The sequence below is a fragment of the Peribacillus sp. FSL E2-0218 genome (assembly GCF_037992945.1).
Lineage (GTDB): Bacteria > Bacillota > Bacilli > Bacillales > DSM-1321 > Peribacillus > Peribacillus simplex_B.
This window is the reverse complement of record NZ_CP150304.1, coordinates 1,706,274-1,763,944: the sequence shown is the minus strand read 5'-3', so window position 1 is coordinate 1,763,944 and position 57,671 is coordinate 1,706,274. Positions and strand designations below refer to the sequence as shown.

Sequence of the window (57,671 nt, the reverse complement as noted above, 5' to 3'; positions counted from 1 at the left end):
GCAATTTCACGTGCATTCCTTGTTGTTGTCCCTTTGAAAAACATGTGCTCCAGAAAATGCGAAACTCCATTCAATTCAGGGGTTTCATTTCGGGAACCGGTTTTAATCCATACTCCGATGGCTGCCGAGCGTACTGTTGGAATATTTTCCAATACGATTCTTACTCCATTTTGACACGTGTATTTCTTAATCAACTAACATTCCTCCCAAGCATTCTATGCTGCTAATGTAACCCAAATATTATGGGGTCAATCGTTTCTCATCTACTGCTTCTGAAACGGTAACGACATCCAGGTCTTTCTTTTTTATTTCTATAATCAGGGCTTCCAACGATTTTGCGGTAGATTCCGTAGGATGCATCAAGATGAACGCCCCCGGGTGAACCTTGGAAAGCACTCGTTGTTGAAGGACTTCGGGACTTGGCTTTTGCCAGTCAATCGTATCGACACTCCACATGACGGTCTCCATGCCCAAAGAATCAGCGATTTGAACCGTCTCGTCCCGGTAGCTGCCGCTTGGCGGGGCGAACCATTTCATTTTTGAGCCTGTCACCGCTTCAATGACTTCGTTCGTCTTTCGAAGTTCTTCACGTGTAGCCTGTGCCGATATATTCTGCATATTGGGATGTGAATAGGAGTGATTGCCAATTTCATGGCCCCCATCCCTGATCATTTTGGCCAATTCCGGATTTTTCTTGGTCCAATTACCCTCCAGGAAGAAGGTGGCCTTGACGTTATTCTTTTTTAATACACCCAGCATATCCTGTAAGTATTCATTCCCCCAAGCCACATTGATTAAAAATGAAACCACCGGCTTTTCAGGATGGGCACGGTAAATCGGAGCGGGGTCGAGATCCTTTAAATGTACTGTCGCAGGGACCTGCTCGAGTACCAGTTTATCCTCATCGAACTCGCCCGCCTTCTTCATGGCTTTATATGAATCATCAATGTTGACCTTAAGGCCATTATAGGCAGGAACGGTTTTCCAGACCGAATCTATTCGGGCATCCTGTGGCGCAACCTCATATTTTTTTGCTGAATCTTTGATTTGTAAAAGAATATCATCTTCTTGCTTCATCGTAGCAACTGAATCATCCGTCAATTGGGCCAGATAAAGCTGTGTATATGGATTTTGCACTAATAACCATGATATACCTGCAATGGCACTTATCGCAACTATCTGCTTCCATTTATTATTCATTTTTTCCGCCCCCTTCATACCAAAATGTATGAAGAAAACGGACAAGGTAGAACATGTCATCTTTTTAATGCCATTTCCCTTGAACCGCCATTTGCTCATTCAATAGAAAAAGCATGCAGATTCACAAGGAATCGCATGCCGGGAACATTTATTTCTATTACGATTGAGAAGGGTTGGCTGCCTCTTTTTGCTCTTTCAGGACGGCTTTACGGGAAAGGTTCACCCTGCCTTGCTTGTCAATCTCGGTTACTTTCACCAATAGCTCATCTCCAAGTGAAACGACATCTTCCACTTTTCCGACTCTTTCTTCAGCCAGTTCAGAAATATGTACCAAACCGTCTTTACCATTGAAGATTTCAACGAATGCACCGAATTTTTCAATGCGTTTCACTTTACCTAAATAAAGTTCACCCACCACGACTTCACGGACGATATCCTCAATGATTTTCTTCGCTTTTTGAATCATTGGCTCATCTGTTGATGAGATGAACACCGTTCCATCTTGTTCGATGTCGATTTTCACGCCAGTTTCTTCAATGATCTTATTGATATGTTTTCCGCTCGGTCCAATGACATCACGGATTTTATCCGGGTTGATGGACATTGTAACGATTTTAGGAGCATATTTGGATAATTGTTCACGCGGTTGATTGATGGTTGACATCATGGATTCCAAAATATGCATCCGTCCATGTTTCGCTTGAAGCAATGCTTCTTCAAGTATTTCCTTTGAAAGACCTTCAATTTTGATATCCATTTGCAGTGCAGTGACACCTTTTGAAGTTCCAGCGACTTTAAAGTCCATGTCACCCAGATGATCTTCCATGCCTTGAATGTCAGTTAGGATCGTATAGTGCTCGCCAGTTTTGACAAGCCCCATTGCTATTCCGGCAACTGGAGCTTTCAATGGTACCCCAGCATCCATCATTGCCAAAGTGCTTGCACAAATACTTGCTTGTGAAGTTGAACCGTTCGATTCAAGGACTTCAGACACAAGCCTGATCGTATAAGGAAAATCTTTGTCATTAGGGATGACCGGTTCCAAGGCTCTTTCACCAAGTGCACCATGACCGATTTCCCGGCGGCCTGCTCCACGGATCGGGCCCGTTTCACCTACACTGAAATGCGGGAAGTTGTAGTGATGCATAAAGCGTTTTGACTCTTCGGTTCCAAGGCCGTCCAAAATCTGGACATCACCCAATGCACCTAATGTACAAATCGAAAGCGCTTGGGTTTGTCCACGTGTGAACAATCCAGAGCCATGTGTACGCGGCAAAATGGTGACTTCTGAAGATAGTGGTCTGATTTCATCAGGATTTCGGCCATCCGGACGCACTTTTTCTTCCGTGATCAAACGGCGGACTTCGGATTTAACCAATTTATTCAGGATTTCTTTGATTTGTTTTAGCTTAGCTTCATCTGTCTCTTCTTCATAATTGGCCAATACACGATCTTTTACCACTTTAATCGCATCTTCGCGAGCATGTTTTTCCTGAACTTGCACTGCTTTGTTCAAGTCCGCTTCACAATGGCCCTTCACTTCCGCTTCAAGGTCCGCATCCACTTTATATAAAGCGATCTGCATTTTCTCTTTGCCGATCTCCGCAACGATTTTCTCCTGGAATGCAATGACCTTCTTGATTTCGTCATGGCCAAACATGATGGCTTCGAGCATCGTTTCTTCAGGTACTTCATTCGCTCCTGCCTCAACCATGTTGATGGCATCTTTAGTACCGGCAACCGTCAGATTGATGTCACTTTGAGCAAGTTGGTCGACAGTAGGGTTAATAATGAATTCATTATTGATTCTTCCCACAACCACTCCAGCAATTGGACCTTCGAACGGAATATCGGAAACTGAAAGCGCTAGGGATGAACCTAGCATCGCTGCCATTTCCGTGGAGCAATCCTGGTCCACACTCATGACCATGCTGATGATCTGAACATCATTCCTGAAGCCGTCAGCGAATAACGGACGGATCGGACGGTCTATTAAACGGCTAGCAAGGATCGCCCTTTCACTTGGCCGGCCTTCACGCTTGATGAAGCCTCCCGGAATTTTACCGACTGCATAAAGTCTTTCTTCATAGTTGACTGTCAAAGGGAAGAAGTCGACATTTCTCGGTTCCTTCGAAGCCGTTGCCGTACTTAATACAGCAGTCTCTCCATAACGGACCATTACTGCTCCGTTGGCTTGTTTGGCCAATTGCCCTATTTCCACCGTAACATTACGGCCGGCCCAATCAAATGAATACGTATGTTTTTCCTGTCCCATTCATTAAACCCCTCTCTGAATCTTCACTTAGAGGCTTAGTTTACCTAAACCTGTATTGGATTAAATCATTTATATGTGAAAGTAACTGAACTCAAGTAAAAACCAAACTATTCCTATTATGCACGAAAAAAACAAGCATTAACAGCAAAATGAATAAAAATTTCATTCATTCGAATATGTATATCCTGATCATCTATAAACGGAAAAAGACCCGGCTCACGCCGAGTCCCAAGGACGAAGGCTCAGCCTTAAAGTAGAACACGTCCAAATCATTTGATTAACATCAAAAAAGCGGGAAATTTCCCGCCTTCCTGAAAAAAATTATCTACGTAGACCTAATTTGTTAATTAGTGTACGGTAACGAGTAACGTCTTTGTTACGTAGGTAAGTTAAAAGGTTACGACGTTTACCTACCATTTTAAGAAGACCGCGACGTGAATGGTGGTCTTTTTTGTGAGTGCGTAAGTGACCGTTCAAGTTGTTGATTTCTTCTGTTAAAACTGCGATTTGCACTTCTGGAGATCCAGTGTCAGTATCGTGAGTTCTGAACTCAGCGATTAGTTCGTTTTTGCGTACTTGTGTAATTGCCATAGTATTATTCCTCCTAAAATTCTGTAAAATCACCTATTACCGAGCCAGCGTCGGAGTCTCGACTAGCCAAGCAATGGTTATTTTCATACATATAATAGAATACATGCATTTCACTAAAATTGCAAGTCCTGTCTTCTGTTATTCTATTTATGTTCGAGCTCCGCGAAATAAGCGATCGCATTCTCCTTGTCCGCTTCAATCTGGGCAACCAATGATTCAAGCCCGGAAAACTTCTGTTCGCTCCGAAGTCTAACATGCCATTCGACAGAAACCTGGCTGCCATAAATATCCCCCGAGAATTCCAATGCATGGACCTCCACCGTAGGATATTTAGGTTTTTCCTCATGGAACGTGGGTTTATAACCGACATTGCAGACTCCATGATACCATTTGCCGCCTATGTTGATCCTGACAGCATATACGCCAGAAGCAGGGAAAATGTAATCATCGCTCACCTCTATATTAGCGGTGGGGAATCCTAGCTTTCTGCCCCTTTTTTCACCGTGAACGACATGCCCCTTCGTTATGAAGCGGCGGCCTGCCAAATGATAAAAATCGGTGAAATCACCATTGCCAAGGGTCTCCCTGATTCTTGTCGAGCTAACTTTTTCATCTTCGAGTGTCTGCTTGGCGACTACCGTCTGTGAAAACCTTCCCTGTGCGTAAACAGGCAGATCTTCCATCGAACCTTGACCATAACGGCCATATGAATAATCAAAGCCTGCGACTACGTGGCGGACATTTAACCCTACAATGTATTCGTCAACGAACCGTTCCGGCAATACCGAAGCGAACTCCTTGCTGAAATGGACAATGAATAAATAATCTATCTCCATGGACTCGATGATAGCCACCTTATCTTCAAGCGGGGTAATATAGCGGATATTTTCCGTTTTCCTTCCCAAGACTGCAGAAGGATGCGGATCAAATGTCATGACGGCTGACTTCAGGTTCATTTCATCGGCTTTTTGCTTGGCGGTTTGTATAACGATCTGATGGCCTTTATGTATCCCATCAAAAAACCCAAGCGCCATAACAAGCTCAGGAAAATCATCCGAATTAAATTGATGAGGATGCTCTATTGCAATCACTTTCACCTTTCAATCTCCTCTTTCCGACGGCAAAACGGTCTATGATTCTTGTGCCAATACTTTTACAGGTTTAATTAATCCTTCTTTTGTCGGATGTACTTGATAAATGGCAATTGCCTTATCGGATGGGTCCACCATCACAAAGGGCACCCCTTTTTCGGCAGCAACATCCCCTGTTTGTTCCAATACCGCACCGTTGAGTACTTTCTTTGCTACTTTATCACTAATCTTACATTTCGGCAAATGAAATAATCCACGCTCTAAAGGCAATAGAAAATCATCCGATTGTCCAGTTTCCATGTATGCTTCGACCTCCGCAAACGTCAAACAGTCATCAAGCTTGAAGCCGGCTGATTCAATCCGGGTCAAATCTGACATATGGGCAGGTATACCAAGTTTTTCACCCATCATGACGGCAAGAGTCCTGATATACGTTCCTTTGCTGCACTTGACGCTAAAGCGAAAAGAAATCGTTTCTCCGGAGAATTCCGTACGATCATCGAGAAGGGTAATATCGTAGATGGTGACCTCCCTTGTCGGCCTCTCCACTTCAATACCTGCACGGGCATATTCATACAATTTCTTCCCGTTCACCTTCACAGCTGAAAACATCGGCGGTGTCTGTTCGATTTTCCCTGTCAATGATTCCAGCACTTCCAGGACCCGGTCCCGCGTAATTACTTCATCGATGGTTTTCTCCTCGACTTTTTCACCGCTTGCATCCTCGGTTGTCGTGGAAAAGCCGAGGGTCACTTCCCCTTCGTATGCCTTGCCGGCTTCTGTCAAATACTCGGCGATTTTCGTTGCCCTGCCGATACAAATCGGCAAAACCCCTGTTACATCAGGATCAAGTGTTCCCGTATGCCCAACCTTTTTTGTTTTCAATATCTTTCTTAATTTAAAAACACAATCATGGGATGTCATTCCCTTTGGTTTCCATAATGGAAGAATGCCGTTCATGGCTGTCACCTCATCATTCATTTTCAAAAAAAAAGGGGCCGACTTCAAGAAGTGCAAAGCACTTTTTGAGTCGGCCTCCTTTTTACTGCTTGCTTATTCTTCGTCTTTTTCAGCCGGTTTATCCTCTGAATTGATTTGGGAAATCAATGACTCGATGCGATTGCCATAATCGACCGATTCATCAAATTCAAAAAACAGCTCAGGAGTTTTACGAAGACGGATTCTTTGCCCGATTTCTGAACGCATGAATCCTTTGGCCTTTGCTAGCCCTTGCAGTGTTTTTTCCCGTTGCTCCTGGTCACCCAGAACGGAAATGTAAACAGTTGCCTGTTGTAGATCTCCTGTAACCGCAACGTCCGTTACGGTTACAAATCCGATCCTTGGGTCTTTTATTTTGCGGCCGATAATTTCACTCAGCTCTTTTTTCATTTGTTCGCCAACACGATTTGAACGAAGGCTCATAATATCACCTCAATAGCCTAAAGCCAGTCTATATCTGTTATTGTTCGCTCTAGTTCCGGAAAAGAATCTAGAAATTTAAGGGCATTTTGAAGTTCCCTCTCAGTAGCCTTCCTTGAGGATGTTACGGTTACGATCGTGATCTTTGTCCGCTGCCATAAATCCTGAAAATCGGTTTCGGCTACCGATATATTGAACTTTTGCTTAAGCCGTGTCATGACACGCTGCAACACGGCTCGTTTCTCTTTCAATGAATGGGTGTCATGGATGATGCATTCACATTGGACAGAGCCAACGATCATTTACGCTCGATCTCTTCCATCACATATGCTTCGATTACATCGCCTTCTTTAAGGTCATTGTAATTTTTAATGGTGATCCCGCACTCATAGTTCGTTGCCACTTCTTTAACGTCATCTTTAAAACGTTTCAATGCATCAATTTCACCTTCGAAAATGACGACACCTTGACGAATCAAGCGGATACCGCTATCGCGTGTGATTTTCCCTTCAGTAACATATGAACCGGCAATCGTGCCGACCTTAGATACTTTGAACGTCGTACGAACTTCAGCTTGACCGATGATTTTTTCTTCGAATTCTGGGTCAAGCATCCCTTTCATGGCCGACTCGATCTCTTCAATCGCTTTATAGATGATGCGGTGAAGGCGGACATCGACATTTTCCGATTCAGCTGCACGCTTCGCATTCACGTCAGGACGGACGTTAAATCCGATGACGATCGCGTTGGAAGCTGTGGCAAGGATGATATCAGACTCCGTGATGGCTCCGACGCCAGTGTGGATGATCTTCACTTTAGCGCCTTCCACTTCTATTTTATTCAGGGAGGCTGCAACTGCTTCCGCAGAACCTTGAACATCCGCTTTCAAGATGATGTTCAATTCCTTAATTTCCCCTTCTTTCATTTGCTCGAACAATGTATCTAGAGTTACACGGGATTTTTCATTACGTTGTGAAGCCAACTGCCTTTGCGCACGAACTTCCCCAACTTGACGGGCCGTTTTCTCATCTTCAAAGACGATGAAACGATCGCCAGCTTGTGGAACTTCGTTCAATCCAGTGATTTCAACCGGTGTGGACGGACCTGCATCCTTCACACGGCGGCCAAGATCATTGACCATTGCACGCACACGTCCGAACGTATTACCGATAACGATTGGATCTCCGATTTTCAACGTACCGTTTTGAACAAGCAATGTCGCAACAGATCCGCGTCCTTTATCCAAGCGAGCTTCGATGACCGTTCCGTTTGCTTTACGAGTTGGATTCGCTTTATACTCCTCCACTTCACTTACAAGCAGGATCATTTCAAGCAAGCTGTCGATACCCTCACCGTTTTTAGCCGAAATAGGTACGAAAATGGTATCTCCGCCCCATGCTTCCGAAACTAGACCGTGCTCAGTCAATTCTTGCATAACGCGGTCTGGGTTCGCCGCTTCTTTATCCATTTTGTTTACAGCTACGATAATTGGAACTTCAGCCGCTTTGGCATGGTTGATGGCTTCAACCGTTTGAGGCATAACGCCATCATCCGCTGCAACGACCAGGATCGTGATATCCGTAACCTGAGCACCACGGGCACGCATTGTTGTAAACGCGGCATGTCCTGGCGTATCAAGGAATGTAATTTTCTTATCGTTTACTTTGACTTGATAGGCACCGATGTGCTGCGTGATTCCGCCAGCTTCGCCTTCCGTCACTTTGGTGTGGCGAATTGAATCAAGCAATGTCGTTTTACCATGGTCGACGTGTCCCATAATCGTTACGACGGCCGGACGTTCAATCAAATCTTCAGAAGCATCTTCAGTCACCAATGATTCAAGATCGGTTAGGTCGACACGGATTTCCTCTTCAGCCACTACACCGTACTCAGCACAAATCAATTCAATCGCGTCTTTATCCAAGGTTTGGTTAATTGTAGCCATGACACCAAGCATAAAGAGCTTTTTGATGATTTCTGAAGGTTCACGGTGAAGTTTTTTTCCAAGTTCCATGACGGTCAAAGACTCATAGAACGTAATTTTCTCTGGCAATTCCCGTTCTTTACGCTTTGTAACAGGAGCTGCTGGCGCTTGTTGTCTTTGTTTGTTATTTTTATTTTTGTTATTTCTGTTCCGGTTAAACTGGCCTGCCGGTTTTTTCGTGCCTACAGGTTTAACTGGTGGTTTTTTCTTAAGCTTTTCTTTATTTACCGTGCTTTTCTCATCTGCTTCCGCTTCGTATTTTGCAACGGTGGCGTTAGCTTTCGGTTCAGCAGCTTGGTTTTTATCTTCGTTTTTAGGTTTAATTGAATCGTTTAATTTATTTACAGTTGAATCGTCTAATGCTGTCATATGGTTTGTTACCTCTATATTCATTTCTTTAAGTTTATTTATTACATCCTTGCTTGAAACGTTCTTTTGTTTTGCATATTCATATACACGCAATTTTGTCATACGTTCACCCCCGTAAAATTTAATCGAGCAGCGTTCGGAGTTTTTGTGCAAAACCTTCATCCAGAACTGCGACGGCAACTCTAGCATCCTTGCCTATCGCATGGCCGAGCATGGACCTGCTTTCGACTCTTTTTAAAGGAACCTGATAAAATGCGCACTTATCAGATATTTTTTTTTCAGTGTTTTTTGAAGCGTCCGCGGATAAAATAACAACTTTGGCATTACCGCTTCTAATCTCTTTAACCACTAATTCTTCACCCGAAATTAGCTTGCGTGCTCGATTGGCCAATCCTAATAGAGACATCCATTGTTGTTGTTGGGTCATGATGTTTAGTTTTTCTCCTTATTCACTAATTCAAGCAATTGTTCATAAAGGGAAGAATCGATTTGGGTACTAAGGTGATTAGCCAGCACGTTTTTCTTTTTGGCCAGCTCGATAATATCCCGATCAAGAGTCAAATAAGCTCCCCTTCCCGATTTCTTTCCGGTCGGATCAAGGCTGACTTCCCCTTCTTTAGATCGAACGATGCGGATGAGTTCCTTCTTCGGCTTCATTTCGCCTGTCGCCACACATTTGCGCATCGGGATTTTTTTTCGGCTATTCATCTTTTTTCACCTCTGGATTACTCGTTATCCTCTTCGAAATCTGTATCCTCTTCATTAACATAACTATCTCTGCTTAAAAGGAATTCTTGTTCTTCCACTGGATAGATCCCAGCTTCACGTGCTTCCGTTTCACTCTTGATATCAATTTTCCAGCCAGTAAGCTTGGCAGCCAAACGGGCATTTTGTCCACGCTTACCAATTGCCAGGGATAATTGATAATCAGGAACGATGACGGTCGTCGCTTTTTCTTCTTCTTTTACGATGACTTCAAGGACCTTGGAAGGACTTAAAGCATTCGCTACGAAAATGACCGGGTTCTCCGACCATTTGACAATATCGATTTTTTCGCCTTTCAGTTCATTGACGATGGCCTGAACACGTTGGCCTTTTTGCCCTACACAGGAACCGACAGGATCGACTTCTTCGTTATCGGAGTGAACGGAGATCTTCGAACGGTCGCCTGCTTCGCGGGCAACTGATTTAATTTCCACCGTTCCATCGAAAATTTCAGGCACTTCGATTTCGAATAAACGTTTTAAAAGTCCAGGATGTGAGCGGGATACAAAAATTTGCGGGCCCTTCGACGTCTTTTCGACTTTCGTGATGAAAACTTTGATGCGATCATGGGGTTTATATTGTTCATTCGGCATTTGCTCATTCACTGGAAGCAAAGCTTCGATTTTTCCTAGGCTTACATAGATGAAACGGGAATCCTGGCGTTGAACGATGCCAGTCATGATATCTTCCTCGCGGTCGATGAATTCGGCATAAATGATGCCTCGCTCTGCTTCACGCACCCTTTGAGTGACGACTTGTTTCGCAGTTTGAGCAGCGATACGGCCGAAATCCTTAGGCGTAACTTCCATCTCGACAACGTCCTCTAACTGATAGTTGGGATCAATTGCTCTTGCTTCTTCAACAGAAATTTCCAGACGCGAATCGAATACTTCGTCAACAACGTCTTTTCTAGCGAATACACGCATCGTTCCTTTACCAAGATTCAAGTCGATACGTACATTTTGCGCTTGGTTAAAGTTACGGCGATATGCCGATATAAGAGCAGCTTCAATCGCGTCGATCAAAACTTCCCTGGAAATTCCTTTTTCGTTTTCTAAAATATAGAGAGCATCCAATAACTCATTGCCCATGGTGATCCCCCTTACGGATATTTAATGAATGATTTACTTGACTTAAGAGAAGGTAATGGCCAATCTTGCTTTGGCTACCTTTTCGAATGGTATGACGATCGTTTTCTTTCGTGTCTTGATCCTGACTTCCAGCGTCACTTCTTTACCATCGAAACTGGTTAGGGTTCCTTCGAATTCTTTTTCATCTAAAATGGGCTCGTATGTTTTTATGTAAACATTTTTACCGATAGCATTAAGGAAATCCTTCTCTTTTTTCAGAGGCCTTTCTGCTCCGGGAGATGAAACTTCGAGAAAATAATTTTGTGGAATCGGATCAACCTCATCAAGCTTTTCACTGAGTTTTTCACTCACATTTCCGCAATCTTCAATATCTACGCCTGTTTCTTTATCAATGTATACTCGAAGGAACCAGCTTTTACCTTCCTTCACATACTCCACTTCAACTAATTCAAGCTGCAATTCCTCAAGAATTGGTAATGCTAATTCCTCTACAACTTCCGTTACCTTTTTACTCATTTGTTTCCTCCATACGTGCGTTGTATGCGCTTGGTTTCGGATTCAAAATTAAATGGTCAATACAACACGAAAGAGTGGGTTTCCCCACTCTTGCCATTGGTTCCTCTTAGTATTTCCAATAAAAATATACCATAATCAAGATATTTATGCAAATATCATGTCTGTTTCTTCCTTTTTGGAACTCGTTCCCACATTAAAATAAGGATAATTGATTTTGTTCAGGCAATGACTCCAGGCATCCTTGCTTATCAAGATATTCAAGGATGGTCTTGGAAACTTTCCCCCGTTGCTGCAGATCTTCCTTCGAAAGGAATTCACCATTCTTGCGTGCGTTGACGATATTGATGGCAGCATTCGTACCAAGGCCTGGGATCGAATTGAAAGGCGGTATCAAAGTGTTTCCTTCAATTATGAACTGGTCCGCACTGGATTTGTACAAATCGACCTTAGCGAAAGCATAGCCGCGTTCACACATTTCCAAAGCCAATTCAAGAACGGTCAATGTATTCTTTTCCTTTGTGGAAGCATCCAATCCCTTAACCATGATTTCTTCCATTTTCGCTTTGATCGCTTGCGATCCTCTAGTCATGGCGTCGATTTCAAAGTCATCGGCACGCACCGTGAAGTAAGCTGCATAATATAATAAGGGCAGATGCACCTTGAAATAAGCAATCCGGACAGCCATCAACACATAGGCTGCAGCATGGGCTTTCGGGAACATGTATTTTATTTTCTTGCATGAATCGATATACCATTCCGGCACTTCATTTTTGCGCATTTCCTCTTCGAATTCCTCAGATAGACCTTTCCCTTTCCGCACCGATTCCATGATCTTGAATGCCAAGGAAGGTTCTAGTCCTTGATAAATGAGATAAACCATAATATCATCCCGGCACCCAATAACCTCACTCAGTGTACATATCCGGTTGTGAATCAGCTCCTGTGCATTGCTCAGCCATACATCCGTACCGTGTGACAGTCCCGAAATCTGGACAAGCTCGGAGAATGTGGTAGGTTTCGTATCCTCAAGCATTTGCCGTACGAACCGCGTCCCGAATTCGGGAATGCCGAGTGTACCCGTTTTACACATGATCTGGTCTTCGGTCACTCCCAATGATTCCGTGCTGCTGAAAATTTTCATCACTTCAGGATCATCCGTTGGAACGGTCTTTGGATCGATGCCGCTCAAATCTTGGAGCATACGGATGACAGTTGGATCATCATGTCCGAGTATATCGAGTTTCAAAATATTATCATGGATGGAATGGAAATCGAAGTGCGTCGTTTTCCACTCGGAATTCCGGTCATCCGCCGGGAATTGAATTGGGGTGAAATCATAAATATCCATATAATCCGGCACGACGATGATTCCGCCCGGATGCTGTCCCGTTGTCCGTTTCACACCCGTGCACCCAGCGACAAGCCGGTCCGTTTCAGCCCCGCGCATGTGGATGTTGTTATCAGCGGAATATCCCTTCACATACCCATAAGCCGTTTTTTCAGCTACCGTACCAATCGTACCTGCACGATATACATACTCCTCACCGAATAGGACCTTCGTATAATTATGGGCCTTCGGCTGATATTCACCGGAGAAGTTCAAATCGATATCGGGAACCTTATCCCCTTTGAATCCAAGGAAGGTTTCAAACGGAATGTCATGGCCGTCTTTAGTATATGGGATCCCGCAATCCGGACAGTCTTTATCTGGCAGGTCAAAACCGGAACCTACGGATCCGTCATTGAAGAATTCGGATTTCTTGCACTCCGGACATACATAATGAGGCGGAAGCGGGTTTACCTCTGTGATTTCGGTCATCGTTGCTACGAAGGATGATCCGACAGAGCCCCTGGAACCAACGAGATACCCGTCATTCAGCGATTTTTTAACTAATTTATGGGAGATTAAGTAAATGACGGCAAACCCATGGCCAATGATGCTTTTCAATTCTTTCTCAAGACGGGCTTCCACGATTTCCGGCAGGTTGTCCCCATATATCTTCCTTGCCATGCCATAACTCATCTCGCGCATTTCTTCTTCTGCACCTTCAATTTTAGGTGTATATAGTTCATCCTTAATAGGCTTGATATCCTCGATCATATCAGCGATTTTATTCGTGTTCGCCACCACGACCTCCTTAGCCTTATCGGCGCCAAGGAAGGAGAACTCCCGCAGCATCTCATCCGTAGTCCGGAAATGCACGTCGGGCAGCTTGTGACGATTGAGCGGATTTGCTCCCCCCTGTGAATTCACGAGGATCTTACGGTAAATTTTATCATTGGGATCCAAATAATGAACATTCCCTGTGGCTACCACTGGTTTGTCCAGTTTTTCACCAAGCTTGACGATATTGGAGATGATCGTTTCCAACGATTTATCATCGCGAACATACTCCAGCTCAATCAAGTGCTGATAAACTTCCTTCGGGTGGATTTCAAGATAATCGTAAAATTCGGCAATATCGACGACTTCCTCGAAGCCCTTTTGCATCATTCCTTCAAATACTTCCCCTTTATCACAGCCCGAACCGACCAGGATTCCTTCACGATATTTCTTGAGCTGTGAACGGGGCAACCGTGGCACACGATAATAATAATCAATATGTGATATCGATATTAATTTGAAAAGATTTTTTAGTCCTGCCTGCGTTTGCGCAATCAATGTGCAATGGGATGGGCGGGAACGTTGATAAGCATTTCCTTTACCCATATTGTCATTAAGCTGATCGTGATGGGTAATTTCTTTTGCCATTGCATCCTTCAGCATCTTCAGCATAAGGTATCCTGTGGCTTCGGCATCATAAATGGCCCTGTGATGCTGGGTCAAATCGATATCGAACTTTTTACACAATGTGTTTAATCGGTGATTTTTAAACTCCGGGTATAGGAATCGGGCAAGCTCCAATGTATCCAGGACAGGGTTGGAAGCCTTAGGATATCCGATGTTTTTATAGCCAATATTCAAAAACCCCATATCGAAAGCAGCATTGTGGGCAACCAGGATTGCATCCCCGGCCCATGCCTTGAACTTCTCCAATACTTCTGCGACTTCAGGGGCGTTTTCGACAAGGTCATCGGTGATTCCCGTCAACTCTATCGTCGTGTTCGATAACGGATGATGCGGATTAGCAAATGACTCGAAGCGGTCGATGATATCGCCGTCATGAATTTTCACTGCAGCAAATTCGATGATCGTATCATAAACGGCTGAAAGTCCTGTCGTCTCGACGTCAAACACGACATAGGTGGCATCTGCCAAAGATATATGCGCCTCGTTATAGACGATAGGCACTCCGTCATTCACAAGATTCACTTCGACGCCATAAAGGATTTTGATACCATTCTTTTTGCCTGCACTATAAGCTTCAGGGAATGATTGTGCACCTGCATGATCCGTGATGGCAACCGCTCTATGCCCCCATTTTGCAGCCTGCGCAACAAGTGCGGACGTAGGTGTCACTGCATCCATCTGGCTCATCGGCGTGTGCATGTGCAGTTCCACACGTTTTTCCCCTTCAGGAGCCTTATCCTGGCGGCCTTGCTTGGAAATTTCATTGATATCATTTGCGATCATCACCAGGTCACGTACGAATGTATCGTTTTGGATGCTTCCTTGTGCACGTACCCACATCCCTTTTTTCACACGGGCAAGAATGGCAGCATCCTCTTTGTCACGCGAAAACATTTTCACTAATATCGAACTTGTATAATCGGTAACTTTAAATGTCAAAAGACTGCGCCCGCTACGAAGCTCACGCACCTCTGCATCAAAGACGAAGCCTTCAATCGCAATCCTGCGCTCTTCATCGATAATTTGTTCGATCCTGCGGAAATCCGCATCTTCTTTAATCGTATAGCCAATTTTAACGGGACCATCGTATACGCCATCATCACTGCCTTTTTCCGATTCCTTCTTCTGCATTTCCACTAATGCAGCAAGGCCCTTTTCCGCGTCTTCTTTTTGTTTCTCTTCCAAGAATTTCTGGTAATCAGGATTCGATACCGTTTCCTTCACTTCCGCCTCCAAGGTCAGCGGAGGAAAGCCAAAGGTTTGGTATATATTCGAAATGATGCCGGAGTATTTCCGTTTCAACTGGCCTGCCTCTGTATCATTTCGGGCACTTACGATCAGCTTATATCCATTGACTGCGGGCTCTTGTTCATTCAGAAGCGACAAAAGGGCAGGCGACATGCCTTCGAGCTCCCCAATACAATTCTTCCAATATTCTTTAATCAGTTGTTCCGTCACTTGCGGATTGGCCACATTCAAGCTGAAGGTCACCTTGGCAATATGGGAAAAAGTACTCTCTAGTTGCGTGGCAAATCTTGTATGAACGCTGCAAGGTATTAATGCAGGTATATTGAAGGCAAAATGCCATGTTTTGGACTCCCTCTCAATCGAGAGCTTATCAATTTCGGCACCGATGAAAAAATTCACAAAGGCATCCTCAACCAAGCCCATTTGCTGGAGCAAGAGTTGAAATCTCTCTCTACCGCTATTTGGATTTTGATCCATTTCCTCTCTCCCCTATCTATTATCTCTTAAGATATTATTCATCTTCACTCTGATATCAGAGGCTATTATATCATACTGCAAAGCATTCACGACTATCTTTATGCACGAAAAGGAAAGGCATCATCCAAATGAATGATGCCCGAATCCCCTCTTAAATTCATCCCATTATTTCTAGAAGCTTTTGCGCCAGTTCAGTTTTTTCAATTTCAAGCACTTCACCCGTTTGACGGATTTTCACTTCGACGATTCCTTCGGAAGCCTTTTTACCGACCGTCACCCTCACCGGAAGACCGATCAAGTCAGAATCTGCAAATTTGACCCCTGCACGCTCTTGACGATCATCCATCAGAACATCCATGCCTTTTGCCTTAAGATCCGTATACAAATCCTCTGCAAGGGCAGTCTGTGCTTCATCTTTTACATTGATTGGAATCAAATGGACTTGATATGGCGCTAAATTCGTTGGCCATACCAACCCTTTTTCATCGTTGAATTGCTCCGCTACGGCAGCAAGTGTGCGTGAAACGCCAATACCGTAACAGCCCATGATCATTGGCTGTGACCGCCCGTTCTCATCCAGGAATGTCGCATTCATCGCTTCGGAATATTTCGTTCCAAGTTTGAACACGTGACCTACCTCGATCCCTTTGGCGAATTTAATCGTCCCTTCTCCGTCCGGTGATGGGTCACCCTCTTGAATGAAGCGAAGATCGATGTAATGGGACACGTTAAAATCACGATCCGGATTTACGTTCACATAATGATGATCCTCATCATTCGCTCCGCAGATGCCATTCACGATTGCTTCAATGGCAACATCCGCGATTACTTCCACTTCAGATGCGACATTGATTGGTCCCAAAGATCCCACTGCACATCCCAAGACTTCTTTCGTCTCATCAGGGTCAGCCAATTCAACGGCTGAAGCGTTAAAGAAATTCTTCAATTTGATATCATTCACTTCATGGTCGCCACGCACCAATACCAGCACATGCTTTTCATCCACTTTGAACAATAATGATTTGATTAATTTATCAGTAGCAGCATTCAAGAATGAAGTTACTTCTTCAATCGTTTTTTGACCAGGGGTGTGAATTTTCTCCAGTTGACTTTGTTCCTCTGAGCTTTTTTCATATTTTACGCTTACCGGTGCCATTTCAATGTTAGCTGCATAATCGGAAGTATCCGAATACGCGATGGTATCCTCGCCGATTTCCGATAGGACCATGAATTCATGGGTATCCTTACCGCCCATCGCCCCAGAATCGGCAATGACGGCACGGAAGTCAAGACCGCAGCGGCTAAATATATTCGAATAGGCTTGATATATTTTTGTATAAACTGCATCAAGGCTCTCTTGATTTGCATGGAAAGAATAGGCATCCTTCATGATGAACTCACGTCCGCGCAACAACCCGAAACGAGGTCTTTTCTCATCACGGAATTTCGTTTGGATTTGGTAAACCGTTAACGGCAGGCGTTTGTAAGATTTAATCTCATCACGGACCAAGCTCGTTATCACCTCTTCATGTGTTGCACCAAGCGCAAATTCACGGTTGTTGCGGTCCTTTAGGCGCATCAATTCCGGGCCATACGTATACCAGCGTCCCGATTCCTGCCAGAATTCGGCTTGTTGTAAAGCAGGCATCAATAGTTCGACAGCGCCAGCATTCTCCATCTCTTCCCGAACGATCGCTTCAACCTTTTGAAGCACTTTTTTCCCAAGCGGCATGAAACTATACACCCCGCTGGAGTTCTGTCGCATAAATCCTGCACGCAATAACAGCTGATGGCTCTTGATTTCAGCATCTGCAGGCACTTCTCTCAATGTAGGGATCAACGTCATACTTTGTTTCATATCTGCACCTCTTCAATAATTCCTTAATATTAATCCATAACCATAGTCATTTATACCATGGCATCATCGGTTCCAATCACAAAAAAATCTGGGTTCTTTTTTTAAAGCTTGTTTACTATATTCATTCTCGATTATACTGACGATTTCGCTAGAAAACAAACTATTTCCCTAAAACAGCTAAAAAACTATGAGATAAGAAACAGCCAACAGAAAAACCTGCTGGCTGTTTCACTTTATCGATTAATGGCTTACAAAAAGAAACGCTGGATGTCATTCCATGTAACGACGATCATCAACAGCATCAGCAGTGCGAAGCCGATGAAGTGAACCATTCCTTCTTTTTGACGGTCGATCGGCTTTCCTCTTAAGAACTCTACGACAAAGAATAACAATCTGCCTCCATCCAATGCCGGGAGCGGCAGCAAGTTCATGATCCCAAGGTTAATGCTGAGCAAGCCTGCCCATTTCATCAACGTGAAGATACCTTGCTTTGCGACTTCTTCCGTTGATTTGTAGATTCCTACGGGACCGGAAAGGCTGTCAATCGTAAACCCACCCGTTATGAGGTCACCTAGGATGATGAAAATTTGTTTTGTCCAGAAATAGGTCTCCGTAAAACCGTATTGGATTGCTTTGATAGGCGCTTTTTCAACCGGAGGGTATACACCGATAATCCCTATTTTCTTGCCTTCTCGCTCAACTTCTTGAGGAACGACAGGTACTTCAAATGTTTTTCCGTCCCTATCAACAACAAATTCAATTTCCTGCCCAGGATTTTTTTGGATACTTTCCTGAACATCTTCCCACGAAGAGACTTCCGACCCTTCGATGGATTGAATGATATCTCCAGACTTAAGCCCGGCATTTACAGCCGAACCTTCCGGTGTCAGTTCACCAAGCTTCGCTTCATCAACTACGACTCCCTGAAATAAGCCGATCAAGACAAAAATGACAAAGGCCAAAACAAAGTTCATCGCCGGACCAGCTAAAATCGTAAGGAAGCGATGGCCGAGCGATTTCGAGGCAAACTGCCGGTCGTATGGGGCAATCTGGTTTTCCATACCATTTTCGACGATTACCGCTTCTTTATGAATGGGAAACGTCTTTAATTCATCTTCTTCGCCCTCTTCATAACCAGTCAGGATTAGTTTATGATCAAGGTCGATCAATTCGACTTCCATAAGACGAATATCAGGATATTTATCTTTGTTGTTCATAATGATTTTTGTAACATTCTCTTCCTGATCAAACATTAATCCAACGCGATATCCGGGCTTCAGTTCAATATTTTCTGCATCTTCCCCAGCCATGCGTACATAACCGCCAAGAGGGAGCAATCGAATCGTATACACGGTTTCCTGCTTTTTGTACGTGAATACTTTTGGCCCGAAGCCAATTGCGAACTCACGGCATAAGATGCCTGCCCGCTTTGCAAACACTAAATGTCCAAGCTCATGGAAAAATACAAGAGCGCCAAATATGATGATGAACGCTATAATCGTTTCTAAAGTCTGCATGTTCCAATCACCTATCTTTCACTATGGATTCTATATACTGCCTTGTCATGATATCCACTTCAGAAATCGTTTCTAAATCCGGAAGGGCAATGACGGAATGCTGATTCAGCGCTTTTTCGATCAGTGTCTCAATCTCGAGGAAAGATATCTTTCCAGATAAAAATGCGGCAACTGCCGCTTCATTGGCTGCATTCAGCACGGTTGTCATCGTTCCGCCCATTTTACCCGCTTTATAGGCGAATTGCAAACAAGGATATCTAGTGAAATCCATATCACTAAAATGCAGTTTCCCCGCTTCGGCCAAGTTCAGGCGTTTGCGCCCTCCAAGAGGCATCCTGTCTGGGTAAGTAAGGGCATATTGAATCGGTACGCGCATATCTGGTGTTCCCAATTGCGCAATCACGCTGGAGTCATGAAATTCAACCATGGAATGGATGATGCTCTCCTTATGTAACAGTACATCAATTTTATCGTAAGGAAGCTCGAATAGCCAGTGTGCCTCAATTACTTCCAATCCCTTATTCATCATGGAGGCCGAATCAATCGTGATTTTCGCGCCCATCGACCAATTCGGATGGTTCAACGCCTCTTCCACCGTTACCCCTTTCAATTCTTCCCTGGTTCTATCGCGAAAACTGCCGCCTGAAGCAGTAATGACTAAACGTTCAATATTTTTATCGTTTTCACCCTGCAGGGCCTGAAAGATTGCGGAATGCTCACTATCGACAGGAAGCAATCTCACCCCTGCTTTTTTCGCTTCACTCATGACCAAATGCCCCGCCGTCACTAAAGTCTCCTTGTTGGCGATGGCTATATCCTTTTTAGCCTTGATTGCCTGGAGCGTCGGGTAAAGACCCACACTTCCGATGACGGCATTGACCAATATCGTCGCTTGATCGTATACAGCAACTGCCGTCAATCCCTCATCCCCAAACATGAATTCGATATCCTTCCGGCTGGTAAATTCATTTTTCAATACTCGATAATCTTCTTCCGCCTGGACTGAAACCAGTTCCGGTTCAAACTCTTCTATATAAGCCCTCACCAAATCTAAATTCTTTCCAGCAGAAAGCGCCACGATTTTGAATTGCTCAGGATGTGACCTCACCACATCCGCTGTTTGCTGACCAATCGAACCTGTTGCGCCCAAAAGGCTGATATTTTTCAATTTATTCATCTCCTAATTCCTGACGCTTGCCTATATTTATATTATAAAACGTGCAATAAATGCAAAATCGGTAAAATGAATATCAAACTATCAAGCCTGTCCAATATCCCGCCATGCCCCGGAAGGATCTTTCCCGAGTCCTTAACCCCATAATGACGTTTATAGGCGGATTGGACAAGGTCCCCCAATTGGCCGAAAACCCCAATCACCAACGATATCAATAATAGCTGAAATAACGTGTAATCCAGGCTTGAGAAGGCATAAAAGAGCACACCGACGATCATCGCTGAAAATACCCCGCCGATAAAACCTTCCACCGTCTTATTTGGACTTATTTCCGGCCATAGCTTTCTTTTGCCTATAGCCTTGCCAATGAAGTAGGCTCCGGAATCCGTTGCCCAGATCGTAAATAGGGTCAGCAAGATATAAATCAGTCCCAGTCCTGCGGAATCACGTGTTTCGAATAGATAGTAGAAGCCCACTCCCAGGTAAAGGATGGAAATCACTAAAAATCCAGCATCATCAAAAGTGAATCGATTTTTGGAAACGACAGTGTACAATAAGAACAGCAAAACCCCGATTAAAAAGATTTGCACCTTATCATAATCAATGTCCGCCAAAAAAGCGGAATATTGTTCAGGCAATAAAAGCACCCATAATAAAAGGTGTGAGAGAATGGCCTCAAATGAGAATACACGCAAATTTTTCATCTTCATCAGTTCATATAAACCGATGGAAGCCAATAGATAAACCGTCAATAAAAACGGGATCTCCCCTAAAATAACCAGTGGAATGAAGATAGCGGCAACTACGACCGCAGTAATTATTCGTTGTTTCATTATTCCAATTTCCTCGCCTTCTGCATTAAACGCCACCGAATCTACGTGAACGCTTTTGATACTCCTCAATCGCCTGTAATAAATGCTCCTCACTAAAATCAGGCCATAGCACCTCAGTAAACCATAATTCAGTGTAAGCGGCCTGCCATAGCATGAAATTGCTTAAACGGATTTCGCCGCTTGTGCGAATCAGTAAATCAGGATCGGACAAATGCTCGGTCATCAAGTAACCGGAGAGCATTTGCTCAGATACATCTTCCTTTATTATACCATTCTTAGCATCTTGAATAATGCTATTCACCGCGGATACAATCTCTCCCCTGCTCCCATAGTTCAAAGCGAAATTCAGGATCATCCCGTCATTATCCTTCGTATCTTCCATTGCCCTTATTACGGCATTTTGAGTGTGAGATGGAAGTAGTGACAATTCCCCAATGGTTTCCACCCTTACATTTTCGGAAATGAGCTCAGGCAAAAAGGTCCCAAGAAATTCCTGGGGAAGCTTCATCAAAAAGTCGACTTCACTTTTTGGACGTTTCCAGTTTTCCGTCGAAAACGCATAGACGGTCAATGTCTTGACACCTAATTTATTGGCAACTTTCGTAATTTTACGAACAGTTTTCATTCCTTCATGATGTCCCGCCACGCGCGGCAATGCCCTTTTTTTCGCCCAACGGCCATTTCCATCCATTATGATGGCAATATGCTGAGGAACATCAAACTGCTGAATATGCTGAATCCTATTTGTTACATCGGAAGAAGCATCTTTTTTAACGAAACGCTTCCATAGTGAATACATATGTTAGTCCCCCATCAGGTTGTACTTATCTCTCTACAAAGGCAATATTTTCGTGCGCTATGTATATCAAGCATTTTTGCAAAAAAGAATCTATATTATAATATCAAAAAAAAGTTGGTTCTCATATTATTATTATGAAAATTATTTCTTCATTAGAAGCTTGAAAGCGGGTAATCACATTAAGTTTTTTTCGGTCACCGGGTCAAAGTCCGGTGAAAAATGCAAAAAAAGGGCCACCTCCAACGTCCCATGCAACATCCTAACTTAAAGAGTACACATTATCGGAGAAACCTTATTATAACAGTTTTCTCTTTTAAGCACACCTATATGTTAGAACCAAGACATGATCAGTATGGATTAGGCCCTCTTTACTTAATCAATTCCATTAGTGGGAATTATACTTCCAAAATTTCTTTTTCTTTATCTTTGGTAATCTCATCGATTTTCGTGATATTGCCATCCGTCATCTTTTGAATGTCATCAGCATAGCCGCGTAAATCATCTTCCGTGATTTCACCATTTTTTTCAAGCTTCTTCAAGTCATCGTTAGCATCACGACGTACGTTGCGGATTGCGATTTTCGCTTCTTCCGCTTCTTTCTTGACCACTTTTACAAGCTCTTTTCTGCGTTCTTCCGTTAAAGCTGGAATCGCTATCCTGATGATCGATCCGTCATTTGAAGGATTTAAGCCTAGGTCTGATTTTAATATCGCTTTTTCAATTTCCCCTAAAACCGTTTTATCATAGGGTTGGATCACTAATAGTCGAGCTTCCGGTACGGAAATGCCTGCCACCTGGTTAACCGGTGTTTGAGAACCATAATAATCAATCGAGATTCTATCAAGCAATGAGGCATTTGCCCTTCCGGCACGGATGCTGGCTAATTCACGTGTGTACGCTCCAATGGCTTTTTCCATTTTCGTTTTCGCATTTGAAATAACTTGCTTCGGCATCTTTTATTTCCCCCTAACTATTGTTCCAAGCGTTTCGCCTAAAACGGCCCGTTTTATATTGCCTTTTTCCATGATCGAGAAGACGATCAATGGAATATCATTGTCCATGCATAATGAGGACGCAGTCGAGTCCATTACTTCCAAGCCTTCTTTAATCACATCAAGATAGGAAAGTTGATCATATTTCACTGCATTTTTATCCTTAACAGGGTCGGCATTGTAGACGCCATCCACATTATTCTTCGCCATCAGGATGACATCAGCTTCGATTTCAGCAGCACGCAGAGCGGCAGTGGTATCCGTTGAAAAATAAGGATTACCTGTACCAGCAGCAAAGATCACGACTCTCTTTTTCTCCAAATGCCTGATGGCACGGCGTCTAATGTAAGGTTCCGCAACCTGCCTCATCTCAATCGAAGTCTGCACGCGCGTTTCGATTCCTAGTTGATCGAGGCTGTCTTGTAGAGCCAAAGAGTTCATGACAGTCGCCAGCATCCCCATATAATCGGCATTGGCACGATCCATGCCCATTTCGCTGCCAATCTTCCCGCGCCATATGTTTCCGCCGCCTACAACTACAGCCACTTCCACATCAAGCTCTGCCACTTCCTTGACTTGTTCAGCGATAGATTTAATTACAGCGGGATTGATTCCAAATCCCTCTTCTCCGGCTAATGCTTCGCCGCTGAGTTTTAATACTACACGTTTATATTTAGCGTTACTCATGACACCCTCCAACTATGTAATCTTATTCAATTGTTCTTCATGCTTCCAATGGCAATAATGCCAAAAAGTTTCAAAAAATAGGGAACACCAGAGTGTTCCCTATTTTTATTTAGCAGTTAGTCTTTTTTAACTTGGTTCATTACTTCTTCAGCAAAGTTTTCTTGACGTTTCTCAAGACCTTCCCCTACTTCATAACGAACGAATGAAAGAAGTTTTCCGCCTTTTGATTCAACGAATTCTCCCACTTTTTGATCTGGGTTTTTAACGAAAGCTTGCTCATTCACACAAATTTCTTCGTAGAATTTGTTGATGCGCCCTTCAACCATTTTTGCAACGATTTTTTCTGGTTTGCCTTCATTAAGTGCTTGTTGTGTAAGAACTTCGCGCTCGCGATCTAATTCACTAGCATCGACTTGGTCACGAGAGATATATTTTGGGTTAAGAGCAGCGATATGCATGGAAACGCCTTTAGCTGCTTCTTCGTCAGTTGTGCCTTCAACAACGGATAGTACGCTGATGCGGCCGCCCATGTGAAGGTAAGCACCAAATGCATCACTATCAGTTTTTGTAACAACTTGGAAACGGCGAAGCGTTAATTTTTCCCCAATTTTAGCAACAGCAGCATTGATATGATCTGCAACTTTTGCTCCATTTTCCATAGTTTGCTCTAGAGCTGCTTCAACGCTTTCAGGTTTGTTAGCAAGAAGGAATGCAGCCAATTCTTTAACAAGAGTTTGGAAGCCTTCGTTTTTAGCAACGAAGTCAGTTTCTGAGTTCACTTCAAGAATGACCGCTTGGTTTCCGTCAACCACGATAGAAGTCAATCCTTCAGCAGCGATACGGTCGCCTTTATTGGCAGCTTTTGCAATTCCTTTTTCACGTAGGAAATCGATCGCTTTTTCCATATCGCCTTCCGTTTGTACAAGCGCCTTTTTACAATCCATCATGCCGGCACCAGTTTTTTCACGCAATTCTTTAACTAATTGTGCAGTGATTGCCATAATATATATCCTCCTCAAATTAAATGCAGTTTATTCAATCTTTACCCATTTTTGCCAGAAAATACGGTTATTATCAAAGAAAATAACGAAACTCGGCAGAATGCCAGAACTATCTGCCAGAAAAGCCAGTCTTATCGACAAAACCAAACGGCCGAAAGTCCTTTTCCCTTAAAAATCAGCCTGCCTTTTCAACATTGGCGTGGTGATTTATGTATGCTTATTTAGTGCAAAAAAAAGGGATAAAAGGCATTATCCTCTTATCACCTTTTTCTTACTGAATAAGCAACCTTTTTTTGCTTATTAAGCAGTTGTTGTTTCAGTTGCTGTTTCTTCACCTTGTTTAGCTTCTAAGATAGCATCTGCCATTTTACCTGTTAATAATTTAACAGCACGGATTGCATCGTCATTCGCAGGAATAACTACATCGATTTCATCCGGATCACAGTTTGTATCAACGATACCTACAAGTGGAATGTGTAATTTGTGTGCTTCCGCAACAGCGATACGCTCTTTGCGAGGGTCGATAACGAAGATCGCATCAGGAAGAGTCTTCATATCTTTAATACCGCCTAAGAATTTCTCTAAGCGATCCCATTCTTTTTTAAGTTGGATAACTTCTTTTTTAGGAAGCACTTCGAAAGTTCCGTTTGCTTCCATTTTTTCGATATCTTTAAGACGAGCAATACGTTTTTGGATTGTTTCAAAGTTTGTTAAAGTTCCACCTAACCAGCGTTGGTTTACATAGTACATACCTGAACGGATAGCTTCTTCTTTAACAGATTCTTGAGCTTGTTTTTTAGTACCAACGAAAAGAACAGTACCGCCGTTAGCAGCTAATTCTTTCACGAAGTTATAAGCTTCTTCAACCTTTTTAACTGTTTTTTGAAGGTCGATGATGTAGATGCCGTTACGCTCAGTGAAGATATATTTCTTCATTTTAGGGTTCCAGCGACGTGTTTGGTGTCCGAAATGCACACCAGCTTCAAGCAATTGTTTCATAGAAATGACTGACATTTTAGTTCCTCCTAAATGGTTTTGTTTTTCCTCCGCACCCGATCATTTTCATACAGAAACTGTCGAAACAGCACCAGCTGCAAGAATCACGGGGCGTGTGTATTAACACCATTTCATAATATATCATAACGACCCTTCACAATCAAGATATTTCTATCTATTCTTGCGAAACTTCAGTAGTAGTTCTATTTCCGTTTGACCTCGGGCCATTTTTTTGGCAATCTCTTCTAACGAATGTCCTTGATCCGCCAATGCATACACTTGTTCATTCAGTGAGGGTTCCTGCAACGAGGACTTTAATAAATCGGCAAATTCCTTTCCGGCCAGCTCCCCTTCATTCGTTGGGGGATGGGCTGCCGGGGAAAGCTCCATCTTGTCCTTGGCCATTAGCGGCAAAGGCTTGTCCTCATCCTCTGCAGCCGAGTTTTTGTAAGCGTCGATAGCCTGCCTTTTGGTGGCGGCACGACTTTTAACCTTTTGTCCCTTAGGCGTATTTTGGTCATGGTTAATTTCTTTCTCTCCGATGGGTTCTTTCCCTTGCCCGAACCGTTCTTTCGGTAAAGGCTGGCCATTCATGGCAGCCGGCTCGGTGAACGCCTTGATCAATGCTTCATTATCTTCCTTCATTTCCATTAAGTAACCGGTCAAAAGCTGCTCCATTTCACGAATGATGGCTTTTTGATCTTTTTCCAGCTTGGCTAGACGGTTTTGGCGCAAATATAATATGATGATGGCAAAAATGGAGCATATATTCAATACAAACAAGAGAAACATAAAAAATACTGACATATTGCCTCCTAAATAACCAGGAATCGCCCTCTGGCTTGCTTAAATGAAAGCCTTCATTGAATCTTCACTTGAATCCCCGCTCCATTTTGGTTGCACGGGCACTTGTCCATCCTTTTTACCGGACAAGACAAGCTAAAAGGTTTTTCATTACGTGTCTGTCCAGTTCGAACATTCTGTGATTTTGGAACAATCATTGATAAGGGTGCCGCATCCAATCCCACTTACCAATCGCAGATGAAGAATGATATTATTGCTCTTTCATTGCGTTTCTTAATTTGTAAATCGCTTTTGAGTGGATCTGGGAAATTCGCGAAGTGGACAGGCTCATGACCTGCCCGATTTCGGTTAACGTCAATTCCTCTTTATAAAAGAGCTGTAAGACAAGCTGTTCCTTTTCATTGAGCGTCTCTATGACTTTTGCCAATTCCATATACAACTCTTCCCGTAAAACATGTTCCTCTGGCAAATCCGCTTTTTCATCCTTGATATGAAAAGTCTTACTATCCTTATCATCATGCTCCTGGTCATCCATGGACAGAACATTTGCAAAGAAATTCCCTTGTATCGCAGCGTACACATCTTCTTCCGGTATGTTCAATTCGGTTGCAATTTCATTTGGAGTGAGGTTCCTCATGTATTTTTGCTCAAGCTTTTCTATGGCTGACTCAATTTTCTTGGCTTTATCCCTTGCACTCCGTGGAAGCCAATCCTCTTTTCTTAATCCATCTAAAATCGCTCCTCGAATTCTAAATGAAGCATATGTATCGAACTTCAGGTCGCGCTTCGTATCAAATCGTTCCAGGGCATCGAATAACCCCATCATCCCTAGACTCCTGATATCATCACGGCTCACATTTTTAGGAAGGCTAACCGAAATGCGTTGAACATGATAGGAAACAAGAGGGATATATTTCTTGACCAAAATGTCCCCAGCTCGCGGATCTCTGCAATCAATCCAATTTTTCCAACATACTTGTTCTTCTTCGATGGTCAGATGAGACATTGGACATCCTCCTTACATTGTATACGTTTTGTACTCCAAACAGCATTTTTTACACACGCCCAGTCGGCTTGCTATATGTTTTTTGTTCCTTTATTGACGGTACGGATATTCAATAAACAATCGTGCAAATTGAATTCGATCGTCCTTCCGCTATTACCGCCGACATCTTCAGCAACGATTGGGATATGCAAGTCAGATAACTCTTTCCGGACAGCCTCTACATTCCTGGGCCCTATTCTCATTAAATCCCCTCCGGAGGCAAACTGAAACATTTGCGCCCCGCCAGCCAGCTTCGCTTTTAAGAAAGGCATTCTCGCACCCGCTTTTACCAAGCGCTGCACTAATTCCCTTACCCCCGTATCTGCAAATTTAGCTACGTTGATTTGCCCCGTCTTTGTGAGTGAAGAGTCCGGCAGCATCACGTGGACCAGACCGGCAACCGCTTTTTTCTCGTCATAAACGACAACTCCGACGCAGGATCCCAAGCCAGACGTACGGATCGAACAGGGAGGTTTTACAATTTTCATATCCGCTATCCCAACTTTAACAACCTCTGCCTTTAACAACTCAGTCATCAGCCGTCAACTCTAAAGCGCCAAAAATGATTTCAAAAAACTCCGGGTCTGGCAATAAAAAGAAATGACCGGCAATGGAATCGGCCAATAGTTGATCTTTAACAAGGACCGTATCAATGACTATCGCTGCATCACTCTCCTGTGACAGTTCCAACAACCCATAGCTGATCGTCGCTCCTACCATATCAATGCTCAATGACGGTACGGAAGGGATAATATTCAACTGTGTGAAATCAGCCAAAGAAGAAAGATACGATCCGGATAAAATATTCCCAATTTCCTGCAGGCAGGAAAGAGCGAGTTCGGCATGCGGTGTCTTATCTATTGAAAAGGTGTCATCACCGGCCATCTCCCGTATCAAATATTGGGCTAATGGAAGTGAAAGGATAAAGAACATACTCCCGGAGGCATCCCCTTCTATTCTTAGGAAAATGCTGGCGACGACGTGATCGGCACCGCCAGCCATCTCGATCATTTCACCGAAGGAAACGATTCGGACATGCGGGACATTCATATCGATTTTCCGATTAAGGATGGCCGAAAGCGAAGTTGCTGCGTTCCCTGCGCCTATATTGCCAATTTCCTTCAAAATATCAAGTTGAAGAGGACTGATTTTCTCAATGTATGACATCTCATTATCCTTCTTTTAACATATTTTCAGTCACTTCCAAGCTTAAAGCCTTTTCCAAATTTATTAACACGAGCAGGCGCTTTTCAATTTTTGCGACTCCGCTTATGTATTCAGAAGCCGAATGGCCAACAACTTCAGGTTGCGGCTCAATACTACTCACTGGAATATCCAAAACATCATTGGCAGAGTCCACGATCAGCCCCACTTCCATATCATCGAGCATGACGATGATGACCCTTGTTGAATCATCGTACTCCACCTCTTCGAACCCAAAGCGCACCCGCAAATCAATAATTGGCGTGATGACGCCCCTTAAATTGATTACACCCTTAACGAATTGGACCGCCTTCGGAACTCTCGTAATGTGCAGAAGCTTTTCAATCCCACTGACCTTATCTACTGGAATGGCATACTCTTTATCTTTAATTTTGAATACGATCACTTTCATTTCCTGCGACATCTATTCCCCTCCTCTTTTAAAAAAACTCAAGTGTGCGGTTGGAAGCTTGCCGATATCCTGGATGCGGCATGCCCCAGCCAGCATCACATCACCTGTCTTTCATCAATCAATGAATCAGTGTATTGCAATCGATGATTAAAGCTACTTGACCATCACCAAGAATCGTCGCTCCCGATATTGCAAAGGCGCTTGTTAAATAATTGCCTAGTGATTTCAAGACCACCTCAAGCTGCCCAATGAATGAATCAACGACCAATCCTGCTAATTTGTCACCCTTTCTTACGATGACCACAGAGAGGAACTCTTCCTCTGCCTGACTGATCGGCACTTCAAAAATATCTTTAAGGAAAAGAAGCGGAAGCACTTTGCCCCTGAAGTCTATAACCTGTTGATTATGGGCGTTCATGATATCTTCTTTTTTTATGATCGCTGTTTCTATGATGGAAGAAAGCGGTATGGCATATTTTTCATCCTGGATGGCAACCAGCATCACTGAAATAATCGACAATGTAAGTGGCAGCTGAATAAGGAATATCGATCCTTCGTCCTCTTTTGAATCGATTGTGACAGAGCCGCCCAGAGACTCGATTGTATTTTTCACTACATCCAGACCGACACCCCTTCCTGATACATCCGAAATGGTTTCAGCTGTCGAGAAGCCCGAGGCGAATATCAATTCATAGATTTGCTTATCTGTCAGAGTGGCGGCCGTTTCCCTCGTTATAATTCCATTGGTAAGCGCCTTGTTCAAAACTCGCTCTTTTTTAATGCCTGCCCCATCATCATCAATTTCAATGAATACATGGTTTCCGCTGTGATAGGCTTTCAGATGGATTTTGCCCTCTTCGTTCTTTCCTTTCGCCAGACGTTCTTCAGGTGTCTCGATTCCATGATCCATGGCGTTCCTCAATAAATGGACGAGTGGATCGCCAATTTCATCGATGACTGTGCGATCAAGCTCGGTTTCTGCTCCCGTGATTTCCAATTCAACTTTCTTGTTTAAATCCCTCGCTAATTGGCGGACCATTTTAGGAAAGCGGTTGAATACCGTTTCCACTGGCACCATCCGCATATTCAATACGATTGTTTGTAAATCGCTTGTAATACGGGACATTCTTTCTACTGTTTCATGCAGCTCCTGATTACCCAAATCATTGGAAATTTGATCAAGTCTTCCTCGATCGATTACAAGCTCCTCGAATAAATTCATTAATATATCAAGACGTTCAATGTTTACCCGGATCGTTTTGCTTGATGCAGGTTTAACAGACGGCTGTTTTTTCTTTTCTTTAACATCGCTTGGAAGCATATCATTATTCTTTTCTTGTCCCTTGTTATCCAGTTCAGCAATTTTATCCTCTTCAACGTTGGCATGTCGCGCCACTTCCAGATCAAGGCTATGTATCACCACAGTATCCACTTCAGAAACCTTCATGATTTTTTTCTGTAACTCTTCACTCGATTCCTTGGTTATCATCGTGACGCTGAATTGCTGATCGAACTGCTCTTCTTCCAACAGTTCGACAGGCGGATGGGATTTGATGACTTCACCCGCTTTTTCAAGCACTTCAAATACCATGAATACCCGGGCAGCTTTTAACAGACAATCTGCACGCAATTCTATTGCGATTTCAAAGCTGTTGAACCCTTGCTCTTTGGACTGCTGAAGCACGGTCCATTCGAATTCATCATACTCCCCCTCATTCATTTCCTCCTTATCAAGAACGGCTGAAGCTGCTGCAACCTCTGCGGCCGAGGATGTGACTGGTGACTCCCCTTTTTCAATCAAATCCAGTTGATGGACAACCTTGGAGACGTCTCTTTTTCCATCTCCGCCTTCTGCAATGGACATGACCATCGCTTCTAAATCATCAACGGCTAAAAATATCACATCAAACACTTCAGGCGTAAGAATGATTTGACTGTTACGGATCGCATCCAATACATTCTCCATTTTATGGGTTAAGTTCGCCAAATCCTCATACCCCATCGTTGCGGACATCCCTTTTAACGTATGAGCGGAACGAAAGATTTCGTTGACAATCGAGAGGTCTTCCGGGTTCTTCTCAAGCACCAGCAATTGTTCGCTTGCTGTTTGAAGATGTTCCTTACTTTCTTCAATAAATACCTCTAAATACTGATTCATATCCATATAATCTCCACCTCCACGAGTTAACAATAGCCCATTATCGATTTAGCTATTTTTTCTACATCCTCTATGTTATCTATTAAATTGGTATTGATTGCCGCTTTCGGCATACCAAAAACGATCGATGTCCCCTCTGATTCCGCTATCGCTTTTGAAAGGCCCTTTTGTTTCAGCTTCTTAAGGCCGTTCGCCCCGTCCATTCCCATCCCGGTCATGATAACCGCTATCTTGGCAAAATCATTCATTTCACTGACGGATTCAAAGAGCACATCCACGGAAGGGCGGTGTCCATTGCGCAAATCCGATTGATCTAAATGAACCACCCAATTCATTCCGACTTTTCTCACTTTCAAGTGAAAACCTCCGGGAGCGATGTAGGCTATGCCCTTTTGGATCAGTTCCCCCTCTTCAGCTTCCTTCACTTGAATCTTGCATAATGAATTCAGGCGGGAAGCCAAGGAATTCGTGAAGCCGGGAGGCATATGCTGGACTACAAGGATTGACGCATCGATATCGCCCGGCAGACCTGTCAAAACAGTCTGCAAGGCTCTTGGGCCTCCAGTGGATGTACCGATGACAATGACCTTATCATTTCCATCGGACCAGTTTCGTTCATTTTTTTGTTTTTTAACCAATTTAACTAATTCTATTTTACTATTATTTTTCCATACGGATGGGCTTTTTTCAATATTCAGAGCATTCTTTTGCAGTTTGTGAACATTTGCCCGGCTTGCTGCCATAACTTTTTCATGAAGTTCCTTCTTGATTTTATGCAAATCAAGTGAAATGGCACCGGAAGGCTTTGCCACAAAATCAAAGGCCCCGCTGCTCATCGCAGCAAATGTATTTTCGGTACCTACCTTCGTTGTGCTTGATAACATGACCACGGGGGTTGGACATTCATTCATGATCAAGTTCAAAGCTTGCAGACCGTCCATAACCGGCATTTCCACATCCAAAGTCACGACATCGGGTTTCAATGCCTTGATTTTTTCTAAAGCATCTTTTCCATTTCTCGCAGTTCCAATGACCTCAATCCTGCTTTCTTCCGATAAAAACTCTGAAATTAGCTTTCTCATGAACGCAGAATCATCCACTATCAATACTCTTACTTTATCCATGTAAGGAGACCTACCTTCCAAGAAAATATCTTTTCATGTTTCGGAGGAAATGACCTTTAGGCAAAGTCATATCCCCCCCAAATGAATGGTTTGCATATCTCGTCCCAATGTCCATGATGGCTCGGGATACATCGGCTTCAGGGTCGAAAAGGATAAATGGCATTTGTTTAGTAACGGCTTTTGAAACGGTCCTATCGTCTGGTACATAACCTAATGCAACCGTTTCAAGATCTAAAAATTTCATGAAGGCATTTTGCAGACGCTTAATCGTTTCCTTCCCCTCCTTGCTTGAACATATCCTATTGCACACAAGGAAACATGGAATCTCTTTATTGATCGAATGAATATATTTCATTGCAGAATAGGCATCCGTGATGGAAGTCGGCTCCGGGGTCGTAATCACGAATAATTCATCGACACATAATAGGAATTTCAGCGAATCATGCGTAATGCCCGCGCCCATATCAAATAATATATAATCGTAATTCGCCATCAATGAACTGAATTCTTCATTGAAACGCGCAAACTTCACTTCATCAAGTGAAAAGAGATTCAGCAGGCCCGTTCCGCCAGTGATGATTGAAATATTACCTGGACCAGCGGTGATGATTTCCTGCAAACTGCGACCATTTTCAAAGAAATCGATAATACTGAAGGGGGAATGCCCCCCGATTAAAATATCTATGTTCCCCATGCCGATGTCCATGTCAAACAGCAATACTTTTTTTCCCCTTTTGGATAAGGCAATTGAAAAATTCAAGGAGAAATTGGATTTACCGACACCGCCCTTGCCACTTAAAACGGCAATGGTTCTTGCCATTGTTTGTTTTTGCAGGGCTTCCAGTCTCCTTCGCAGGCTCTCAGCTTGGTCTTTCATATTTTTTTGCCTCAAGAGCCATTTTCAATAGCTGTGATGATGTCGCAATTTCAATATCATCCGGAACATTCTGGCCAGTTGTTATATAAGCGGCTCCTACTTTATGCGTGTGTATGAAATTAAAGATGCTACCGAAAGTCGAGGTTTCGTCCGCTTTTGTAAATATGACCTGTTTTATCGGAATGGCTGCAAACTGGCGGTAAATATCTTCCATATCTTTTTGCTTGGAGGTTAATGACAGCACCAAATAGGTTTCGATCTCATCTGTAAAGTGAATGATCTCATTCAGATCTTTGACATATTGCGGATTGCGGAAATTCCTCCCGGCTGTATCTATAAAAACATAATCATAATGGGAGAAACGTTCAGTAGCCCGTTTGAAGTCTTCCAAGTTATAAGCCACTTCGATTGGAACGTTCAAAATCTTCGCATACGTCTTAAGCTGATCTATGGCTGCAATTCTGTAAGTATCCGTCGTTATGAATGCCACCCTTTTATCATGCTTCAACATGGTTTCTGCCGCTACCTTTGCAAGAGTCGTTGTCTTGCCCACCCCTGTTGGCCCGACAATATTGATATACTTTTTCTGCATTCCCGGTTGTCCGTTCTCGACCTGATCCAAAATCGCCAGCAGCGATTCTTCCAACCAGGCTTGTACCTCTTCAACGGTCGCTCTTTGCTTGAAAGCGAACCATTTTTCAAGTAATTCATCCATGATTTGTGACCGAAGTGCCGGGTCCACTTCCTGCTCCGTTAAGGAATCATAGGCTTTCTGCAATCTCTCGGGGAATTTTCGATCAGATGAATGGATCTGTATCCGATTAATCATGTCTTTCAAGCCTTCGATTTCTTTCATTAACTCGGAATTCCCCCTGGATTCATAAACAGCGGGTGCTTGATCTTCCAGTTGCGGATTGGAAGGCAGCTTCTTCTTTTTTTGCTTGGTTACCGTTTGGAGAGGCGCGGAAACAGGATCGATCGCCGCAATGACTTCAATGTTCCTCTTTTTGAACAAACCTAGGAAACCACCTTTATAGACAGCTTTTGAGCTTAAGATGACCGCCTCACTGCCTAGCTCCCCCCTAATTCGCTTCATCGCCTCGGTCATTGACGGGGCCAAATATTTCTTTACCTTCAATCGATATTCACCACCCCTATACTTTGTACTTCTACATTGGATTCTAGTTCGTTATATGAAAGGACCGGCACATTGGGAAAATAACGTTCCGTCAATTGGCGGACATACATCCGTACTGCCGGCGAACAGAGCAAGATCGGTTGGTGATCCATTAATGTCAGTTCCTCCAGCTTGGCTGAAATGGCCTCCAATATGGATTGCGATATGACTGGATCAAGTGATAAATAGTTACCATGTTCGGTTTGCTGTACCCCATCAGCGATCGTTTTCTCCACTTTCCCCGATAAGGTTATCACTTTGATTTTATTTTCATCGGTCATAAATGAACCGGTTATTTGCCGTGCTAAATTCTGCCTTACATATTCAGTAAGCAAATCCGTGTCAGTTGATAGCTTTCCATAATCAGCAAGCGTTTCGAAAATGATCGGTAAATTCCTTATTGACACCTTTTCCTTCAATAACTTTGCCAACACTTTTTGGACATCGCCAATCGACAAGGGATTAGGTGTCACTTCCTCTACAAGGATTGGTGAAGATTCCCGGAGGTGATCGATCAATTGCTTCGTTTCCTGCCTGCCCAACAATTCCTGTGCATTGGCCTTTATGACTTCCGTCAAGTGTGTGGAAACTACACTCGGAGGGTCCACAACGGTATATCCCATCATCTCGGCATGTTCCTTCATATCATCCGTGATCCATTTGGCCGGTAAGCCAAAGGAGGGTTCAATCGTATCGATCCCTTCGATCGAATCATCCTCGATTCCCGGACTCATCGCCAAGAAATGATTAAGAAGCAATTCCCCTTTTGCCATGACACTCCCCTTAATTTTCAAACGGTACTCATTTGGATTCAACTGAATGTTATCCCTGATCCTGACGACGGGAATCACGAGCCCCAATTCGATGGCAAGCTGTCTGCGGATCATGACGACGCGATCCAGCAGGTCCCCTCCTTGATTGGCATCCGCAAGAGGTATCAGTCCATATCCAAACTCAAATTCGATCGGGTCGACACTTAACAGATTCACGACACTTTCCGGACTTTTCATTTCATCCGTTTCAAGTACTTCTTCCATCTCCTGAATTTCGCTTTCGTCCTGCTTCGGTATCCTGGAAATGGTATACCCGCCTACGACTAGCAAAGCTGCAATCGGCAAAGTGAACAAGTCGGAAATCGGGGTGAATAACCCAAGCAGGAAGATGGTGGCTGCTGTCAGGTAGAGCATTTTGGGAAATTGAAACAGTTGTTCAACAATATCCGCTCCGAGGTTGCCGTTCGAGGCAGCTCTTGTCACGACTATTCCTGTAGCCGTTGAAATCAATAAGGCCGGCACCTGACTGACGATTCCATCACCAACGGATAGCATCGAAAAATGGGTGGCGGATTCAGCAAATCCCATATCCAATTGCATGACCCCAATGATCATCCCAAAAATCAAGTTAATGATGACTATGATGATGCCAGCAATTGCATCTCCTTTAACAAATTTGCTCGCACCATCCATGGAACCATAAAAGTCTGCTTCGTTACTGATTTTGTCCCTTCTGGCACGTGCTTCCGTTTCGGAAATCATCCCAGCATTCAGATCCGCATCAATGGCCATCTGTTTCCCTGGCATCGCATCCAGTGTAAACCTGGCGGCAACCTCCGAGACCCGTTCCGATCCTTTCGTGATGACAATGAAATTGATGATGACCAATATGATGAACACAACTAATCCTACAAGCACATTACCTCCGACTACAAACGACCCGAAGGTTTCTACGACACCGCCAGCATCACCATAGGTCAAAATGGCACGAGTCGTCGAAACATTCAACCCCAACCTGAACAATGTCAGTAAAAGGAGCAACGAAGGGAAGATCGAGAATTCGAGAGGTTCTTTCATATTCATCGTTGTCAATAGAACCAGCAGCGCAAGAGAGATATTCAAAAGGAGTAAAATACTTAACAACCATGTCGGCAATGGAATGACCAACATGGCAACGATCATGATGACGCTCGATATAACAACTAAATCTCTTGCTCGCATGTTTTTCTCTCCTAACTAACGGGTTACCTTTACTTCTTTACAGCTTACCTTTGGTTTTATAAACAAAGGCGAGTATTTCAGCGACCGCCTTAAAGAACTCCTCGGGAATCGCCTGGCCCAATTCCGCCTGATCGTATAAGGATCTTGCCAAAGGGCGATTTTCCACCATGATTACATCGTTTTCTTTAGCGATGAATTTAATTTTCTGAGCGACAAAGTCAACGCCCTTTGCCACTACAAATGGAGCCTCCGCTTTTTCTTCATCATATTTTAAAGCAATGGCAAAATGTGTCGGATTAGTAATGACGACGTCGGCATTGGGAATCTCCTGCATCATTCTTTGAGCAGCCATCTGCCTTTGCTTTTGCTTGATTTTTGACTTGATGAGCGGATCGCCTTCGGAATTTTTATATTCATCCTTAATATCCTGCTTGGACATTCGGATGTTTTTTTCAAAGTCATATTTCTGATACAAATAGTCCAATAGAGCAATGAACAATAAAGCCACGGCAGCATAAAATCCTACTTTGATCGTAATATCCGCCAGCGTTGCCATCGCTTCTTCCACAGAAATCTGTGATAAAATCATAATTTCGTCCATTCGCTGCCAAAGTACATAAAAGGCAACAAAACCAACAAAGGATATTTTAAGAATCGATTTCAATAATTCAACAATCGCCCTCATCGAAAAGATACGTTTGAAACCTTTAATGGGATCCAATTTTTCAAGCTTGAACTGTATGGATTCTGTTGAAAACATGAACCCGATCTGCATGACATTAGCCAAAATGCCAGCCACTACCGCCGCTGCAAAAACAGGTCCAAGGACTAGGCCCATTTCCTTCAGTACTTCGATCATGATAATCTGGACAGTACCCTCCGTGAAGCCAGCCACGGAAAAATGCTGCAGATAATCTTTCATGAGAGCGACGAGATGGTTGTACATATATGGCCCCATAATCAATAGCACCGCGAATACAGCAATTAAATTAACGGATGTATTAACATCCTGACTCTTTGCCACCTGTCCTTTTTTCTTTGAATCCTGGCGTTTTTTCGGTGTCGCCTTTTCAGTCTTCTCACCTGCGAAGAACTGTAAATCCAGCTGAAATTTGTCCAAATCATATGCCTCCGATCAGCTGCATGAGATGACGCATCGTCACAAGCAAGAAATTGAAGAGTTGGGTGACAACCGTCATCATCATTCCCATTACCAAAACAATAACCGCCAAGCCCGCTATGATTTTGACTGGGATCCCAACAACGAATACATTCAATTGGGGAACCGTCCTTGCAAGGATGCCTAGCGTGACATCCACCAGAAAAATGCTTCCCACCACTGGTATCGACATTTGAAAGGCAATCATGAACGCTTTTCCGAATGCCTTGGCCAAGTATTCTATCAATCTATGATCCCCAAATGGCACAAACAATTGATCGATCGGGATGAATTGGTAGCTATAAAATATCCCATCCAAAAGCAAATGATGGCCATTCGTGCTCAGTAGGAATAATAAAGCGATGGTATATAGATATTGTCCCATCAACGGGCTTTGGGCCCCGGTTTGGGGATCGATGACATTGGCTATCGAAAAACCCAACTGAAAATCAATCAATCCCCCTGCTACCTGAACGGCTGATAAAATCATATAGGAAGCAAATCCGATGAAAAGCCCCACAAGTGCCTCCTTAATGATCAACAAATAAAATGTGGCATCCAGGTCAAGGATGGGGGCATCAATGGTATAGTACATGATCCAGGCAAGAAAGATTCCAAGCCCTAGACGATGCTGCACCGGTATTGAGCGGTACGAGAAAATCGGCATTGCCACAAAGAATGTGGTGACCCTGACCACGATTAATAAAAAAGCAGGAAAATGCGGAAATAGTTCTTCCATGCCCTACCCTACAAATCGATTCAGGTTACCGAAAATTTCATTTGCGTATGATAATAAATGGCTCAGCATCCACGGAGCAAGAAGTATGAGTCCCAACAAAACGGCCACGATTTTCGGAACGAATGCCAAGGTCTGTTCCTGAATCTGTGTAGTCGCCTGAAAAATGCTTACTAAAAGCCCTACAACCAGAGCTATCACCATCAATGGGCCAGCAATGATCAATACCATATATATTCCTTTTTCTGCTATATCAATAACAAACTCTGCATTCATTTTTTCACCCGCTTAAAAACTCTGTAATAAAGACTTCACGACCAAATACCATCCATCGACAAGAATGAAAAGAAGGATTTTAAAGGGCAGGGAAATCATGACCGGCGGCAGCATCATCATCCCCATTGACATCAGGACGCTAGCTACGACCATATCGATAACCAAAAATGGAATGAATATCATAAAGCCAATTTGAAAGGCCGTTTTGATTTCACTGATTGCAAACGCCGGTACAAACGCAGTCAAAGGAATATCCTGTATCGTTTCAGGCTTTTCCACCTTAGCATAGTCCAAAAACAACGCCAGATCCTTCTGCCTTGTATGGGCGCTCATGAATTCCTTAAAAGGTATCGAGGCCTCCACATATGCTTCTTCCAAATCTATTTGTTCATTAAATAATGGAGTCAGTGCTTTCTCATTCACTTCCTGAAATGTCGGTGCCATGATGAAAAATGTCATGAAAAGAGCCAGTCCGACCAGCACCTGATTCGGAGGCATCTGCTGTGTACCTAATGATGTTCTCACAAAGCTCAGTACTATTATTATTCTTGTGAAACACGTCATCAGGATCAAAATGCTGGGAGCCAGCGTTAAAACGGTCATGAGCAGGACAAGCTTGACGGAAGTGGAGACATTGGCGGGATCGCTAGTTTTGAAAAACTCCATGAACTCATTCATTCATCGTCTCTCCCTTTCCTATCAAGCTCCTTTAACAGCTTCTTCCTGCTGGCGGACATTTGATCGAGCTGATTTTTGAACTCGGTTGAGAAACCGGCCGATTTTGATTCATTTTTCTTCAACCACTTATTTTTCAGCTTCATTGCCATGGCACCGGGCTGCAGCATTTGATCGATCTTATCGTTATGGTCTTGCAAAAGCTGTTCGCATTCCGAAGGATCATCGATTTCTTTAAGGAGTTGGATATTTTCGCCCACCCCGATCACCAATATTCGGCCCCCCACTTTAACAAGCTGAACGGAACGATTTGCACCAAGGCTGGTACCGCCTATATTTTCGACTGAATTTGCCTTTTGGTATGATTTATTTTTTTTATTGATGAATTTTAATAATATATAAAGAAGACCTACCACAAAGATGGTTGCAAATATCATCCTGAGAAATTCCCAAACGGTTATCCCGACTTTATCGGGACTAGAAGCTTGATTGTTAGATTGTAAGTCTTTAGAGTCAGCTTTATCCACGTTAGCATTCGGCTGTCGATAGACATCCTTCACCGTTTCATCAAGATTTTCCGCATGAGCCTGCAAGGCCCCAGTGAAGAATATTGCTATCATCAATGAGACCTGTAGCCATTTTTTAATAAAAGACAATATGAAGACACCCTCTTAACTTAATGCTTTATTTATGGCTTCCAACACCCGGTCTGCTTGGAAAGGCTTCACGATAAAGTCTTTCGCCCCAGCTTGGATCGCATCGATGACCATCGCTTGTTGCCCCATTGCTGAACACATAATGACCTTAGCTTGAGGATTGATCTTTTTAATTTCCTTTAATGCTGTGATTCCATCCATCTCTGGCATCGTGATATCCATCGTTACAAGATCGGGATGTGTTTCTTTATATTTGTCCACCGCTTGTGCACCGTCTGCTGCTTCGCCGACGATCTCAAATCCATTTTTAGACAAGATATCCTTAATCATCATTCTCATAAATGCTGCATCGTCCACTATTAAAATTCTATTCGCCATTTTTTTCTTCCCCCAAATTTATCTGATTTTATTTAATCGTTCACTTTGGCTCATGATATCCGTAACCCGGACCCCAAAGTTTTCATCGATCACTACCACTTCACCTTTTGCTATTAAACGGCTGTTAACCAGGATATCGACTGGCTCTCCTGCCAATTTATCCAATTCGATGATCGAACCGGAGGAAAGCTCCAAAATATCCTTGACAGAACGCTTCGTTCTCCCCAGCTCCACCGTTACTTGCAGCGGAATATCCATCAGCATGCTTAGATTTTTCGATTCAGACTCTTGAAGCTGATGGGGCTGAAAACTAGTGAAGCTCGCAGGCTGCACATTCACCGGTGGGCCTGATGGGGCCGATGGGGCTCCAAAGTGCTGCGGCACATTCGGGCTTTGACTTGCCGGATGCGTTTGATAGCCGCCTTGCCCATAAGCGTCATTTGCCGGTGATGGTTTCAATCCCGTACTCTGGACACGTTCAGGCTCAGGTGAGGGGCTGTGTGTTGGCTGGCTCACTGGTTTTTCCAACTTCATATCGGCCTCTTCGTTTGTTCCATTCAATAGTTCAGAGACTAACCCTTTGGCGAATTCCAAAGGCAGCAGCTGCATGATGCTGGAATCGATTAACGTACCGACCCGAAGACGGAATGAGATTTTTGCAAATAAATCTTCATTTGGTATCGCGTTTTCCCCTTCACCATTCAAAAAGTTAAGCAGGTCTATGCTTGGCGGGGAAATATCGACCTTTTTACTGAAAATGGTCGACATGGATGTCGCGGCCGAGCCCATCATTTGGTTCATCGCTTCCTGAACGGCACTCAACTGGATTTCCCCCAGCATATCTGAGGGATTCAGCCCATCGCCGCCAAGCATTAAATCGGCAATGATGGCCGCATCGCTTTGTTTGATGACGAGCATATTGATGCCTGAAAACCCTTCCGTATATTGCACCTGTATCGCTACATATGGATGCGGAAATTCGCTAGCGATCTGGCCCCTCTCAATCAAGGTTACCGTCGGTGTCGTGATGTCCACTTTCTGGTTCAATAATGTGGATAAGGCCGTGGCTGAGCTTCCGAAAGAAATATTACCAATTTCACCGAGAGCGTCCAGTTCCATCATCGATAAATACTCGTCAATCGCAAGAGGGCTCACCTCATCTTCTATGTCACTTGTACCTTTTAAAAGGGCATCTATCTCGTCTTGCGAGAGCATTTCATCACTTATCATCTTCGTCTCCCCCTTTCAAAATATCAAGAATCTGGATGGCGTGCTTTTTGCCTACTTTTCCTGGCTGCCCCCTATATTTAGGGATTCCTCCAACCTTAATCATCAAAGGTTCCTCGATCGCCTTATTTAAGTCAATCACATCACCAACATCCAGTAACAAAAAATCCTGGATGGTGATATCGGTAGAACCGAGCTCGGACACAATCGGAAGGTCAGCATTCCTGATCCGTTTTTCTAAAATCATGATTTCCTCAGGAATTCTCTCCTTCTGGGCAGTTTCCATCCAATAATGTGCTGATAGCTTTGGTATGATCGGCTCCAAAACCACATGTGGAATGCACACGTTGATCATCCCGCTCGTTTCACCAATTTGTGTATTCAAGGAAATGACCACTACCGTATCATTGGGCGAGACTAATTGAAGGAATTGCGGGTTCACCTCGAACTCGGTCATCACCGGCTCGATTTCAACAATCGTCCCCCAAGCCTCCTGCAAATTCTCAAAAGCCTTCTCGAATAAATTGGACATGATTTTCGTTTCTATTTCCGTTAAACTGTCCACTTTGTTCACGCTTATGCCCCGTCCCCCCAACACTCGATCCATCATCGAATAGGCGATATTCGGGTTGACCTCAAGAATGATCCGGCCATCCAGAGGCGGCACCTCAAACACATTCAGGATCGTCATTTTAGGGATGGAACGGATAAACTCTTCATACGGGATTTGGTCTGCAGAAGCAACGGATATTTGAACATACGTCCTTAGCTGAGCTGAAAAGTAAGTGGTCAGCAACCTTGCAAAGTTCTCATGTATCCTGGTCAGACTCCTGATTTGATCCTTTGAAAAACGGAGTGCCCTTTTGAAGTCATACACTTTCACTCTTTTTTCCAGTTCTTCTTTCTTTAAATCATCTGCATCCATTTCACCTGTTGAAATGGCCGATAGCAAAGCATCGATTTCGTTTTGTGATAATATTTCCCCGGACATTAACATTCACCTCCAAAGCTTCCCCTTCTTATTTAATGAAGCAAGGTTGTTCTTATTGAAGAATCGAGGAGGTTATATAAACCTTTTCAACTTTTCCTTCTTCCATTAATTCATTCATTCTATCCTTTAATACATTTTGTAATTTTTCTTTACCTTTTTTACCGGTTAACTCTTCCGCTTTCATTTCGGACAGTTCAGTAATGATGATATTTTTCATCTGGAAATTTCTTTTTTCCAATTCTTCTTTTGCCTTTTTATTTTCGGTTTGGACCATAAATGAGATTTTGATATAATCATTGCCGTCAAGGTTCGTTGTTATTTCGGGAATTTCAACAGATGATTTGACGATTTCGTCGATGCTCGGTTTAGCTTCGGCAGATGTGGGCTCAGATAACTTTGTCACAACCACTACCGCTATGACACCAACCAGCGTGATGGCCACAAGTATGATCAATATTATGGTCATTAATTTTTTTTTCATGTTCCTTCCTCCACACCCTTCCTGAATCCAAGAATATTCACGGTACGATAAAATTGAATAATAGCTTCGACCATTTCCTCTTCCTTTTCAAGTACCACGATCTTTTTGCCATTTGTAAAAGAGATGGTCGTATCAGGCAATGATTCGATTGTGTCTATGTACAACGCATTGACGTGAAAGCATTTTCCATTGAGTCTTGTCACTTTGATAATGATATTTAGGAGCCAGAGCAAAAAGCACCGGGCTCCTCCCTCCTTTAACCTATCTTTTTAAATTAACCAATTCTTGTAATATCTCATCCGAAGTCGTGATGATCCTGGAATTCGATTGAAAACCCCGTTGGGCAACAATCATTTCCGTGAACTCTTCTGACAGATCGACATTGGACATTTCCAATGAACCTGAAGCGATCACACCGCGCCCCTCACCAGGGATATTGATGTTTGCCGTACCTGAGTTGATCGATTCCTGGAAAGTATTGCCCCCCGTTTTCGTCAAGCCTGATGAATTGGAAAACTTGGCAACTGCCAACTGACCTAAAGTAGTGATCAGACCGTTGGAATAAACGCCATTCACTTCCCCTGCCGAACCAATATTGAAGCTTTCCAGTTTTCCTTCTTTATTGCCATTCGGGTTGACTAATGCAGTTGTAGAGCCTTTGACTTGAGTGAGCTTTGAGAAATCAAAATCCAATTGAGCCCTTTGGACGCTTTCATCAGCCGCTGTATTCGTGTCATCCTCTTTGCCGCTTGTTATGTTAATCGTTTTATTTGGCTGATTTTTGTCAGCGGCCACGAGCTGACCATTCGCGTCGAAATTCAACGAAGTGAACGGTTTTGGTTTTGTAGCTGAAGTATCTCCAAGTGCAGCAGGCTCTTCATCAAAAACGTTCCATTTATTATCACTCGTCTTTTGGAAATAAATCGTGGCCGTCTGTTCCTTACCCTTTCCATCCACCACTTTTATTTGCTGGCTGAATACGGAACCATCAATGGCATCAGCAGCAAGATTTTCACTTACCGATATTTTCGTCGTGGTTACTGCAGGTAAGATGGCATTGACGTTAACGGCGACATCGCCGATGGTTTTCGACCGTTTCCCGTTTTCATCGACCTTGTAAGCTTGTACTTTCAAACCATTCGCATTTACTAGAGTACCGTTATCATCCAAATAAAAGTTTCCTGCCCGCGTATAGGAAAGTGCATCGCCTTGCTTGACTACAAAATAGCCATCGCCAGATATCCCCAAGTCAAGATCCCGTCCGGTCGTTTGTAAGCTTGATTGAGTATGGATGGTATCAATCGTAGCAATCGTGGAGCCCAATCCGATTTGTTTCGAGTTAGTCCCACCCTTATTGGCTGTAGCTGCGCTTGCACCCGATATCGTTTGGTTCATCGCATCGCTGAATGTCACACGGCTTTTTTTGAAACCGTAAGTATTGACATTGGCAACGTTATTGCCGATAACATCCAATTTTGTTTGTAAGTTTTTTAATCCGCTTATTCCCGAATACATTGAACGAAGCATATTAAAGCTCCCCTTTCTTTTTGCGACCGCTTCCGTCATTCCACAGTCGAGACTTCCTATATTAGGTCCAGCCTACTATTCCATCAATCCAAAATGATGGTTCCCTTAATGTTCGTGAAAATTTACGATGATGCTTCATCCCTATCCATGACCGTAATGACTTTGTTATTTTTCGTACTTATTATGGGCGCAGCATTATCCGTAATGACAAGAGATTCGGTCAGACCCTTCTTTTTGGCCCCATCTGCTTTTACTTCTATTTCCCCTCACATTTGCGGCGCTATTTGGATATTTCTTTCATTCATCCTCATATGCGCATGTTACTGATGGTCAATTTTTCAATAGGGGACACGGCGGCGGCTTGAAAATGGTGCTGAAATCCTTGAGGGATGATCTGCCTTTGGCGCAAAGGTAACTTTGGCTGTGACAACATCTGAGCGGGATTTGCTTGGAAACCAAGTTTATTCATTTTCCCGCCCCTTTATGGTTTGGCAATTTCCGTCAGTTGCTCATAGGACAGCTTGGTTTTGCTTTCATCATCCACTTCTATTTGCAGCTTGCCTTTATTCATGGACACAGAGACAACGATTGCTGACGAATCTCCATTTTTTTCATCCTTCCAGCTTACCCGTTTCCCGATTAACTCGCTTGCTGCAGTTAGGCCAATCGAAGTCGTACTTGTTTGTTCCATAGCGGAAATATTGGCCGGTGTAAGTTTTGTGCCATCTTCTAAAAGGAAATACACATTCTCGCCCTTATATTGAATGGATTTCACGATTCCTTTTCCTTCTTCTATCGCAAGGTTATCATCGCCCTCATCCAATTTATGCCACGTGACTTCTTTCCCGACAAAGGAGTTATAATTCATTAAACTATTTTGTTGATTGATCCCGATGATTTCATCCATTTTCGTCCCCAGATTCATCATCTGTTCGAGTGATGAAAATGTCGCCATTTGGGCAATGAATTCGGTATTGTCCATTGGACTTGAAGGATCTTGGTTTTGCAGCTGGGTGAGCAGCAATTTCAAAAAGTCATCTTTTCCTAATGCATCGCCCGTGTTTCTTTTGTCCTGTTGATTATTCGATAATAAAAGTGATGTATCGATGGTCGTCATTTTTTCACCTCTACACTTCCATATTTAGCAGAGCTTCAGCAAGGGAGCCTGTAAATTCGCCTTCTCCCTCATCGTTGCTTTCTTCCTTACGCTGCTGTCGCTCGTGCCGTTCATCCGCATCCTTCTGTAAGAATTTCTCGGAACCGAAAGCGGTGAAGGCCTGGGAAATTTCAATTTTTTCGATTTGAATGCTTTGCCCGCTAAAGGCTTGCTTCAATCCATGAATCTGCTTCTCGAGCATATCCTTTGCCTGTGCAGTAGTGGCCAATATCCTTGCTGACATCAGCCCGTCCTTTTGGATCAATTCGATTCTCAAGGTTCCTAGATGTTCCGGATTCAACCGGATCAACAGCTTATTTACACCGTTATGCGCATTGAAATTTGCCTTGCCCAAAATATTTTCGAATTGCTTAACGAATTCTTCTTGGCTGACTGTTTGCTCCCCTTTGGAAACGGTCAGTACGAATTGTTCCAGCTTCGTCATGGTCAAAGGTATGCCTGTGCCTTGAAAGAGGCCCCCATCCACGGTTTTCACAGCTAAACCGCTGCCGCTTTTAGTTTCCTTGCTTCCCTTCTCGCTTGTTGAGAATGTCAAGAATGCGCTTTTCAGGATTTCATTTTGGTTAGTTCGTGCCGTACCCAAAATATTGGTTTGATCAGGTTCAGGATTTGCTTTTTGCTGATGGGATAGCCATTTTTCCAGCTTGCCGGTCATCCCTTCAAGCAGGTTTTTCAGTTGCTTCTGGATGACCGCTTCATCTTGCGTCATCTCTTTATTCTCTGATAGCAAATTTTGGATTTTTACCAATTTCAACAAATTCGCCCCACCAGGGATTGGCAGCTTATGCCATTCTTCTTCACTAAACACCGAGACTTTTTTTAGGAGGGTATATAGTTCCATGACATTGCCCGATACCAGGCTTTGAGATTTCAGGTCCAAATCATCTTGTTCTTGCTCTAAATCCAGCTCTTCTATGCTGGAAAGGAATTCAGAAAGGCTATCTTCATCGTTTCCAGTTATTTTTTTTAGAACCCGCAAAAGTTGGTTGCTGATATCTTCTTGGGTATTAGCTGCACCCCCTTCAACAACTGCCTCTTCCTCACCGTCCATCAACGTGCCGCTTTTCAAAAAATCAAGCAATTCCCCTAATGCGGACAATCTTCCCTCAAGAACGTCAAGGCTTTCAGATGGAGGGGATGCTTCTGCCCCCGCAACAGATTGAAGGACTGAGCCAAAACCGGAATGGATTGGTTGGTTTTGCTTTGACGTAACCTTTTGACCTGCCGATACAGACGGGAGAAAGGCATTAATGGCTGAATTCATCTATCCTCACCTCCCTCAACTTTCCTCTTGCGTGCTTTGTTCCGTAAGCCTCTTCGTTAACCTTGCGGCATCCGCAGTTGACATGTTCTCCAATACCTTGGCTAATGTGGCCGCCTTCATGCTTGAGAGAATTTTCAATGCGTCTTGCTCATTCATTTCAGTAATGATTGGTGCAGACTTCTTAGGGGCCATCGTTTCATAGGTGCGGATGATATCTTTGAAAGCCTTGGCATTGCCGCTCTGACTAACCTTGAGTTGATTCATTTCCAATTGAAGCTGCTGCTTTTCTGCTTCAGCCTTTTCAATGGTCTTGTCACGTGTATCGATGATGCCTTCAAGCTTGTCTATCTCTTTTTGCTTGGTTTCAATTTCCGTTTCCAATTTTTCCAGTTTGATTGAAACTTTCTCATCATTCCGGTCTGCATTTCCTTTTTCCTCATCCTTTTTTCCCGATTCAATGAAGGGAATTTTTGCGGACATTTCCTTGGCCTTATCCGCCACATTGACTCCTGCAACTGTTAAAACGATCAATGCTACAGTTACAGCAAAGATTAACGGTATGAAAATGACAAGAAACCATTGAAACTTACTTATCTTGCTTTCTTCCAATTCTTCCATTCCATTAGATTCGATTTTTTTACGCATTCTATCACCTAACGCCTTTGCTTAAGAATTGGCGGATTGATATTTCATCCATTTGTTTATTCTCAGCTTCCTTTATGACATCGAGGAATTTAAGAAAATCATTTTCTTTCATTTTTTCGTACTTTTTCACTTCAATATTTCTTTCCATAAGAGCATCCCGTTGAAAATTCATTTTGTAACGCGATTCAATGACTTCCTGTTGGCAATGGCTCACCAGTATCTCCAGATTATCCATGAATAACTGATGATGACGAATCTCCTGGATCGATAAACCATTTCGCAACTTTTCCTGCTGAAAGTCAAGCAACTCTTCTTTTTTCTTCAAGAGACGATACAATTTTTCTGCCACTTCTTCAAATCGTTTTACAGCAGCATTATATTTAGCCAATGCGTCGTTTTTTTCCTTTTCTTTAATGGACAGGATCTTCTCGAATTTATATTGATAAATCATGACTGATCACCTTTCTCCATCAATCCGACCAGGGCATTGATACTATCATCCTTGGCCGCCTTTTCATGAGTCCCCTGCTTTAAGAAAGAGATGATTTCCGGATAGCGCGTAATCGAGTCATCAATTTGTTTTGATGATCCTCTTTTATAAGCACCTATATTGATCAAATCTTCCGACTCCATATAAGTTGATAAGTTTGCCCGCAGTTTTTCTGCGGATTTCTTATGCCTATCTTGGGCAATGTTATTCATGACCCGACTGATGCTCTTTAAGATGTTGATCGCGGGAAACTGTCCTTTATTGGCCAAATCTCGGTCAAGTATGAAGTGACCATCCAATATTCCCCTCACTGCATCGGCAATCGGCTCATTCATGTCATCACCATCGACTAGAACCGTATAAAAAGCTGTAATCGTTCCTAACTGATTTGTCCCAGTCCTTTCCAAAAGCCTAGGCAAAATGGCGAAAACGGATGGGGTATACCCCTTGGTCGTTGGTGGTTCGCCAATGGCCAGCCCGATTTCCCTCTGGGCCATTGCAACCCTTGTGACCGAGTCCATCATCAGCATTACGTTCAATCCTTTATCACGGAAATATTCGGCTATTGCCGTTGCCGTCAATGCTCCTTTTATCCTCATCAGCGCCGGCTGATCGGAAGTCGCAACAACAACGATCGATCGCGCCAGTCCTTCTGGACCGAGATCCTTTTCAATGAATTCACGAACTTCACGGCCACGTTCACCCACAAGGCCGATTACGTTTATATCAGCGGTCGTATTCCTTGCCACCATGCCAAGCAGTGTACTCTTCCCGACACCGCTCCCTGCGAAGATGCCAACTCGCTGACCTTTTCCGACGGTCAATAAACTATCAATCACCCGGACACCTACATCTATCTGCTCATGAATCGGGGGACGTTTCATCGGATTGGGCGGATCTTGATCAACAGGAACGGTAGCGAGGCCTTTCGGGAGCAGGGAATCATCAATTGGCTGCCCCAATGGATCAACCACCTTGCCAATCAAGCCGCTGCCAACCTTAATCTCCAGGCTCCGCCCGCTCCCTTCAACCATGCACCCCGGGGCTATATCACTAACTGCCGTAAATGGCATTAAGATGACCATCTCATCACGAAACCCGACGACTTCCGCCAATATTCGATTTTTCTTTTTTTGCATGCCCGTATAGATATAGCAAACATCACCTACAGAGCTTTCAGGGCCTTGAGATTCTATCATTAACCCTACGACCCGTTTGACCCGTCCATAATGTTTGTATGGATCGACATCTTCGACCAAGGGCAATAGATCCAAAGCTTTCATTTTTGCTCCCCTTCCAGCAATTCAGTTAGTTTCGTTTTGATTACCTCCAGCTGACTATCGACGCTTGCATCGATCCTTCCCTTTTCGGATTCGATAATACAGCTGCTTTCTTCCAGCTCATCATCGGGAAAGATATACAACTCCGTATCCCTCGGAAAGATCGCGATCAATTCTTCCTTGTGGGAAAGAATCGATTGGTAGTGAACAGGATGGATGTGCAATTGCACTTCCCGGTAATCCCGCACCTCTTTGATCGCGTTCTTGACGATCGATAGAAAGGACGCATCATCTTTTTCGATCTCGCTTCCAATGATTTTCGCCGCCACCTTCATGGCAAGGTCCAAAATTACGGTTTCCGAGGATTCGATATGCTGGCGATAATCTTTTTTTGAAGATTCCACCACGTCTTTCGCATAGGCGACTTCACCTGCGATTTCGTTATAGCCCTTTTGGATGCCATCTTCGACTCCTTGCTGATAGCCTTCTTTTTGGGCTTGTTCGATATACATCAGCTTTTCTTCGTTTTCCCAATTCTCACGTTCCTTCTGAATACCGGCAGCAATCGCTTGCGCTTGTTGCTGAGCCTCCAGTATTAACATTTCAGCTTCCTGTTTGGCATGATTCAGGAATTCACCAGATTGAAAATGGTGAAGGCCTTGCTCCTCATCCTCATTTCCCGCTTGAAAAAAGTCGAAAGGACGCACCTTTATCGTGACCTTTCTACTGTCCTCTCGTTGTGCCTGCCGGGATTTTATGATCCTAGACAATGATATCATCCCCTCCACCGCGGGCAATCACAATTTCTCCAGTTTCTTCCAATCGGCGGATGACCGCAACGATTCTTGATTGGGCTTCTTCAACATCTCGCAAACGTACAGGTCCCATATACTCCATTTCTTCCTGGAACGTTTCGACCATCCGTTTTGACATATTTCGGAAAACAATTTCCTTTACTTCATCACTTGCCACTTTAAGGGAAAGTTTAAGGTCCTCGTTTTCAGATTCCCTGACCACACGCTGAATCGCTCTGCCATCAAGGGTCACGATATCTTCGAAAACAAACATCCGTTTCTTGATTTCTTCAGCAAGCTCGGGATCCTGGATTTCGAGGGCATCCAAGATCGTTCGTTCGGTTGAGCGATCCACACCGTTCAATACATCGACAACCGCCTCTACTCCACCGGTCTGCGTATAATCTTGAGTCACGGTCGCAGACAGCTTCCTTTCGAGTATTTGCTCCACTTCATTGATGATTTCCGGCGAGGTGCTATCCATTAACGCGATCCTTCTCGCAATATCAGCCTGTACCTCTTGCGGGAGCTCAGACAATATTTGTCCAGCTTGTGCCGGGTCTAGGTACGACAGGATCAATGCAATGGTCTGAGGATGTTCATTCTGGATGAAATTCAATATTTGGCCTGGATCTGCCTTTCTTGCAAAGTCGAACGGCCGTACCTGTAAGGAAGATGTCAACCGGTTAATGATGGCCGCTGCCTGATCGGATCCCAACGCCTTTTCAAGCACTTGCTTTGCATACCCTATCCCGCCTTGGGAAATATAATCCTGAGCCAAAGCAATGTTGTGGAACTCCTCAAGAATCTCTTCTTTATCATGCGATTCCACTTTTCTCACTCCCGAGATTTCAAGGGTCAACCTCTCAATTTCCTCTTCGGATAGATGCTTATATACGGATGCAGAAACATCCGGGCCTAATGAAATAAGGAGGATGGCGGCTTTCTGCTTACCAGTCAATCCGGCCTTTTTCTTTCTGTCTGTCACTTGCCCAGCCTCCTAATCTTCCGCTATCCAGCTTCTTAATAATTTTGCGAATTCATCTGGTTTTTCTTTTGCAAGTTTCTCCAGTTGTTTTCTCTTTAAAGATGCTTCCGTTTCTTTTTCCTTGTTCAAATCCGGTACATCGAATACGACCTCTTCCTCTTCCACCACATATTCCTCTTCCATTTCGGATTGCCTGCGGGAACGGAAGAATAAGATTAAGAGAATGATAATGGCAAGTATCAGCACTCCTCCGACTATGTAAGCCCACATTGGCAACGAAGAATTGGCTTCCTCTTTCGGCAGTTTCATTTTCCCGTTGAACGGTTGAACAGAAATCGCTATTTTATTCGTCAGCTCTTCGTCCGTCAGCTCTTCCCCTTCAGCCTTTTTCTCGATTGTCGTGCGGATAATCGTCCCGAGAATCTGGGTGATATCATCCACACTCTGTTGAGATAGAGAATTGGGGTCGTTTGCCTTCGGCGGCTCGACCATGACCTGTATGCCCAAGTCCTTCACTTTATAAGGGCTACCCACTATTTCCTTCTTGATCCGGTTCACTTCACTATTTATCTTTTCATCCACTTTTTCATAATCACCGGATCCGTTACTCCCTGATGAGTAAGATCCCAATGAATCTGAGGAGTCCTCACTTTGCGGAACGCCCCCGGCAGCCGCTTGATCCCCGCTATACGATTCATTGATCCTTTGCGCGGAAATCTCGATTCCGGCCATATTTTCTTTGTCGACCGGTTCCACTAAATTCTCTTCCCGGTTTTCTTGTGTGAAATCGATGTCCGTCGTGACGGAAACGACCACTTTATCCCGACCCATTATCGTTCCGAGCATATTTTGAACTTGCCTTTGGATATCACGTTCTATTTCTTTTTTTATCTCGTTTTGAGAAGCAAATGCCGACGCGAAAGAAGAATTTTCATTTTCTAGGTCATAATACTCAAAGTCTTGATTCATGATGACGATATTATCGGTAGGAAGATTCGGAACGCTTTTCGAAACAAGATGATAAAGCGAATTGATTTGGCTTTCTTCAAATTTATATCCCGGTTTCGTATTCAGTACAATGGATGCCGAAGCTTCCCCCGCTGCATCACTTACAAATACGCCTTTATCAGGAAGCGTGATCATCACGCTTGCATCCTGTACTCCATCTATTTTCTTAATTAAACTGGCCAGCTCCGTTTGCATCGAGTCCAATTTAATGACATTGAATTCATTTTCGGTCATCCCGATTCCAGCACTTTGACTAAAAAATGAATAGTCGATATTGCCCGAATCAGGAATTCCTTCAGCGGCCAATTCCACTTTAAGCGTATCCACGCTTTCTTCAGGAACTTTTATCGTCGTACCATTTTCCGTAATTTCATTTTTGATTCCTTGACTGTCTAAGTTCTCTTTGATGCTCCCCGTTTCCGAAGGTGTTAGATTGGAATATAAGGGTACCAGCGTCGTGCGCGTGGTCAGGATCGAAACGGCCGAAATGATGATGATCATTAAAGCGGCGGAACCAATCATCAGCATTTTTTGCTTTTTACTCCGGCTCGACCAGTATGCAGTTATTTTATTTTTCATATTCATTAGTGCATCATTCATTTAAATCCCCCGGTCAGTCTATGAATTTATGATGGGGGATGCATATCCCCCTGGTCATTTTTTCTCTATATAAATGAGGTTTAAAAAAATGAATGCTAGATACTCATTCTCATCATTTCCTGGTAGGCTTCAACCACCTTATTCCGAACCTCTAATGTAGCCTGCATCGTAATGCTGGCTTTTTGTGAAGCTATCATCACCGAATGAAGCTCAACATCTTCTCCATTCACCAGTTTAGTCGTCAGGTCATCTGATGCCACCTGTGTTTCATTAACTTTATTCATTGATTCTTTTAAGACGGACGCAAAATTTTGCTGTGCTTCGTATGGTGTATTAATCTTGCTCTGTTCTTTTTTCAGTACATTCCCGGCATTGCTGACAGGCGATAGCGAAATCCCCTCCACATCAACACTCTCCATTCATTTTTTTATTTGCCTATTTCCAATGCCTTCATCATCATTCCCTTTGAGGCATTCAACACGGTCACATTAGCCTCGTATGAGCGCGTGACACTCATTAAATCCACCATTTCCCTTAGTGGATCGACATTTGGCATTTCAACGTATCCATCTTCATTGGCATCTGGATGATCGGGATTATAATCCAGTTTATAGGGGGTTTGATCTTTTACGATTTCCGTCACCTTGACACCATTTCCAACCCCGCTCGTTTTTTTGGATGCGGCGTTTAGGAAACTGGAAAAACCCTCTTCCTTGCTTTGCAGCACGACCGCTTTTCTTGTGTACGGCTTCCATGATTTCGTTTCCGCATCATATTCGCCTCTGGTGGTTTCGGCATTAGCCATATTTGCAGAGATTACATCCATCCTTAACCGCTGACTGGTCAGGCTGGAGCCGGTCATATTTATACTTTGGAAAATCCCCATCACTTACCTCCCTTAATTACATTCTCCAATGATTTGAATTTACCTGATAGCCTGTCGGATACAGCATTGTAATAAATTTGATTGGCCGCAAGATCCGTCATTTCCTTATCTACGTCCACGCTATTGCCATTATTGTTGTATTGGACATTTTTCTTTGTCACGATTGTTGATCCCTGACTGTCTTCAGGGGTGAAGGCAAGATGCCTGACATCTGTTCGATATGATTCTAGTGAAGATTCGAGCTCCGCTTTAAAAGATTGTGTTTTATCGACCTCTTTAGCTTTATAGTTAGGCGTATCCGAATTCGCTATGTTCTGTGAAATGACTTTTTGTTTTGTATTAGAATAATCAAGAGCATTTTCAAGTGATCGAAAAGTATTTGAAAATAGTTCCATACCATTCACCTCTTTCTATTTATAACAAATAATTACTTTTTCATTAAATTAAACCATTGCTTTCATGGTTTAATTTTAAAGAAACAAAATAACTATGTCTATAAACTAAACACAGACTTTAGTCCTATTATAGTCGAAAAATGTCACAAAATGCTCAAATTTGACGATTTTCATAGGATTATTCAAGGTATAATATTACGGTTTATTACATTTTGTTAGGGTATTCTACATTTTACCCAAATTTTACTTCTATTAGCTTATTTATCATATCGAAAAACGTATCCATATACCTGATACTTTAGAACTAATTTTCAAATAAATTTAAAGTAATTTTTTCCATATTACTTGCCTCACCCTTTTAACAGCAAGGAATTCATCAAAAAATACAAGTTATCCATTTATTCAGTTTTTTAAAAAAAGAGAGAGTTAAACATCGGCCAGCCATTCGACAAATTCGGCAAATGGCTAAAAACCGAATCTGCTTTGAAGGGAAGTTCAAAAAACCAACTCTTCAATCAAAAGTATCGATTGTCCGTTAGTTGAGTAGTTATAATAATATAATTACCCTTTTCAAGAAGAATTTAACTGGCCTATTGGGAAAACACTCCTATTTTCACATTATCCTCAAGGTTCGGTAATCCGAAATACCTCTTTTTTTAAAAAAAATTCAGTCTAATGGTATACTCCCTAAAAGTAAAATCCAAGCGAAGTGTTGCGAGAGGCAAATCAAATCAAAAAAAAATGCAGGCGAACCCGGTCTTCATCGAGTTCGTCTACATTTTGAAGCAGCCTTATTGCAAGGATTGCCTTTTTGGTATTAATTATTTTTAAGTTTTTCTAATTCTAGCAGGAATTTATCGTTCAATACTTTGATATAAGTACCTTTCATTCCAAGGGAACGTGATTCAATGACTCCTGCACTTTCCAATTTCCTTAGTGCGTTAACGATTACTGAACGGGTGATACCTACGCGATCTGCAATTTTAGATGCTACAAGCAGACCTTCATTTCCTTTTAGCTCTTCGAAAATGTGCTCGATAGCTTCCAATTCACTATACGATAACGAGGAAATCGCCATTTGAACGACAGCCTTACTGCGGGCTTCCTCTTCAATCTCTTCTGATTTCTCACGAAGAATTTCCATACCGACTACAGTCGCACCATACTCGGCTAAAATTAAATCGTCATCGTGGAATTTTTCTTGTAAACGGGCAAGAACCAAAGTTCCTAAACGCTCTCCTCCACCCATGATTGGTACGATTGTTGTTAATCCCGTTTTGAAAAGCTCTTTGTTTTCCACTGGAAACGCAGTATATTCGCTCTCAATATCAAGATTGGAAGATGTTTCAGGAATATTAAACAAGTTGTTTGTGTACACTTCAGGGAATTGTTTATCTTCCAACATCTTGTACATGCGCTCATTTTCGATTTGCTGACTTACAGCTATTCCTAATAATTTCCCGCGGCGGCTAACGACGAATACATTTGCTTCAATAACTTCACTCAAGCTTTCTGCCATTTCTTTAAAGTTAACGGCTTTACCGGCTGCCTTTTGGAGCATTGCATTGATTTTTCTTGTTTTTGCTAATAAGTTCATTTGATTTGTTCCTCCTAAAAATACCATGGTTCACATAACTATGAAGTTGTATTTCCGTAATTGTATGTTCATTACATCGGCAAATGTTTGCCATTGTTTCGTTCTTAAAGGATAAACTGACTTAAATCTTTATTCCGTGCGATAGAACCCAGCTTCCCTTCGACATATTGTGGTGTAATCGTAATCTTCTCCATTGTGATTTCGGGAGCTTCAAACGACAGGTCCTCAAGCAACCGTTCCAAAATGGTATGAAGCCTTCTTGCACCAATATTATCTGTATTTTGATTTACTTCGAAGGCCACTTCAGCTATCTTACGAACAGCATCGTCAGAAAATTCAATTTCTATACCTTCAGTTTCCAATAAAGCAACATATTGTTTTAACAATGCATTATCAGGTTCATGGAGAATCCGCACAAAGTCATCAACGGTCAGTTTGTTCAATTCCACCCGGATTGGAAATCTCCCCTGCAGTTCCGGGATAAGATCGGATGGCTTCGCTATATGGAAGGCACCTGCCGCAATGAACAGGACATGATCCGTCTTTACGGAACCATACTTCGTCACGACCGTCGAGCCTTCTACAATAGGTAATATATCCCTTTGAACACCTTCCCTGGAAACATCGGCTGAAGAGCTTCCAGACTGCTTGCTGGCGATTTTGTCGATTTCATCGATAAAGATGATCCCGTTTTGCTCAGCACCGTAAACGGCTTCTGAGGTGACATCATCCATATCAATCAATTTGCCCGCTTCTTCATTTGTTAGAACGATTCTTGCTTCACTTACTTTCAATTTGCGCTTTTTGCTTTTTTTCGGCATCAAGCTGCCTAAAGCGTCTTGCATATTCATCCCCATTTGTTCCATTCCCGAACCCTGGAGCATATCAAACATTGAAGCAGCCTGTTCTTCCACTTCAACCGTAATCATTTCACTTTCGAGCTCACCATTAGCAAGCTTTGCAGCGACGATTTTTCTTTTTTCCTGCAAACTTAAATCTTCGGAATTTTCTTCCGGGTCCTGTTCATCTTGATTGCTATTGCCGCCAAAAAAGACTTCAAGAGGATTTTTGAAATTACTTTGTTTTTTCGCAGATGGCACCAATAGCTCAATTAAACGGCGGTTGGCATTTTCTTCAGCACGTTCTTTTACGCTGGCCATCTTTTCTTCCTTCACGAGGCGGACGGAAGTCTCCACCAAATCACGGACCATGGATTCTACATCCCTTCCGACATATCCGACTTCCGTAAATTTCGTTGCTTCAACTTTTACAAAAGGAGCACCTACCAATTTAGCCATTCTCCGAGCTATTTCTGTTTTCCCGACTCCTGTCGGTCCAATCATTAATATGTTTTTCGGAACGACTTCATCACGAAGTTGATCCGAGAGAAGGGAACGTCGGTAGCGATTGCGAAGAGCCACTGCCACTGCCCGTTTTGCATCACGCTGCCCCACGATATACTGATCCAGTTTTTCGACGATTTGCCTCGGTGTTAAATTAGCTTTATTTGACATTTGCGCTCCTCCTTACAACTCTTCCACGATTATGTTCGTATTCGTAAATACACAAATTTCCGCTGCAATTTGTAAAGATGATTGGGCAATTTCCTTCGCAGATAAATGCTCACTGGAGAATCGCATCAATGCCCTGCCGGCAGCAAGTGCATAGTTGCCGCCTGATCCGATGGCAAGAATCCCGTCATCAGGTTCTATGACTTCCCCGGTACCGGAAACGAGCAGCAAATGGTCCTTATCCATGACGACTAGCATGGCTTCGAGCTTTCTCAATACATTGTCACTTCTCCATTGTTTTGCCATTTCGACGGCAGCACGCTGAAGATTGCCATTATACTCCTCAAGCTTTGCTTCGAACATCTCAAATAAGGTGAATGCATCTGCAACAGAGCCTGCGAAACCTGCAAGGACATTACCATTGAAGATTTTCCTGACTTTTCTTGCTGTATGCTTCATCAC

General features: G+C 43.2%; 59 protein-coding genes (2 of these 59 cut by a window edge). All 59 read right to left on the bottom strand.

What is annotated here, in order from left to right:
- A protein-coding gene (locus MHI53_RS08515; protein ID WP_061144658.1) for a pitrilysin family protein crosses the window boundary here: on the bottom strand, window positions 1-194 show its beginning. It extends 1,033 nt beyond the left edge of the window; only the first 194 of its 1,227 coding nucleotides appear in the window; the start codon lies at window positions 192-194; its stop codon lies off the left edge, out of view.
- A gap of 46 nt (window positions 195-240) precedes the next feature.
- Window positions 241-1,200, bottom strand: coding sequence for a polysaccharide deacetylase family protein (locus tag MHI53_RS08510; protein WP_061144657.1), 960 nt, complete (start codon window positions 1,198-1,200; stop codon window positions 241-243).
- Window positions 1,201-1,357: 157 nt separating this feature from the next.
- The gene (pnp, locus tag MHI53_RS08505; protein ID WP_061144656.1) at window positions 1,358-3,475 is read right to left on the bottom strand and encodes a polyribonucleotide nucleotidyltransferase; all 2,118 of its coding nucleotides are present in this window, start codon (window positions 3,473-3,475) and stop codon (window positions 1,358-1,360) included.
- Window positions 3,476-3,796: 321 nt separating this feature from the next.
- Complete coding sequence (rpsO, locus tag MHI53_RS08500) at window positions 3,797-4,066, bottom strand: 30S ribosomal protein S15 (RefSeq protein WP_053345367.1); 270 nt, start codon at window positions 4,064-4,066, stop codon at window positions 3,797-3,799.
- Window positions 4,067-4,209: 143 nt separating this feature from the next.
- Window positions 4,210-5,163, bottom strand: a complete 954-nt coding sequence (ribF, locus tag MHI53_RS08495) for a bifunctional riboflavin kinase/FAD synthetase (protein ID WP_340373200.1) — start codon at window positions 5,161-5,163, stop codon at window positions 4,210-4,212.
- Window positions 5,164-5,196: 33 nt separating this feature from the next.
- On the bottom strand, window positions 5,197-6,117 hold the full coding sequence (gene truB, locus MHI53_RS08490) for a tRNA pseudouridine(55) synthase TruB (protein WP_061144742.1): 921 nt from the start codon (window positions 6,115-6,117) through the stop codon (window positions 5,197-5,199).
- A gap of 93 nt (window positions 6,118-6,210) precedes the next feature.
- Window positions 6,211-6,579: a 30S ribosome-binding factor RbfA gene (gene rbfA / locus MHI53_RS08485; RefSeq protein ID WP_034313607.1), complete on the bottom strand. Its 369-nt coding sequence runs from the start codon at window positions 6,577-6,579 to the stop codon at window positions 6,211-6,213.
- Between the two features lie 17 nt (window positions 6,580-6,596).
- Complete coding sequence (locus tag MHI53_RS08480) at window positions 6,597-6,878, bottom strand: DUF503 domain-containing protein (RefSeq protein ID WP_057913375.1); 282 nt, start codon at window positions 6,876-6,878, stop codon at window positions 6,597-6,599.
- Window positions 6,875-9,031: a translation initiation factor IF-2 gene (infB, locus tag MHI53_RS08475; RefSeq protein WP_061144654.1), complete on the bottom strand. Its 2,157-nt coding sequence runs from the start codon at window positions 9,029-9,031 to the stop codon at window positions 6,875-6,877. The genes MHI53_RS08480 and infB overlap by 4 nt, the downstream gene beginning before the upstream one ends.
- Window positions 9,032-9,050: 19 nt before the next feature.
- Entirely contained in the window at window positions 9,051-9,356 is a 306-nt protein-coding gene (locus MHI53_RS08470; RefSeq protein ID WP_061144653.1) for a YlxQ family RNA-binding protein, read from the bottom strand.
- Window positions 9,357-9,361: 5 nt separating this feature from the next.
- Window positions 9,362-9,637 (bottom strand): YlxR family protein, encoded by a 276-nt coding sequence (locus tag MHI53_RS08465; RefSeq protein ID WP_057913378.1) that lies wholly within the window; start codon window positions 9,635-9,637, stop codon window positions 9,362-9,364.
- A 17-nt stretch (window positions 9,638-9,654) separates the two neighbouring features.
- A complete protein-coding gene (gene nusA / locus MHI53_RS08460) occupies window positions 9,655-10,785 on the bottom strand; it encodes a transcription termination factor NusA (protein WP_057913379.1) in 1,131 nt (376 codons plus the stop codon).
- 42 nt (window positions 10,786-10,827) lie between these two features.
- Window positions 10,828-11,301, bottom strand: coding sequence for a ribosome maturation factor RimP (gene rimP, locus MHI53_RS08455; protein WP_061144652.1), 474 nt, complete (start codon window positions 11,299-11,301; stop codon window positions 10,828-10,830).
- A 193-nt stretch (window positions 11,302-11,494) separates the two neighbouring features.
- Window positions 11,495-15,817 (bottom strand): PolC-type DNA polymerase III, encoded by a 4,323-nt coding sequence (locus MHI53_RS08450; protein ID WP_340373199.1) that lies wholly within the window; start codon window positions 15,815-15,817, stop codon window positions 11,495-11,497.
- A 157-nt stretch (window positions 15,818-15,974) separates the two neighbouring features.
- The gene (locus tag MHI53_RS08445) at window positions 15,975-17,675 is read right to left on the bottom strand and encodes a proline--tRNA ligase (RefSeq protein WP_340373198.1); all 1,701 of its coding nucleotides are present in this window, start codon (window positions 17,673-17,675) and stop codon (window positions 15,975-15,977) included.
- A 248-nt stretch (window positions 17,676-17,923) separates the two neighbouring features.
- On the bottom strand, window positions 17,924-19,192 hold the full coding sequence (rseP, locus tag MHI53_RS08440; RefSeq protein ID WP_340373197.1) for an RIP metalloprotease RseP: 1,269 nt from the start codon (window positions 19,190-19,192) through the stop codon (window positions 17,924-17,926).
- A 7-nt stretch (window positions 19,193-19,199) separates the two neighbouring features.
- The gene (dxr, locus tag MHI53_RS08435; protein ID WP_340373196.1) at window positions 19,200-20,360 is read right to left on the bottom strand and encodes a 1-deoxy-D-xylulose-5-phosphate reductoisomerase; all 1,161 of its coding nucleotides are present in this window, start codon (window positions 20,358-20,360) and stop codon (window positions 19,200-19,202) included.
- Between the two features lie 41 nt (window positions 20,361-20,401).
- The gene (locus MHI53_RS08430; RefSeq protein ID WP_061144741.1) at window positions 20,402-21,199 is read right to left on the bottom strand and encodes a phosphatidate cytidylyltransferase; all 798 of its coding nucleotides are present in this window, start codon (window positions 21,197-21,199) and stop codon (window positions 20,402-20,404) included.
- 25 nt (window positions 21,200-21,224) lie between these two features.
- Window positions 21,225-21,998, bottom strand: a complete 774-nt coding sequence (locus MHI53_RS08425; protein WP_061144647.1) for an isoprenyl transferase — start codon at window positions 21,996-21,998, stop codon at window positions 21,225-21,227.
- A gap of 395 nt (window positions 21,999-22,393) precedes the next feature.
- Window positions 22,394-22,951, bottom strand: a complete 558-nt coding sequence (gene frr / locus MHI53_RS08420) for a ribosome recycling factor (protein WP_061144646.1) — start codon at window positions 22,949-22,951, stop codon at window positions 22,394-22,396.
- A 3-nt stretch (window positions 22,952-22,954) separates the two neighbouring features.
- Complete coding sequence (pyrH, locus tag MHI53_RS08415; RefSeq protein WP_061144645.1) at window positions 22,955-23,677, bottom strand: UMP kinase; 723 nt, start codon at window positions 23,675-23,677, stop codon at window positions 22,955-22,957.
- A 116-nt stretch (window positions 23,678-23,793) separates the two neighbouring features.
- Window positions 23,794-24,678 carry a translation elongation factor Ts gene (tsf, locus tag MHI53_RS08410; protein ID WP_340373195.1) on the bottom strand — a complete coding sequence of 295 codons (885 nt, stop codon included), beginning with the start codon at window positions 24,676-24,678 and terminating at the stop codon, window positions 23,794-23,796.
- Window positions 24,679-24,978: 300 nt separating this feature from the next.
- Window positions 24,979-25,692 carry a 30S ribosomal protein S2 gene (rpsB, locus tag MHI53_RS08405; protein WP_057913389.1) on the bottom strand — a complete coding sequence of 238 codons (714 nt, stop codon included), beginning with the start codon at window positions 25,690-25,692 and terminating at the stop codon, window positions 24,979-24,981.
- A 153-nt stretch (window positions 25,693-25,845) separates the two neighbouring features.
- A complete protein-coding gene (locus MHI53_RS08400; protein WP_340373194.1) occupies window positions 25,846-26,481 on the bottom strand; it encodes a hypothetical protein in 636 nt (211 codons plus the stop codon).
- Between the two features lie 247 nt (window positions 26,482-26,728).
- A complete protein-coding gene (locus tag MHI53_RS08395; RefSeq protein WP_061144642.1) occupies window positions 26,729-27,484 on the bottom strand; it encodes a FliA/WhiG family RNA polymerase sigma factor in 756 nt (251 codons plus the stop codon).
- Between the two features lie 71 nt (window positions 27,485-27,555).
- On the bottom strand, window positions 27,556-28,059 hold the full coding sequence (locus tag MHI53_RS08390) for a chemotaxis protein CheD (protein ID WP_061144641.1): 504 nt from the start codon (window positions 28,057-28,059) through the stop codon (window positions 27,556-27,558).
- Window positions 28,052-28,690: a chemotaxis protein CheC gene (locus MHI53_RS08385; RefSeq protein ID WP_061144640.1), complete on the bottom strand. Its 639-nt coding sequence runs from the start codon at window positions 28,688-28,690 to the stop codon at window positions 28,052-28,054. Before MHI53_RS08385 ends, MHI53_RS08390 begins: the two co-directional genes overlap by 8 nt.
- A gap of 4 nt (window positions 28,691-28,694) precedes the next feature.
- Window positions 28,695-29,150 carry a chemotaxis protein CheW gene (locus MHI53_RS08380; protein ID WP_340373193.1) on the bottom strand — a complete coding sequence of 152 codons (456 nt, stop codon included), beginning with the start codon at window positions 29,148-29,150 and terminating at the stop codon, window positions 28,695-28,697.
- Window positions 29,151-29,256: 106 nt separating this feature from the next.
- Window positions 29,257-31,302 carry a chemotaxis protein CheA gene (locus tag MHI53_RS08375; protein WP_061144638.1) on the bottom strand — a complete coding sequence of 682 codons (2,046 nt, stop codon included), beginning with the start codon at window positions 31,300-31,302 and terminating at the stop codon, window positions 29,257-29,259.
- 20 nt (window positions 31,303-31,322) lie between these two features.
- The gene (locus MHI53_RS08370) at window positions 31,323-32,420 is read right to left on the bottom strand and encodes a chemotaxis response regulator protein-glutamate methylesterase (protein ID WP_061144637.1); all 1,098 of its coding nucleotides are present in this window, start codon (window positions 32,418-32,420) and stop codon (window positions 31,323-31,325) included.
- A 10-nt stretch (window positions 32,421-32,430) separates the two neighbouring features.
- Window positions 32,431-33,297 (bottom strand): MinD/ParA family protein, encoded by an 867-nt coding sequence (locus MHI53_RS08365; RefSeq protein ID WP_061144636.1) that lies wholly within the window; start codon window positions 33,295-33,297, stop codon window positions 32,431-32,433.
- Window positions 33,281-34,435 carry a flagellar biosynthesis protein FlhF gene (gene flhF / locus MHI53_RS08360; RefSeq protein ID WP_061144635.1) on the bottom strand — a complete coding sequence of 385 codons (1,155 nt, stop codon included), beginning with the start codon at window positions 34,433-34,435 and terminating at the stop codon, window positions 33,281-33,283. Before flhF ends, MHI53_RS08365 begins: the two co-directional genes overlap by 17 nt.
- The gene (gene flhA, locus MHI53_RS08355; protein ID WP_061144634.1) at window positions 34,432-36,468 is read right to left on the bottom strand and encodes a flagellar biosynthesis protein FlhA; all 2,037 of its coding nucleotides are present in this window, start codon (window positions 36,466-36,468) and stop codon (window positions 34,432-34,434) included. The genes flhF and flhA overlap by 4 nt, the downstream gene beginning before the upstream one ends.
- Window positions 36,469-36,505: 37 nt before the next feature.
- On the bottom strand, window positions 36,506-37,588 hold the full coding sequence (gene flhB / locus MHI53_RS08350; RefSeq protein WP_061144633.1) for a flagellar biosynthesis protein FlhB: 1,083 nt from the start codon (window positions 37,586-37,588) through the stop codon (window positions 36,506-36,508).
- Between the two features lies 1 nt (window position 37,589).
- Window positions 37,590-38,366, bottom strand: coding sequence for a flagellar biosynthetic protein FliR (gene fliR / locus MHI53_RS08345; protein ID WP_061144632.1), 777 nt, complete (start codon window positions 38,364-38,366; stop codon window positions 37,590-37,592).
- Between the two features lie 3 nt (window positions 38,367-38,369).
- Window positions 38,370-38,639 (bottom strand): flagellar biosynthesis protein FliQ, encoded by a 270-nt coding sequence (gene fliQ / locus MHI53_RS08340; RefSeq protein WP_061144631.1) that lies wholly within the window; start codon window positions 38,637-38,639, stop codon window positions 38,370-38,372.
- Window positions 38,640-38,651: 12 nt separating this feature from the next.
- Window positions 38,652-39,317: a flagellar type III secretion system pore protein FliP gene (fliP, locus tag MHI53_RS08335; RefSeq protein WP_061144630.1), complete on the bottom strand. Its 666-nt coding sequence runs from the start codon at window positions 39,315-39,317 to the stop codon at window positions 38,652-38,654.
- Window positions 39,314-39,970 (bottom strand): flagellar biosynthetic protein FliO, encoded by a 657-nt coding sequence (locus MHI53_RS08330; RefSeq protein ID WP_061144629.1) that lies wholly within the window; start codon window positions 39,968-39,970, stop codon window positions 39,314-39,316. Before MHI53_RS08330 ends, fliP begins: the two co-directional genes overlap by 4 nt.
- 15 nt (window positions 39,971-39,985) lie before the next feature.
- Window positions 39,986-40,348 (bottom strand): response regulator, encoded by a 363-nt coding sequence (locus tag MHI53_RS08325; RefSeq protein ID WP_061144628.1) that lies wholly within the window; start codon window positions 40,346-40,348, stop codon window positions 39,986-39,988.
- 18 nt (window positions 40,349-40,366) lie between these two features.
- Entirely contained in the window at window positions 40,367-41,578 is a 1,212-nt protein-coding gene (fliY, locus tag MHI53_RS08320) for a flagellar motor switch phosphatase FliY (protein ID WP_061144627.1), read from the bottom strand.
- Window positions 41,568-42,566 (bottom strand): flagellar motor switch protein FliM, encoded by a 999-nt coding sequence (gene fliM / locus MHI53_RS08315; RefSeq protein WP_061144626.1) that lies wholly within the window; start codon window positions 42,564-42,566, stop codon window positions 41,568-41,570. Before fliM ends, fliY begins: the two co-directional genes overlap by 11 nt.
- A 52-nt stretch (window positions 42,567-42,618) precedes the next feature.
- Window positions 42,619-43,047, bottom strand: coding sequence for a flagellar basal body-associated protein FliL (gene fliL / locus MHI53_RS08310; protein WP_061144625.1), 429 nt, complete (start codon window positions 43,045-43,047; stop codon window positions 42,619-42,621).
- Window positions 43,044-43,259 carry a flagellar FlbD family protein gene (locus MHI53_RS08305; protein WP_061144740.1) on the bottom strand — a complete coding sequence of 72 codons (216 nt, stop codon included), beginning with the start codon at window positions 43,257-43,259 and terminating at the stop codon, window positions 43,044-43,046. Before MHI53_RS08305 ends, fliL begins: the two co-directional genes overlap by 4 nt.
- A 49-nt stretch (window positions 43,260-43,308) precedes the next feature.
- Window positions 43,309-44,574: a flagellar hook protein FlgE gene (locus MHI53_RS08300; protein ID WP_061144739.1), complete on the bottom strand. Its 1,266-nt coding sequence runs from the start codon at window positions 44,572-44,574 to the stop codon at window positions 43,309-43,311.
- A 307-nt stretch (window positions 44,575-44,881) separates the two neighbouring features.
- A complete protein-coding gene (locus MHI53_RS08295; protein ID WP_340373192.1) occupies window positions 44,882-45,043 on the bottom strand; it encodes a hypothetical protein in 162 nt (53 codons plus the stop codon).
- A 12-nt stretch (window positions 45,044-45,055) separates the two neighbouring features.
- On the bottom strand, window positions 45,056-45,691 hold the full coding sequence (gene flgD / locus MHI53_RS08290) for a flagellar hook assembly protein FlgD (RefSeq protein WP_061144623.1): 636 nt from the start codon (window positions 45,689-45,691) through the stop codon (window positions 45,056-45,058).
- Between the two features lie 10 nt (window positions 45,692-45,701).
- Complete coding sequence (locus tag MHI53_RS08285; protein WP_061144622.1) at window positions 45,702-47,015, bottom strand: flagellar hook-length control protein FliK; 1,314 nt, start codon at window positions 47,013-47,015, stop codon at window positions 45,702-45,704.
- A gap of 15 nt (window positions 47,016-47,030) precedes the next feature.
- Window positions 47,031-47,660 carry a hypothetical protein gene (locus tag MHI53_RS08280; RefSeq protein WP_061144621.1) on the bottom strand — a complete coding sequence of 210 codons (630 nt, stop codon included), beginning with the start codon at window positions 47,658-47,660 and terminating at the stop codon, window positions 47,031-47,033.
- A gap of 4 nt (window positions 47,661-47,664) precedes the next feature.
- Complete coding sequence (gene fliJ / locus MHI53_RS08275; RefSeq protein WP_340373191.1) at window positions 47,665-48,111, bottom strand: flagellar export protein FliJ; 447 nt, start codon at window positions 48,109-48,111, stop codon at window positions 47,665-47,667.
- Window positions 48,108-49,433: a flagellar protein export ATPase FliI gene (gene fliI / locus MHI53_RS08270; RefSeq protein WP_061144619.1), complete on the bottom strand. Its 1,326-nt coding sequence runs from the start codon at window positions 49,431-49,433 to the stop codon at window positions 48,108-48,110. Before fliI ends, fliJ begins: the two co-directional genes overlap by 4 nt.
- Complete coding sequence (gene fliH, locus MHI53_RS08265; RefSeq protein ID WP_061144618.1) at window positions 49,430-50,200, bottom strand: flagellar assembly protein FliH; 771 nt, start codon at window positions 50,198-50,200, stop codon at window positions 49,430-49,432. The genes fliI and fliH overlap by 4 nt, the downstream gene beginning before the upstream one ends.
- Window positions 50,193-51,212 carry a flagellar motor switch protein FliG gene (gene fliG, locus MHI53_RS08260; RefSeq protein ID WP_061144617.1) on the bottom strand — a complete coding sequence of 340 codons (1,020 nt, stop codon included), beginning with the start codon at window positions 51,210-51,212 and terminating at the stop codon, window positions 50,193-50,195. The genes fliH and fliG overlap by 8 nt, the downstream gene beginning before the upstream one ends.
- Window positions 51,213-51,224: 12 nt before the next feature.
- A complete protein-coding gene (fliF, locus tag MHI53_RS08255) occupies window positions 51,225-52,820 on the bottom strand; it encodes a flagellar basal-body MS-ring/collar protein FliF (protein WP_061144616.1) in 1,596 nt (531 codons plus the stop codon).
- 95 nt (window positions 52,821-52,915) lie between these two features.
- Window positions 52,916-53,224 (bottom strand): flagellar hook-basal body complex protein FliE, encoded by a 309-nt coding sequence (gene fliE / locus MHI53_RS08250; RefSeq protein WP_232732504.1) that lies wholly within the window; start codon window positions 53,222-53,224, stop codon window positions 52,916-52,918.
- Between the two features lie 23 nt (window positions 53,225-53,247).
- Complete coding sequence (gene flgC / locus MHI53_RS08245; RefSeq protein ID WP_061144614.1) at window positions 53,248-53,706, bottom strand: flagellar basal body rod protein FlgC; 459 nt, start codon at window positions 53,704-53,706, stop codon at window positions 53,248-53,250.
- Window positions 53,706-54,101 carry a flagellar basal body rod protein FlgB gene (flgB, locus tag MHI53_RS08240; protein ID WP_061144613.1) on the bottom strand — a complete coding sequence of 132 codons (396 nt, stop codon included), beginning with the start codon at window positions 54,099-54,101 and terminating at the stop codon, window positions 53,706-53,708. Before flgB ends, flgC begins: the two co-directional genes overlap by 1 nt.
- Before the next feature lie 817 nt (window positions 54,102-54,918).
- Window positions 54,919-55,698 carry a GTP-sensing pleiotropic transcriptional regulator CodY gene (gene codY, locus MHI53_RS08235; RefSeq protein ID WP_057913419.1) on the bottom strand — a complete coding sequence of 260 codons (780 nt, stop codon included), beginning with the start codon at window positions 55,696-55,698 and terminating at the stop codon, window positions 54,919-54,921.
- A gap of 104 nt (window positions 55,699-55,802) precedes the next feature.
- Window positions 55,803-57,212, bottom strand: a complete 1,410-nt coding sequence (hslU, locus tag MHI53_RS08230; RefSeq protein WP_061144612.1) for an HslU--HslV peptidase ATPase subunit — start codon at window positions 57,210-57,212, stop codon at window positions 55,803-55,805.
- A gap of 12 nt (window positions 57,213-57,224) precedes the next feature.
- Window positions 57,225-57,671: the 3' portion of an HslU--HslV peptidase proteolytic subunit gene (hslV, locus tag MHI53_RS08225; RefSeq protein ID WP_057913421.1), read on the bottom strand. 81 nt of this gene lie beyond the right edge of the window; only the last 447 of its 528 coding nucleotides appear in the window; its start codon lies off the right edge, out of view; it ends in the stop codon at window positions 57,225-57,227.

What these genes read in the sequence shown, in the direction of transcription:
- flgB (WP_061144613.1), bottom strand. Translation starts at nt 54,101, where the DNA reads ATGGAACTATTTTCAAATACTTTTCGATCACTTGAAAATGCTCTTGAT.
- MHI53_RS08380 (WP_340373193.1), bottom strand. Translation starts at nt 29,150, where the DNA reads ATGTCGCAGGAAATGAAAGTGATCGTATTCAAAATTAAAGATAAAGAG.
- MHI53_RS08480 (WP_057913375.1), bottom strand. Translation starts at nt 6,878, where the DNA reads ATGATCGTTGGCTCTGTCCAATGTGAATGCATCATCCATGACACCCAT.
- rimP (WP_061144652.1), bottom strand. Translation starts at nt 11,301, where the DNA reads ATGAGTAAAAAGGTAACGGAAGTTGTAGAGGAATTAGCATTACCAATT.
- fliF (WP_061144616.1), bottom strand. Translation starts at nt 52,820, where the DNA reads ATGAATGATGCACTAATGAATATGAAAAATAAAATAACTGCATACTGG.
- rseP (WP_340373197.1), bottom strand. Translation starts at nt 19,192, where the DNA reads ATGCAGACTTTAGAAACGATTATAGCGTTCATCATCATATTTGGCGCT.
- infB (WP_061144654.1), bottom strand. Translation starts at nt 9,031, where the DNA reads ATGACAAAATTGCGTGTATATGAATATGCAAAACAAAAGAACGTTTCA.
- rpsB (WP_057913389.1), bottom strand. Translation starts at nt 25,692, where the DNA reads ATGTCAGTCATTTCTATGAAACAATTGCTTGAAGCTGGTGTGCATTTC.
- fliM (WP_061144626.1), bottom strand. Translation starts at nt 42,566, where the DNA reads ATGTCCGGGGAAATATTATCACAAAACGAAATCGATGCTTTGCTATCG.
- fliR (WP_061144632.1), bottom strand. Translation starts at nt 38,366, where the DNA reads ATGGAAGAACTATTTCCGCATTTTCCTGCTTTTTTATTAATCGTGGTC.
- MHI53_RS08465 (WP_057913378.1), bottom strand. Translation starts at nt 9,637, where the DNA reads ATGAATAGCCGAAAAAAAATCCCGATGCGCAAATGTGTGGCGACAGGC.
- rpsO (WP_053345367.1), bottom strand. Translation starts at nt 4,066, where the DNA reads ATGGCAATTACACAAGTACGCAAAAACGAACTAATCGCTGAGTTCAGA.
- truB (WP_061144742.1), bottom strand. Translation starts at nt 6,117, where the DNA reads ATGAACGGCATTCTTCCATTATGGAAACCAAAGGGAATGACATCCCAT.
- codY (WP_057913419.1), bottom strand. Translation starts at nt 55,698, where the DNA reads ATGAACTTATTAGCAAAAACAAGAAAAATCAATGCAATGCTCCAAAAG.
- MHI53_RS08365 (WP_061144636.1), bottom strand. Translation starts at nt 33,297, where the DNA reads ATGAAAGACCAAGCTGAGAGCCTGCGAAGGAGACTGGAAGCCCTGCAA.
- MHI53_RS08445 (WP_340373198.1), bottom strand. Translation starts at nt 17,675, where the DNA reads ATGAAACAAAGTATGACGTTGATCCCTACATTGAGAGAAGTGCCTGCA.
- MHI53_RS08370 (WP_061144637.1), bottom strand. Translation starts at nt 32,420, where the DNA reads ATGGATAAAGTAAGAGTATTGATAGTGGATGATTCTGCGTTCATGAGA.
- MHI53_RS08400 (WP_340373194.1), bottom strand. Translation starts at nt 26,481, where the DNA reads ATGTCAGTATTTTTTATGTTTCTCTTGTTTGTATTGAATATATGCTCC.
- nusA (WP_057913379.1), bottom strand. Translation starts at nt 10,785, where the DNA reads ATGGGCAATGAGTTATTGGATGCTCTCTATATTTTAGAAAACGAAAAA.
- frr (WP_061144646.1), bottom strand. Translation starts at nt 22,951, where the DNA reads ATGCCGAAGCAAGTTATTTCAAATGCGAAAACGAAAATGGAAAAAGCC.
- tsf (WP_340373195.1), bottom strand. Translation starts at nt 24,678, where the DNA reads ATGGCAATCACTGCACAATTAGTTAAAGAATTGCGTGAAAAAACTGGT.
- pnp (WP_061144656.1), bottom strand. Translation starts at nt 3,475, where the DNA reads ATGGGACAGGAAAAACATACGTATTCATTTGATTGGGCCGGCCGTAAT.
- MHI53_RS08390 (WP_061144641.1), bottom strand. Translation starts at nt 28,059, where the DNA reads ATGACTGAGTTGTTAAAGGCAGAGGTTGTTAAAGTTGGGATAGCGGAT.
- fliJ (WP_340373191.1), bottom strand. Translation starts at nt 48,111, where the DNA reads ATGATTTATCAATATAAATTCGAGAAGATCCTGTCCATTAAAGAAAAG.
- flgD (WP_061144623.1), bottom strand. Translation starts at nt 45,691, where the DNA reads ATGACGACCATCGATACATCACTTTTATTATCGAATAATCAACAGGAC.
- fliY (WP_061144627.1), bottom strand. Translation starts at nt 41,578, where the DNA reads ATGATAAGTGATGAAATGCTCTCGCAAGACGAGATAGATGCCCTTTTA.
- MHI53_RS08300 (WP_061144739.1), bottom strand. Translation starts at nt 44,574, where the DNA reads ATGCTTCGTTCAATGTATTCGGGAATAAGCGGATTAAAAAACTTACAA.
- pyrH (WP_061144645.1), bottom strand. Translation starts at nt 23,677, where the DNA reads ATGAGTAACGCTAAATATAAACGTGTAGTATTAAAACTCAGCGGCGAA.
- MHI53_RS08395 (WP_061144642.1), bottom strand. Translation starts at nt 27,484, where the DNA reads ATGTCTCATCTGACCATCGAAGAAGAACAAGTATGTTGGAAAAATTGG.
- flhA (WP_061144634.1), bottom strand. Translation starts at nt 36,468, where the DNA reads ATGCGAGCAAGAGATTTAGTTGTTATATCGAGCGTCATCATGATCGTT.
- MHI53_RS08280 (WP_061144621.1), bottom strand. Translation starts at nt 47,660, where the DNA reads ATGCGTAAAAAAATCGAATCTAATGGAATGGAAGAATTGGAAGAAAGC.
- fliP (WP_061144630.1), bottom strand. Translation starts at nt 39,317, where the DNA reads ATGAATGAGTTCATGGAGTTTTTCAAAACTAGCGATCCCGCCAATGTC.
- MHI53_RS08295 (WP_340373192.1), bottom strand. Translation starts at nt 45,043, where the DNA reads ATGAATAAACTTGGTTTCCAAGCAAATCCCGCTCAGATGTTGTCACAG.
- MHI53_RS08425 (WP_061144647.1), bottom strand. Translation starts at nt 21,998, where the DNA reads ATGTATTCACTATGGAAGCGTTTCGTTAAAAAAGATGCTTCTTCCGAT.
- MHI53_RS08385 (WP_061144640.1), bottom strand. Translation starts at nt 28,690, where the DNA reads ATGTCATACATTGAGAAAATCAGTCCTCTTCAACTTGATATTTTGAAG.
- MHI53_RS08325 (WP_061144628.1), bottom strand. Translation starts at nt 40,348, where the DNA reads ATGGCGAATAGAATTTTAATAGTGGACGATGCAGCATTTATGAGAATG.
- fliL (WP_061144625.1), bottom strand. Translation starts at nt 43,047, where the DNA reads ATGAAAAAAAAATTAATGACCATAATATTGATCATACTTGTGGCCATC.
- flgC (WP_061144614.1), bottom strand. Translation starts at nt 53,706, where the DNA reads ATGGGGATTTTCCAAAGTATAAATATGACCGGCTCCAGCCTGACCAGT.
- fliQ (WP_061144631.1), bottom strand. Translation starts at nt 38,639, where the DNA reads ATGAATGCAGAGTTTGTTATTGATATAGCAGAAAAAGGAATATATATG.
- MHI53_RS08285 (WP_061144622.1), bottom strand. Translation starts at nt 47,015, where the DNA reads ATGAATTCAGCCATTAATGCCTTTCTCCCGTCTGTATCGGCAGGTCAA.
- MHI53_RS08375 (WP_061144638.1), bottom strand. Translation starts at nt 31,302, where the DNA reads ATGGATATGAATCAGTATTTAGAGGTATTTATTGAAGAAAGTAAGGAA.
- MHI53_RS08470 (WP_061144653.1), bottom strand. Translation starts at nt 9,356, where the DNA reads ATGACCCAACAACAACAATGGATGTCTCTATTAGGATTGGCCAATCGA.
- rbfA (WP_034313607.1), bottom strand. Translation starts at nt 6,579, where the DNA reads ATGAGCCTTCGTTCAAATCGTGTTGGCGAACAAATGAAAAAAGAGCTG.
- hslU (WP_061144612.1), bottom strand. Translation starts at nt 57,212, where the DNA reads ATGTCAAATAAAGCTAATTTAACACCGAGGCAAATCGTCGAAAAACTG.
- fliI (WP_061144619.1), bottom strand. Translation starts at nt 49,433, where the DNA reads ATGAAAGCTTTGGATCTATTGCCCTTGGTCGAAGATGTCGATCCATAC.
- MHI53_RS08450 (WP_340373199.1), bottom strand. Translation starts at nt 15,817, where the DNA reads ATGGATCAAAATCCAAATAGCGGTAGAGAGAGATTTCAACTCTTGCTC.
- MHI53_RS08510 (WP_061144657.1), bottom strand. Translation starts at nt 1,200, where the DNA reads ATGAATAATAAATGGAAGCAGATAGTTGCGATAAGTGCCATTGCAGGT.
- MHI53_RS08430 (WP_061144741.1), bottom strand. Translation starts at nt 21,199, where the DNA reads ATGAAACAACGAATAATTACTGCGGTCGTAGTTGCCGCTATCTTCATT.